This window comes from Croceicoccus sediminis (assembly GCF_007570835.1).
Classification (GTDB): domain Bacteria; phylum Pseudomonadota; class Alphaproteobacteria; order Sphingomonadales; family Sphingomonadaceae; genus Croceicoccus; species Croceicoccus sediminis.
This window is the reverse complement of record NZ_SUNC01000003.1, coordinates 230,685-287,757: the sequence shown is the minus strand read 5'-3', so window position 1 is coordinate 287,757 and position 57,073 is coordinate 230,685. Positions and strand designations below refer to the sequence as shown.

Below are 57,073 nucleotides of genomic sequence, written 5' to 3'. Positions count from 1 at the left end.
GTCGGCGGCTATGTCGGCATCGTGCCTGCCGCCGCGCAGGGGATGGGGATGCAACGCTTGCCGACCGTCGTCACCGAAGAGGTGGCGGAACGCGTCGCGGCGGGCAAGGCGGGCTGGAAACTGCTCGACGTGCGTGACGCCGACGAACGGGCGGCCTCCGCGATCGACGGATCGGTGCACATCTACGTCGGCGAACTGGCGGAAAAGTGGCGCGAACTGGACAAGGACACGCACTATACCGTCATGTGTGCCAGCGGGATGCGGGCCAGCGTTGCGGCGGGTCTGCTTGCCTCCAAGGGCTTTGAAAAGCTGGATATCTACTTGGGTTCGATGGGCGCGTGGAAAGCCGCGCAGAGCTGAATTTTCGGTTTGTCGGCAAAGCCGCGCGCTTCATCGCGAATCGCCGAAAATCCTCGCCTCACCGAGGTGTGGAAATCTATGAGAATCCTTTGCTCCGGTGATTCGTTCTGTGGCACAAAGGACATCAATTTCGGGGGCACGCTGGACGCAGCGATTTTGCGGAGACGTTCATGAGCATCAATATCGGTCCACCGGCAGTTGAAGAACTGCGGCCGCGCATCACCGTGATCGGTGTCGGCGGGGCAGGTGGCAACGCCATCGCCAACATGATCCAGGCACAGATCGAGGGGGTGGATTTCGTCGTCGCGAATACCGACGCACAGGCACTCAACAACTCGATCGCCGAAGATCGCATCCAGCTGGGGCCTGAAATCACGCAGGGGCTGGGCGCGGGTTCGCGGGCAGAGGTCGGCCGCGCCGCAGCGGAAGAGACGCTGCACGAGATCGACCGGATGCTCGACGGCGTGCACATGTGCTTCATCGCGGCCGGCATGGGCGGCGGAACCGGCACCGGGGCGGCCCCCGTCATCGCCAAGGCGGCGCGTGACAAGGGTGTGCTGACCGTCGGCGTCGTGACCAAGCCGTTCATGTTCGAAGGCAGCCGCCGCATGCGTTCGGCAGAAGCCGGGATCGAGGAGCTGCAGAAGCACGTCGACACCCTGATCGTCATTCCGAACCAGAACCTGTTCCTGGTCGCCAGCCCCGACACGACCTTCAAGGAAGCTTTCGGGCTTGCCGACGAAGTGCTGCAACAGGGCGTGCGTTCGATCACCGACCTCATGGTCATGCCGGGCCTCATCAACCTCGACTTTGCCGACGTGCGTTCGGTGATGGGCGAAATGGGCAAGGCGATGATGGGCACGGGCGAGGCAGAGGGCGATTCCCGCGCTCTTGAAGCCGCCGAAAAGGCGATTGCCAACCCGCTGCTCGACGGTGTTTCGATGGCCGGCGCCAAGGGCGTCATCGTCTCGATCATCGGCGGCGAGGACATGCGCCTCATGGAAGTCGACGAGGCCGCGAACCACATCCGCGAACTGGTCGACCCGGACGCGAACATCATCTGGGGTTCGGCCTTCAATCCCGACCTTGCCGGCAAGATCCGCGTCTCGGTCGTCGCCACCGGCATCGATCAGGCCGCCGAACAGGTCCAGCCGCAGGGCGGTGCGCAGCCGTTCTCGCTGGGTTCGGGCCGTGCGCCGATGCGCCCGGGTGCCGCACCTGCCGCTCCGGCACAGGAGGCTTCGCCCGCGCCCGATCACGCGGTTACCGATCCGACCGGCGGCATCGACGATCCGGCCGACGACAGCGAGCACAAGCTCGTCGGCGGCGGCTTTGCTTCGGCGAACGACGAACCGCTCGACCTTCCGCTGGAACTGAGCGACGAGGTTGCCGACAATTCGGACGAACTGGTCCTGGGTGACGAATTCGTGCAGCGCCCCGCTGCGGCGGAAGATCACTCTGTCGTCAACGGCGGCTGGCAGCAGCCCACCCCGACGCCGCGCCCGGCCGCACCAGCGCCCGCTGCACCGGCATCTTCAGGTGGCAGCACGCTTTTCGAACGCATGGCCAGCCTGTCGCGCCCGCGTGACGAACAGCCTACTCGTGAGGATGACGATGACGACGGCGCGGAGCTTAACATCCCGCGTTTCCTGGGACGGCATAACCGTTAACCGGAACACGAAGTCGAAGAACCGCCGTCGCGCATTTGTCGCGGCGGCGGTTCTGCTTGCAGGCGGCATGCAATTGCATGCACCGCCCGTCGCCGCGCAATCGGTTCGCACCGTGCCGGACAGCAACGAACGCGCCCTGGAACGTGCGCGCGAACAGCTTGGCCGCAATCCTTCGGACCTGCGCGCGCTGCGCGACGGGGTGCAGGCCGCAATGCGGCTGGGCCGGATCGATCTGGCCGCCACATATGCCCAGCGCGCCGCGCAGCTTGCGCCCGGCGATGCGCATATCACCGCCGCGCGCGGGGCGATCGAAATTCATCGCGGCCGCCCGCGCGAAGGGCTCGCCCTGTTCGAGCAGGCCGACATGGCGGGCCTTCCCGAAGACGTCTTCGTATCGGACCGCGCGCTCGGCTACGACCTCTTGGGCGACCAGCCTTCGGCGCAGTACTATTACGCTATCGCCAACCGCCTGAACCCCAGCGACGAAACCTTGCGCCGCTATGCGCTAAGCCTCTCGATCATCGGCGATTACGACACGGGCGAGGCGATGCTGAAGCCGCTGCTCAACGTCGGGGACCGTCCGGCATGGCGGATGCAGGCCTTCATGCTGGCCATCAACGGGCGCGGGGGCGAGGCGACCGAAGTGCTCAACCGCATCCTGCCCTCCGACGTCGCGGCGGAATTGACGCCATACCTGCTGCGCATGCCCAGTCTCAGCCGGGCGGAGCAGGCCGCGGCCGCAAACCTGGGCATATTCCCTTCGCTCGTCCAGGCGGACCTCTCCGCTTCCGAGGCGCAGCGCGCGCGCCGCCGCCGCCCCGGCGACTGAGCCATTGACGGCTCGGCGGTTCGGGCCTGTTCAGCCGCGCGGCATCCCGCTTCCACAGGCTGTCCCGTGCTTGTCCACAAGCTCTGCACAAATGTGTCGACTTATGCCCAGCATGCGTGGGCAGGGGTGATTGTGTCATCGGGGTGAAAGGATTCATCAAGGCAATCGAGGATGGACAACCCCAAACCCTGGACGGACACGCTTATGATGACAGACCGGCACACTGACACGGGCGACGACGATTGCGCCCCGGTCGACATGCTGGTCGCGCTGTTCGAGGCGCGGGGCTGGCCATACGAACTCATCGGTGAGGACGAGCTTTCGGGCGAAGTGCAGGGCGCCTGGGCCAAGTACCAGATGCGCGCGATCTGGCGGCGTGAGGACAACGTCCTGCAGCTGCTGTGCCTGCCTGAAGTGCGCGTCGGCGACGACAAGCGGACCGCGATGTTCGAACTGATGAGCCTGGTGAACGAGCAGCTGTGGCTGGGGCACTTCGATCTGTGGTCGTCGGGTTCGGTCCTGCTTTACCGCCACGGCATGATGCTGGGCGACGATGGCCTGCTCTCGATCCTGCAGGCGCAGATGGCCGTCGAACACGCGGTTGAGGAGTGCGACCGGTTCTATCCCGCGTTCCAGTTTGTCCTGTGGGGTGGCCGCGAGCCGAAGGACGCGTTAGACGCCGCGCTCATCGACGCTGCCGGAGAAGCTTAGGAATGACTTTACCGAACAAGATGCTGCTCATCGGATGCGGCAACATGGGAGGTGCAATGCTGGATGGCTGGCTGGCCGGAGGAGCGGACCCCGCCATCTTCACCGTGCTGGACCGTTCGATCCCGTCCGCCCCCGATGGCGTGCGCCTCGTCCGCACCCAGCCTGACGAGACGTTCGACGTCGTCATGCTCGGCATCAAGCCGCAGGGGCTGGCCGATTCGGCGCCTGCCATCGAACCGATGATCGGTCCCGAAACCGTTCTGCTCTCGCTGCTGGCGGGGGTTCAGCTCGACACTCTGTCCGATCGCTTCCCCCGTGCGGGCGGTGTGGTCCGCGTGATGCCCAACCTGTCGGCAAAGCTGGGCAAGTCGCCCGTCGCGCTGGCCGGAAAGGGACTCAGCGATGCGCAGAAAGACACGGTCGACACGCTGGCCGACATGCTCGGCCAGGGCGAATGGATCGGGGAGGACACTTACGACCTCACCACCGCGCTCGCCGGATCGGGCCCCGCGTTCGTCTATCGCTTCATCGACGCGCTGGGCAAGGCGGCGGCCTCGCTCGGCCTGCCCGAGGAACAGGCCAATCGGCTTGCCAAGGCGACCGTGGACGGCGCGACCGCGCTTGCCATGCGCAGCGAACATTCGCCCGGTGAACTGGCGCGGCGCGTCGCTTCGAAGGGCGGCGTGACGCAGGCAGGTCTCGACACACTGGATGCCGACGACCGGCTGCTGAAGCTGATGACCGATACCTTGCGCGATGCATCGGCCCGCAGTGCGGAAATGTCGCAGGAAGCGCGCGCAAAAGGGTGACTGCATCGGTCACCTCGCTTTGTAACAGTTTGTAACATCCGGCCTGTCGGTGATCCGGCAGGCCGGTTTTGCTTGAACTGATGCGATTCAATCGCGATATTGTCTGCAACGGCCCCGCCTGGTGGGGTCCGATAAGGAGTTGAGAAAGACAATGGCAAACTGGAACGACCCCCAGCCCACGAGCCGGAGTGGCCGTGCGGGCTTCGGCGCTGCTCCGGGCCTTAATCCGAGTGTGCCGAGCACGCGGGCCGGCTTCGACGCAGGCCTGCGCAAGTACATGCTCTCGATCTACAATTACATGGCATCGGGCGTGCTGCTTTCGGGCATCGTCGCGATCGCGATGGCCAACACCGCCATCGGCGTGTCAATCATCACCTCGCCGTTCATGTTCCTCGTGATGCTCGCCCCGCTGGCGATCGTCTTCGCGATGAGCTTTGGCGCGAATCGCTTCTCGCAGGGCACGCTTCAGGCGATGTTCTGGGGCTTTGCGTTCCTGATGGGCATGAGCCTGTCGACGATCTTCCTCGTCTATACGGGCGGTTCGATCGCGGCGACGTTCTTCGCCACCGCGGGTGCCTTCGCCGGCCTTTCGCTGTTCGGCTACACCACGAAGAAGGACCTGTCCGGTTGGGGCAGCTTCCTGATCATGGGCGTGATCGGCCTGATCATCGCGTCGGTGATCAACATCTTCTTGCAGAGCGCGGCCCTGATGTGGGCGGTCAGCTTCCTGGGCGTCCTGATCTTCGCGGGTCTGACGGCCTACGATACGCAGCGCCTCAAGGCTCAGTACTATCACCTTGCCGGAACCGAGTTCATGGGCAAGGCGGTGATCCTGGGTGCGCTTTCGCTCTACCTGGATTTCATCAACATGTTCCAGTTCCTGCTCATGTTCATGGGTCAGCGCGACTGACATCGCGGGGCAGGGGTTACGCCCCCGCCCATTCAGAAGAAACGAACGCCCGGCCGGTATCCCCGCGCCGGGCGTTTCGCGTATTCGGCTCGTCCGATGCGCGCCTTCGTCTCATCGTATTCCTTGTGGATGGACCCATGGGGCGGGATGCGCGGGCCACGGCGTAAGGGCATGAAGGGGACTGCTTGCCGCGCCGCCTTAATCCTGCCGAAAGCCGGGTTCATGCAGACTGCGTGCAATCGTTATGGAATTTCGGGAAAGAGGGTTCGGGTCGGTGACTTCCAAGGTCGTGAAAATCGTGCAGGCATGCGCCATTGTGGGCGTCGCTACTCTGGCCGGCTGTACGCCGCCGCCCCCGGCACCCCCGCCGCCCCCGCCGCCGGTGGTAGAGGCGTTTCCCGCCCGTCCGCTCGCACCCGGCTTTGCGCAGGAAAACCTGGCCGTCCCGGCCGCCAACGCGATGGGCATTCGCCAGACGGTGAACACCGGCCTGACGTCGGCGCAGACCACGTGGAACCTGCGTTCGGCCTACAACGTCGCCGCGTTGAACTGCCAGGGCCCCGAACATCTCGTCATGGCCGAACGCTATGGCGAATTCCTGAAGAACCACACGCGCGAACTGTCGGCCACGAACCGCACGCTCGACAGCGAGTTTCGCCAGAAATACGGGCCGGGCTACAAGGACGTGCGCGACAAGTACATGACGCAGGTCTACAACTATTTCGCGCTCCCGCCCGCGCTGGATCGCTTCTGCGATGCCGCGCTTTCGGTCAGCGGCCAGCTTGCCACGGTGGAAAAGGGCAACCTCGACGTCGCGGCCGCCACGCTGTTGCCGCAGCTTGAAAACGTGTTCCTGCAGTTCTTCGCAGAGTACGAGGCCTATCGCATCGCCGCCACCGCTTGGGATGCGCGCTACCTTGCCACTTACGGGGTTCCCTATCGCCGTCCGGGCGGCAATCCGCTCGCTCCGGGCGCGACCGACCCTTACGGTCCCGAACAGACGATCGAACTGCCGCCGCAGACTTCGGCGTCCACCGACACCGGTGCAACCGCTTCGGGAAGCTGAGGCCCGGACCCTACGGATCAAGCAGGAAGGGGGCGTAATTTCCCCCTTCCCAAACCTGCGCGCTCGCTGCTAACTGCGCGCCTCGCCCCACGGTGGGCGAACGGATGGAACGGGGCCGTAGCTCAGTTGGGAGAGCGCGTCGTTCGCAATGACGAGGTCAGGGGTTCGATTCCCCTCGGCTCCACCATCCTCGACCTTCCGATCATCCTGAAAGACCGTAGAACTCCGGCAGGCGTATGGCGAAAGTCATGGCCGGGCTGAAGGCGTTGACGAACAGGGTCGAACCGTCGGGCGAGAAACAGGCCCCCGACAGTTCGGTCTGAATGCGAAGCCGCCCGATGGGATAAGGCTCGCCTTGCGGCGTGATCCCGCGCAAGTGATTGTCCACCACGTCGCTGCCTTGGTCCTCGCACACGATCAGGTGCCCGTTCGGCGCGATCGTCAGGTTGTCGCCATAGTGGAACTGGTCCTTGTCGCCGCTTTCGAAAAACAGCTGCAGGCGGTCCGCCTGACCATTGCCCGACGGCACCAGCCGGAAGATCTGGCCCAGACCTGCCGCTCCGCCGGAGGTGCAGCAGAAATAGACTTCGCCGTCGCCCATGTGGATGCCTTCGCCGCGCGCGAAGATCGCGGCGCCATCGGCGGCTGCGCGAAAGCGCATGTCGTCGTCGGGGGCTTCGGGATCGGCGATGTCGATCCAGCGCACCCCGGCCCAGGCCCCCGGCGCGAAGGCGGTGCCGGACCAGTTGCGCGTATCGGCAGGCAGGCCGACGATGGCGGCGGCTTGTAACCGGCCTCCTTCGGCCAAGTGACCGTGCCTGTTCGGGATGAAGCGGTAAAGCGCGCTCTCGTCACGATCCTCGGTCATGTAGACGATGCCGCTGCGCGGATCGACGGCAGCAGCCTCGCGCCGAAAGCGTCCCATGGCCTTGAGCGGAACCGGATCGACAAGGCCCGCGGCATCGGCGGGGACTTCGAAGATCCAGCCATGGGCCTTGCCGGCGTCTTCACCCGGCAGGGTCACGTCCTCTTCGCAAGTGAGCCAGGTGCCCCACGGCGTCACGCCGCCCGAACAGTTGCGGATCGTCCCCGCCAGCGATCGGTATTGCCGTTTCACCGTCAGGCTGGCCGGATCGAGCACCACGGTCGTTGTGCCGCCGGGAAGCGTGCGGCCGCCCGGCGCGTGGTCGAAGCCGGTCGCAAGCGTGCCGCCCGGATCGTCCTCCACCTTCAACTCGTGATTGCGGACGAGAGTCAGCGACCCGTCGGCGAGTGCGAAACAGCCCATGCCGTCGGCCTTGTCGGGAACGGTCAGCCCGTCGTCCATCACGTCGCCCAGCCGCGAAATGACGCGATAGGACGCCCCTTGGGGCAGGTCGAGCAGACCCGCCGCATCCGGAACGAGCGGACCGAAGGGAGACGAAGCCGCAGCTGCCGTTGTCAGCGCACGGGTCGTGCATCCGCTGGCCAGAAGCGCGGCAAAGGCAGTACCGGTCGATTGCAGGAAACGGCGGCGCGACGCATCCGGGCACGCCATCATTTCAGGCCTAGCGCTGACACGATCTCGTCCCAGCGGACCAGCTTGAAGTTCTGCGCCCCGCTTTCGTTGATGCCGTCTTGCGCGACGAACAGGCCATCCGGAAAGACCGGCCCGAAATCGCCGGACTGCAAGGCGATGCCATCGGTTTCGTCGGTCGCGCCGAAGTCACCGGCACGGACGCGGAAACGCCCGACATAGCGCATGTCCGGCAGGCTGTAGACCGCATAGGCGCTGTCGCCCTGGCTCGATGCGACGAGCCAGCCGCCGTTATCGCCTTGGGGCAGGAGGGCCAGGCCCTCGACATCGGCGACGAGCTGTTCGCCATCGGTGGCAGCGACCATTTCGCCTTCAGTGGCGCCCCGGGCGAAGCGCCAGATGCCCGCCATCTCTTCACCCGCGTAGAGCGTGCCGTTGCGCGGATCGACGACGCAGCCTTCGCCCTGCGTTGCCATCTTGAACGTGCGCGAGGTGAACGCGCCCAGTGGTTCGAGATCGATCGCGGATTCCACGATCGTCCCGTCCTTCAGCACCGAATAGGCGAGCAGCGCGTCGTCTTCTGCGTACAGGCACAGGCCATAGGCCTCGCCCGCAGCGACCGGTACGGTTCCGATGGGGCTCAACTTGCCTTCACGAGAAAGCCGGTAAAGCCGGATTTGTGCTTTCAGCGGGTCGCCCCGGTCGCTTGCCGCGACGACGATACCCGCATCGCCTATATCGACGAGATCGACGTTGTTGAGCCGCCCGTCGGGCGCGAAGTCGAGCACCACGCCGTCCATCGAATAGACGTAGAGCCCCGCCTTCTTGTCGGTGCCCACGATCAGGCTGGCCGTGGGATCGGCCGGGTTCCTCCAGATCGCGGGATCGTCGGCGGCATCGTCGTTCTGCGTGCCGACCGGAGCGGTTTCGCCCCGCGCCACGACCTCTGCCGTGGGCAGGGGCGAGACGTAGGGCGCGGTGGCGCAGCCGGAAAGGACGGCTGCGCCAAGCGTTGTAATCGCGATCCGGCGCATCAGAACACCACCTTCGCGCCGAACTTCCCGGTCCAGTCGTATTCCTCGTACTGGTAGAGGTTCCGCTGTCCGCCGAGGTTGTTGTAGGCGAAGTACTTGGCGTTGTTGATGTTCACCCACTCGCCAAAGATCTGGACCATGTCGGTCAACTGGTACTTGGCGGTGAAGTCGAGCTGGAAGTGATCGTCGACGAAACGGTCCTCGTCCACGTCATCGCCCAGTTCGTCGAGGTACTTGTCGCGGAACGTGCCCGACAGGCGCAGCGAGATCGGCCCCTTTTCATAGCCTAGCACGGCGTTGAAAGTGTGCTTCGACGTCGACGGCAGGCTGATTTCGCGAAGGTCGGTGATGTCGCCGTCAATCGGCACCGTCCCGGTCGCATCGGTGTAGGTGTAGTTCGCCTGGACCAGCAAACCGTCCAGCGGGGCAGGCAACATGCTCAGCGCCTGAGAGAAGCCAAGCTCCACGCCCCAGACTTCGGCGCTGGGGCCGTTGACCGGGATCACCGCTTCGTCAAAGGCGATGCCGTTGAAGGTGCCGTCCTTGCGCTCGGTATCGACGATGTAGTTCTTGATGTCCTTGTAGAAGACCGCGGCGCTGATGCCGCCGGTGCGCGACATGTACCATTCGACCGACGCGTCGAGGTTCCACGCCTCGTATGGCTTCAGCGCGGGATTGCCGAACTCGCCCTCGATCTCGTCATCGTCGTTGACCTCGACGGCAAAGCGCGGGGCCAGCTTCGACAGCTTCGGACGGACGAGACTGCGATAACCGGCAAGCCGCACCAGCAGGTCGGGCCGTGCTTCGTACCGCAGGTTGAGGCTGGGCAGCCAGTGGCCGTAGCTCTTGTCGTATTCGACCGGCGCGAAGAGCACGGTGTCGTCTTCGGCGACGGTTTCGTCGGGAAGGTTGGACCCTTCTTCGAACAGGGTGACGGTGTTGCCGAAGATGTCGTTCTTCGTATGCTCGTACCGGATGCCGCCGATGGCGCGCAGCGGGCCGTTGTCCCACGTGGCCATGACGTATCCTGCCATCACGTCCTCGTCGACGCGGTAATCCTCCACCGCCGAATCGAACGCGGTGTCGATTTCCTGCAATTCGAACTGGTCGAAATTGTCGAAGAAGTAGCGCGTGGGCGCGGTAAAGTCCGCCACCGGCGAAATGCCGATGATGTCGTAGGTCTGGAAACCCTGGACATCGGCAAGCGTGTAGTCGCCGTCGCCGTCCCATTCGTAGAATTCGACCGACTTGTCGTAGGTCTTCTTGCGCCAGCGACCCTTGGCCCCTGCCTGAAGGGTCAGGCTGGCATCGCCCATGAACATTTCATAGCCTAGGTCGAACTGGCCGGCATATTCCTCGTCCTGGGAATCGGACAGCGCGGTCAGTTCGATGTCCTTCAACTCGTAAGCTGCGGGATCGTAGAAAGCGGAATCGTTGCCCGACGTCATGTAGAGCGGCACGCGCGGATCGGCGTAATCGACTGCGATCAGCAGCTCGTCCCCGGCAAGATCGGCGTCGCTTTCGAAGTCCCGTTCGAACTGCGTGGGATCGACCGATCCGTTCTCCTTCTCGGTCGCCTTGGCGTAGCTGGCCGAGTATTCGGCGAAAAACCCGCTATCGAGCTGCGTCTCGCCGCCCAGTACGAGAGAGTAGATGCGCTGGCGCTCGAAGCGGTCCTTCACGTCGCGTTCGACGGTGAATTCGGCGGTGTCGGAAGAATAAGTCGCCGTGCTGCCAACGAAAGTCGGCAGGTCATCATCTTCGAAATCGCCGAAATCGAAAGTCAGGCGGCGGCGGTATTCCTGGTCGTCGAACTGGCTCCACGTGCCCTTGACGTAAAGCTCGGTAGTGTCGCCCGCGCGGAAATCCAGGCCCAGCGTCGCGCTGATGCGTTCACGCTCCACGTCGTAGTCGCGATACTGGATTTCCTGCGCGTAGGGCGTGCCGCCATCGTCGGTCCAGTCGTCGGCCTCGATGTTGTCGGTCTCGAACTTGCGCTGGTAGTAGGAAACGCCGCCGGAAATGCCGACGTTTTCGCCAAGGCGGCTGGCGAAATCGATGCTGCCCTTGGGGGTCAGCTCGTTCGACTTTTCGTTGTAGCTGCCTTCGATTTTCGCGGTCAGCAGGCCCTTTTCGCGGTCGAACGCACTCGTCGTCTCGATCTCGATGCTGGCGCCGATGGTGTCGGCATCCATGTCGGGCGTCAGCGACTTCTTGACCGTGATGGATTCGATGATGTCGGAACTGATCACGTCCAGCGCGACCGAACGGACATCGCTTTCGGGCGCGGGCAGGCGAACGCCGTTCAGCGACGTGGCGTTAAGTTCGGGATCAAGTCCGCGAACCGAAACGAAGCGGCCTTCGCCCTGATCGTTCAGGACATTGACGCCCGGCAGGCGGCGCAGCGATTCAGCCACGTTCTGGTCGGGAAACTGGCCGATCGCGTCGCGCGTGATGACATCGCTTACGGTATCTGCGGCGCGCTTGCGCGAAAGGGCGCTGCCAAGGTTGGCCCGCTGCCCGATGACGAGGATCTGCCCGTCAAGGCCCGACAGCGAGAAATCGGCCGTCGCGGTACCGGTGGCCGGCACCGCGACCGTCATTTCCTGCGCCTGCGCACCGATATAGGTCGCCCGCAGGGTATAGGTGCCTTCCGGAACTTCCACGAAGCGGAACGCACCGTCGCTGCCGGTCGTGGCCGTCCGGCCCGTTCCCTCGATCTCGACCTGCACCGCGCGCAGACCGGCGGTGCCCGTCTGGTCGATGACCTTGCCTTCGATCGTTCCCGCGATGGCCGGTGCGGCCTGACCAAGCGCGATTGCCCCCATTGCGGCCCCGAGGAGCCATTTTGACGAACCCATGTTTTCAACCTCCAGTGTTATCTGGGAGGCCGATAGGTTCGCCGCTTTACGCGTTCGCGACGGTTTGGGGGCAGGGCAAAGACAATTGAACGGCAACTGTCACGCTGCTGACGCAAAGGCCTTGCGCGGTGGGTGCACTGCGTGCGTGACCTGACGCGTTGCCTGCGACTTTACTTTTTAACTCGCTATAAAACAGTCGAAAATTTTGCAGGGTGGAGCGCATCCAAGACAATAAGGCCAGCCTTGTCCGGACGCTTGCAACCCGGCCTTGGCGTGGTAGTCCTGTTGCATCCCCCAATTGCTCAGCTGGACATCACATGCGTCGTTTTACCGTTCCGGTCTCGCTCTCCCTGTCGCTGGCGCTTGCCGCCTGCGCCTATCAACCCGCGCCCATGGCGGTCGCGCCGCCAGCGGCAGAGGCGACGGCGGCCCCGCTTTCGCAGCTCGTTTCGCAAGTCGACATTCCTTATGAAAGCTTCACGCTCAACAACGGTCTGACCGTGCTGGTCCACACCGATCGCAAGTCGCCGATCGTGGGCGTGACGACCTATTACCGCGTCGGGTCGAAGCACGAACCGCGCGGCAGCACCGGTTTTGCCCACTTGTTCGAACACCTGATGTTCGGCGGGTCCGAAAACGTCGAGAATTTCGACATTCCACTGGAGGCGGCAGGATCGGCCCCGACCAACGGATCGACCTGGTATGACCGAACGAACTATGTCGAAACGGTTCCGACCGGCGCGCTCGATCTTGCACTGTTCATGGAAAGCGACCGCATGGGCCACCTGCTCGGCGCGGTGACGCAGGACAAGCTCGATAAACAGCGCGGCGTGGTGCAGAACGAAAAGCGCCAGGGCGACAACCAGCCCTATGGCCTGGCCGAATACAAGATCGCCGACGCGCTGTACCCCATCGGCCATCCCTATCGCCACGCCACGATCGGTTCGATGGCCGATCTCGACGCGGCCAGCCTGACCGACGTGCGTACGTGGTTCACCGACAATTACGCGCCCAACAACGTGGTGCTGGCGCTGACCGGCGATATTGACGTCGCCACGGCGCGTCCGATGGTCGAAAAGTGGTTCGGCGACATTCCGCGCGGCCCCGAAGTGGTGCAGCCCGAAGCGCCGATCGTGACGCTTGCCGCCCCGGTCCGTGAAGAGATGACCGACCAGGTGCCGGTGACCCGCATCTACAAGGTCTGGTCCGGTCCGGGCCTCAACCACGAGCAGGCCGCCGAACTCGACATGGGCATGTCGGTGCTGGGCGGGCTCAGCTCCTCGCGGCTCGACAACGTGCTGGTGCGTGACGAACAGCTGGCCGTCAGCGTTTCGGCCTACATGCTGCCGTTCGAAAACACGTCCTACCTTCAGGCGACGATGGACGTGAAGCCGGGCGTGGACGTGGCCGTGGCCGAAAAGCGGTTAGACGAAGTCATCGCCGGGCTGATGGCAGAAGGGCCGACCGAAGACGAACTGGCCCGTGCGGCGACGCAGCGGGTTTCTTCGCAGATCGGCCAGCTGGAAGCTGTAGGGGGCATGGATGGCAAGGGGGCGATCCTGGCCGAAGGGCTGCTCTATTCCGGCGATCCGGCGACGTACAAGGAAGACCTTGTCGAAATCGCCGCGCTCAATCCTGCAGAAGTACAGGCCGCGTTGGCGACCTGGCTGTCGCGCCCGGCCTATACGCTGGTGGTGAAGCCGGGCGAGCGGACCGAGGACGGCGCACAGATGGGCGGCTGGGGCGATGAAGGCACCGTGCCGCCGCCCGCGCCCGATGCCAAGGCACCCGTGCCCGCCATCGAACAGGGCCCGCCGCGCGCCTATCCGCCGGTGGCGCCGGTGGGCGAACTCGTCTTCCCGTCGGTGGAGACCGCGACCCTGTCGAACGGCATTCCCGTCACGCTGGCACGCCGGACCTCTATCCCCAAGGTCAGCATGGCGATCACTTTCAATGCGGGCGACGCCGCCGACGGCGCGGCCAATGCCGGAACGCAGTCGCTGATGATGAGCTTGCTGGACGAAGGGACCGAAACCCGGTCCACGCTCGACATCGCGACCGAGCAGGAGCGGCTGGGCGCATCGATCAATGCCGGCACGACGATGGATGTCAGTGCGGTCTACATGACGGCGCTGACGGCCAACCTTCTGCCTTCGCTGGACCTCATGGCCGACATCGTGCGCAACCCCGCCTTCGACGAAGCCGAAGTCGCCCGTGTGAAGGGGCAGCGCCTTGCCGCCATCGCCCAGCAGCAGGCAACGCCGGGCAGCATCGCATCGCGCGCCATCGGGCCGCTGATCTACGGTAATGACCATCCCTATGGCTCGGTCGGTTCGGCAGGGCTTGCCTCTGCGATCGAACCGCTGACCCCGGCTGCGCTGGAAACCCTGCACGATACCTGGCTGCGTCCCGACAATGCGGCGATCACGGTCGTCGGTGACGTCACGATGGCGCAGTTGAAGCCCGCGCTGGAGGCCGCTTTCGGCAATTGGGCTGCGCCGACAGGGGCGGTTCCGGCAAAGGCGCTCGACGCGCCGGTGCCCGAAGCGGAGAGCCGGATCGTCGTCATCGATCGACCCAATTCGCCGCAGTCCTATCTCCTGCTTGCCCGCGTTCTGCCGCTTGACGGAACGCAGCAGGACATGGAGGCACTGAACATCGCGAACGAAGTTGTCGGCAGCGGCTTCCTGTCACGCCTCAACAGCGACCTTCGCGAGGACAAGGGCTGGACCTACGGGGTCAGCAGTTCCGTTTCGGCGGGCAATGCCGGGCCGCGCACGTTCTTTGTCTTCACGCCGGTCCAGACCGACCGGACCGCCGATTCCATCGAACTGATCCTGCGCCGGGTCGGGGAATTTTCCGACGGTTCGCGCGGGGTGGACGACGTAGAACTGCAGCGCGTGACCGATGGCAACATCCGCGGGCTGCCCAACAGCTTCGAGACAAACGGACAGGTGCTTTCGGCGCTGCTTGCCAACCAGCGGCTTGGCCGCCCGGCCGATTACCAGAAGCAGCTTCCCACGATCTACCGAGGCATCGATGCCGCCGCGATCGACGGGGCCGCGGCCGAATATCTATCGCCCGACGACCTGACGATCATCGTCGTCGGCGATCGTTCGAAGATCGACGATCAGCTCAAGACGCTCGACATGCCGATCGAATACCGAGAGGCCAGCGAGTTCTGAGACCCAGCGGATCGATAGCGAAAGGGCCGGGTTTCCAAGCGCGAAAGCCGGCCCTTTTTCGTGTCAGGCGTTTTCGACGTTGCGGTGGCCGCTGAAATTTTCCGCCGCAAGGCTGGCGATCAGCGCCGAGGGCAGGTCCACGGTCTGCGCAGCGGGGCGCCAGCCGTTGGCGGTGGACACGCGGACGCGGTCATGGTGCAGCGCGTTGCCGTGCGGGATCGCGGGATATTCGACCGCGCGTTGCAATCCGGCGCAGAGCGTTGCGATCCGTGCACTGTCCCGCATCCCCGGCATCAGGACGATGAAACGCCCATCGTCCCATCCCGCCAGCGTCGATCCCAGTGGGGCCGGCACCGCCTGCAGGCGGCGCATGATTTCGGTGTGCAGCCGTTCGGCCCCGCGCATGCCGTGATAGACGATATAGGCGTCCAGTTCCTCTATCTGCACCATCGCGGCCGCCATCGACACGCCGTTGGTGCGACATTCGCGCAGGACCATTTCGGCCCAGGCCCGCGACGGCATGCCGGTCTTGCTATCGACCAGGGTGCCGTCGATCACCGATTCCCGCAGTTCACGGTTGCTGTCGATCAACTGGCGTTCGCGCGCCTGCCTGCGCTCCTGCTCGCGCTTCAGGCGCAGCAGGGTGCGCACCCGCGCCTGCAGTTCGATGGGCTCTATCGGCTTGGTCACGAAGTCGTTGGCCCCTGCCATGAACGCTTGGCCCAGCGCATCCATATCGCGGCGGCCGGATAGCATCAGGATCGGCACGAAGGCGCCGCGCCGCGTGGTGCGGATCGCGGCGGTCGCCTCGATCCCGTCGACCTGCGGCATCATGATGTCCATGATGACGAGGTCGTAGGCCAGCCGGACTTCATCGGCATTGGTGCCGACCAGCGATAGCGCGACATAGGCTTCTTCCGCGCTTGCCACGCTGCGGATGCGGAAATTGCCGCCGCCCGACAGCATCCGGGCCGTGATCTCGGCCGAATCGGGATCGTCGTCGACGATCAGGATGCGTGGGCCTTCACTGTTTCTGGCACTGTTCCTGGCACTGTTGCCGGCTTCTCTGGTGGAAACGATCGAAAGCTGGTTCATGGCTGGTCCTCCCTGATCCATGCGCGCCATTCGGGCCCTTCGTGCAAAAGCCGGTAACCGGGCAGGCCGCGTTCGTAGAGATCGGGGAATGTCCGCCCCATGGCGTCCGCCCCGCGTATGGATCGCGTGTCACGCACGACCTGTATCCGCGCCCGCGCGTCCTGGCGCATTCCGGCAAGGCGGAAACGGATCGAACTGGCCGCCGAAATGCCGTGCGCGCTGCCGCGGTGGGCGATCGTCGCAGGGGCGGCCGCGGCATCGAACAGGATGTCGTCATGCCCCTGAAGCGCGACGCCCAGTGCGGCCAGTTCCCCGTCGACCGCAACGGTGGGCCTGCCCATCAGGACGGCGCGCAGGTTTTCGCTTTCCACGTCCTGCGCCTTGAGCAAGGTGACCGCGCCGCCGATCCAGCCGAAAGCGAGCATCGCGATGACCAGCATTTCGGACCGTGACCGATTGCGCGGCCAGCGGGTCGCCGCCGCCATGGCCAGCGGTATCGTCAGCGCGGCCAGTTGCACCGGCACCGGCATCGTCTGCGTCATCCCGCACAGTCCCGCACCGGCCACGGCAAAGCCGCCAATGGCCAGAGACGCGCGGCGCAAGCTCCCTTGCTTGCGCGTACGGACCAAGATCGCGGGCAGGATCGGCGCGCTCGCGACCATTCCCGCCAAGGCCAGTCCCAGAACGGACGCCGGCAGCGGCGGCGTGATCGGAATTTCGGCGAAATGGCCCAGGAACGCGAAAGCGTCGTCGTTGAAGATCCAGTTCACGTAAGCGAACCCGGCCAGCACGAAGGCGGCCGGAAACAGCATCGTCATCATCACCCCGGTGACCGACCGGCGCATCTGCGCCTCTGGCACGCACATCGCGATGAAGGGCACTGCCGCGACCACGAAGACGAGGCCCACCGGCTGCGACATCAGGATCAACGGCAACGAGAGCGAGACGAGGATGACATCCGTGATCCGGTGATCGCGGCGCAAGTTGAACAGGCCGACGGCCAGCATCGAGAGCCCGGCATGAAATCCTGCCCAGCCGGGACTTTCGGCAAGGCTGCGCAGCAGGACGGGGTTGGCGGCAAGCAGAACCGCGGCCGTGATCGACGTCCCCCAGGACAAGTGCGCGGACTGGAACGCGCGCAGCCAACCGGCGACCATCAGCGCGAAAAGCAGCGCGGTCACGAGCGGTAGGATGTGCATCCCGAACGAGGGTATGGCCAGTTCCGCAACGATTGTCGCGAAATAGGGCAGTGGCGGCGAGGCGGCGATGATCGAAGGCGCGGCGACCGCCCCGTCGGACGCGAGCAGCGCCTGTCCCCACAATTCGAGCGAGGCCTGCGACGCGTAGCCTGCGTCCTGCAGCCACAGCAGCAGACAGAGCAGGGCCGAGGTCAGCGCCAGCACGGTAAGCAGGAAAGGCGGATGCGAACGCGTCGTCACACCGTCCGGCCTGGGAAAGGCGAGGCGGGTGCGGACCTGCTCAATCGGCCAGACATGGGCGTTCATGCGCCGCCCTCCCCGCTATCGGCACGGGCGCGTTCGATGGCAGTCATACGGGACAGGCCGTGCGTGGTCTTTTCCCAGTAGAACGGGCGGGTGATCAGCTGGAACAGCCCTTTCCACGCCGCGATCGACATCAGCACCCAATATCCGATTACGGTCGGCGCCCATGCCGTCAGTTCCAGCCAGTTGCGCCGGAATGGGGCCAGCATCATCAGGAAGATCAGCATCCCGTTGCCCGCCAGCAGGTTGAACAGCGACAGGTAAAGCAGGACCGGCGGGAAAAAGATGTCGAACCCTGCGGCCTGCGTCACGGCCCAGACCACGAAGACCGCCCAGAACACCGGATTGATCAGGCCCGACGTCATCGTCCCGCCGATGAACATGACAAAGCCCAGCACGCCCAGCGGGCCGACCTGCTGCACGAAATCGCCGGGCCGGCGCAAGTGGACCAGCAGGGTCTGCATATAACCCTTGATCCAGCGCGAACGTTGGCGAATCCAGTTGCCGACGCTGACGTTCGCTTCCTCGAACGTGGTCGATTCCACCAGCTTCGTGCGATAGCCCTTTTGCGTCATGCGGATGCCAAGGTCCGCATCCTCGGTCACGTTGAACGGGTCCCATGCGTGAAGTTCGCGCAGCACGTCGGTGCGGAAATGGTTCGACGTTCCGCCCAGCGGGATCGGCACGCCCATGCGTTCCAGACCCGGCAGCATCAGATCGAACCACAGCGAATAATCGAGTGTGAACAGCCGCGTCAGCCAGTTTTCGTCGCGGTTGTAGTAGTTCAGCCGGCACTGCACGCAGGCAACCGTTTTCGGCGCGCGGGCAAAGGCGGCAACGACGCGCTTCAACTGGTCCGGTTCGGGCTTGTCCTCGGCATCGTAGATCACGCAGAATTCGCCGCGGGCAAGGCGGAAGGCGTAGTTGCAGGCCTTGGGCTTCGTCTGCGGGTGCGAGGGAGGAACGAGGATGATTTCGAAGATTTCCTCCAGCTTCAGGGCGCGTGCGGCATCAATCGTGGGGGTGTCGCCTTCTTCCAGCACGATCTTGATGTCGAGCTTGGCCGCCGGATAATCGAGCCTGCGCAGCGCGCCGGCCAGGATCGGCAGGACGTCGGGTTCGCGGAACATCGGGACAAGGATGGTATAGACCGGCAGGTCTTCGTCCGCGAGCAGGCCGATGGCCGCGTCGATTTCGCGCTGCTGTGCCGCAAGGTCGACGCCTCCGGCCCAGATGGCGAGCCCCTTGAAGGCAAAATTACCGAGGTAGAACACGCTCATCAACGCGTTCAGCACGATCAGCGTGGCGATGGGGGCGAGCACTGCGCCGATCGCGCAGGCGCTGGCCAAGGCCCACAGGATCAGCAGCTGCACTGGCGTGAACACGGTCCGCGCGCTCATCACCGGATCGCGATCATCAAGGTCGTAGATGGCGCGGCGGGTCCAGCTTTGCGAAAAGGCCTGCTGCACCGCCTGCCGCAGGGCCCGGCGCGAGGTGATGACGACATCGACTTCGCTGCCCCAGCGGCGGCGGATGAACAGCATCGCCTGCGGGCCGGGACGCGCCGTGGCGATGGTCAGCCGCTTACCCTTTGCCGTTTCGCGCACCCGCCACGGCACGGCCAGTTCGCGCATGTAGGTTTCGGCGTCGCTCTCGCTCAACAAGGTCAGGTCGGGCGGTTCGTCGATAAGGTCGACATGGTCCAGCCCAAACCTGTCGGCGAGCGAGCGATAGAGCGTGCGGCTGTCGACCGAGCTGCGCGAAAGCAGCACGTCGGGTAGCGGCATCTGCCACCTTCGCGAGAGGGCCCATGCCTCGTCCAGTTCGGGTAGCGTGATGATCCCCTGATCGACGAGATGGTCGCCGGTCCAGGCATCGGTGTTCGAGATGTCACCCATCGTTCTGGCCGCCCCGGTCCCGCGAAAGATAGGTCTGGCGCAGCAGCCATGCGAACAGGGCGGAGACGAGCAGCCAGGCACCGAGAACCAGCCATATCCGGTGCTGGCGCATCCAGTCGGCAAGGTCGAAGTCGCCTTCGTTCTCGATGTCGACCAGCTTCTCTCGCCCCGAATGCATGGCGAAAAGGCGGCCCGATCCGTCGAACAGGGCGATGTCGCCGTAGCCCAGCCGGGCGGCGGCGGACATTCCGGCAAGCTGCGCGAAATCGCGCCCGGGCCTGATCCAGAGAACAGGGCGTCCGCCCTTAGGCACGAGCTGTACCACCGATGCCCGCGCCAGGGTGGCGGCATCGACCATCGGCGTGCCGTCGACGCCCCGGATGCGCGTCTTGGCCGAGGGACGGAGGGGCGGTTCGATGCCGGGTGGCGGATTGTCGCCCAGCCAGATCACCGGCCCGTCGGGCAGGGCGCCGCCGAACTGCACCGACAGCGGGGTCGAGGCCGAGAGCATCCCGCCAAGCAGACCCGCGACCGCCGCGATCGTCGCATTGCCGGGACGTGCGGGCAGCACCAGTGTCACGCCGCCCGCGAAAGCGGCGGGCAGGTCGTGGAAATCGGCTGGCTCTCCTGCCTTGTCCAGAACCGCGTGGCTCGATGCCAGAAGGCGCGCTTCCTGCCGGACGGGAGGGCTGTCGCAATCGCCGCCGCGTTCCTGGCGCAGGACGCTGACGTCGATCCGGTTGTCGGTTGTGGCCAGCCCGTCGGGGATCGAGACGGACAGCCGGTTACGCTCTCCGGGCATTGCAGGCCGGCTAGCGAGCAGGAGACCGTTCAGCGCGATCGTGACGATGGCGGGCGTATCGCCGCCATCGTCGGCGACCGCGAGATCGGCAACGAGCCCGGAGAGCGTCCGACCGTGAGGGACACGGGCAGCAGGGAGGGGGATGGTCCAGCCCCCACGGTCGGAAATCAGGCGAGGGGCAAGGTCGGCATCGAGGCTGGACAAGCCGATCGCCGCACGGCTGACTTGCCTTTCGCCGAGCGCGGCGGCGGCAACCGGCAAGGCGCCGCCGGGAAGATCGGGCGCAGCGGCGAAGATGCGCGCGGCGGCCTGCGGATCGCGGCCGACGATGAAAGCTGGCCGCGACCCTTGCGCTATTTTCAGCGGGCCTTGGCTGCTGGCATCGAACGTGACGTGGGTTTCCTGCCAGTCCCCGTCGGTTCGCGGCGGGCCGAACCGGACGGGCCGGGCCGCGGCCAGCAATAGCGCGCCTGCGACCTGGGCCTCGCTTGGCCGAGCGGGAAGTTCGACCGCAAGCGGGCCCGGCGCATGGCCGATGGCGCGGCCCGCGTCGCGCATGGCATCGTCGGCATAGACCACCTCGGCCCCGGCTCCGCCGCCGAAGCGTATCCAGTCCCCGCCGATCTGCGAGGCGGCACATCGCGCTCCCTTGAGCGCACCCGAATAGTCGAGCGCGACCGACAGGTAGCGGCTGTCGAGAAGGTTCGCGGGCACAGGCATGCGCCAAATGCCGCTTTCGGTGTCGGCAAAGCGGCGCGTGGCGATGGCGCGGCTCCCGATGCGCAGGGTTATCTGCCGGTTTGCGGGGTACGCGCTTTGCGTTTCGAAGGGCAGGTTCAGGACCACGCTTTGGACGTCGGCCGGATCGCCGATCGGAAAATGCAGGACCTTTCTTCCGGCCAGTCCCGAAAACTCCACCCCGTCGCCTTGGCCGATTTCTTCCAGCGGGATGGCGCGCGTGACCGGCTGCGCCAGAACCGGCGCAGGTCCGGCCAGTGCCAGAGCCGTAATCATGATTGCCAAGCCGCGCCCTGCGCCCATTTCCGGTATGCCCCCTGCCTTCTCGGGGATCATTCTAGGACCGGGTTGGCGCAGGCGGTTAGTCGAGACCGATCCGCGGGCTTTCTAATTCATCCGAAACCGACCGACCGTCGCATATTCCCGAGACAAGGCCGGGTGGCAGGCGTTCGGAGGATCAGATTTTTGCGGAAACAGCCTCTATCGCAAAGCCGTAGCCCGCAATGCCCGCACCGCAGATCACCGTGTCGGCAATGGCGGAGATATAGCTGTGATGGCGAAATTCTTCCCGCGCATGGACGTTGGAGATGTGAATTTCGGCAACCGGTCCGTCGAACGCAGACAGCGCATCGCGTAGCGCGATGGAGGTATGGGTATAGGCAGCCGGGTTGATGACGATGGCGGCCGAATTGTCACGCGCTTCGTGGATCCAGTCGATCAACTGGTGTTCGGCGTTCGATTGCAGGAAACGGATTTCGTGGCCCAGCGCCTCCGCCCGCGAGGTGCACAGCGCCTCTACATGCTCCAAGGTATCGTGACCGTAGATGTGCGGTTCCCGCTTGCCGAGCAGGTTGAGGTTCGGTCCGTTCAGAATCGTGATCAAGGCCATGCGTGCGCCCATTTTCCCCTGCGCGCACGAATGGGCGTGCGCCGTTATGCTGGAAACGGGATTAGGGCCAGCGGCCTGTCATGGCAATGGTATGCGAGGGAGCAGGCTTGGCCTGAATACGATCTGGGCCTGCGATCAGGCTCGGCTATCAGGCGATGGCGCCCAGAACCTGGCGGACTGCCGCTTCAAGCTCTCCACAGGGACAAGGCTTGGTGCATACGATCGCCTCGGGATAGTCGATCCGCAGTTCCTGAGGATCGGCGTGGCCCGAATGGAACACGATCGGCACGCCCATGTCGCGAAGCTTGTTCGCGACCGGATAGACGTCGCCGTCGGTCAGCTGAACGTCGAGAATGGCGACGTTGGGCCTGTCTCCGTCAAGCGCGGCTAGCGCCTTGGCATTGCTGGGATAGGGGCCATCGACCGTGAAACCGCTGTATGACAGCTGGTCCGCCATGTCGAAGGCGATGATCATCTCATCCTCGACAAGGAGGACGACAGGGCTTTCACCCGCCGCCTTGAAGTCCGCTTTTTCGTAACCCCAGTCTGCCATGCCCGTTTACATCCCTGCGCACTGCGGTCCGATCCTACAGTCGCTTGGTTAATATCTGGTGCGATCGGAATTGACCGCCATTCAGACATCAAACCGTAAAGATCGTCGGCGGTTCCCCAGGCTGTGTCTTTTGTTGCACTTAGTTCTCATTTCCCGATGCGAGCGCGGTCAGTTTTCCGGTCGTCAGGATCTGCGGCAGGACCTCGCCTTCCGCGCCCGGCGCGTACCAGACATAGAGCGGGACGCCTGCTGCCCCCTGGCTTTCGAGATAGCGGGTGATCGTGGCATCGCGCCGGGTCCAGTCGCCCCGGATCACGATCACGCCCGCCTTTTCAAAGGCTTGCCTGGTATCCGTGCGATTGATGGCGGTTGCCTCGTTCACTTTGCACGTCACGCACCAGTCGGCGGTGAAATAGGCAAAGACCGGCTTTCCGCTCGCCCGCGCATCGGCGAGGGCGGCATCGGTGAATTCGGTCGCGCCCAGTTCGTCTTCAACCGGCGGGGCGCTCGTCGTCATCGCCCCAGCGATGGCTGTCGCGATCAGCGCAAGGGCAAAGGCGGCCAGCACCGCGCCTCTGGCATAGAGCCCCAGTTTCTGCCTGCGCCCCGTTTCGAACAGCAGCGCGAGGACGAGCGCGGTCGCCACCAGGCCGAGCGAAAGCAGCGCGATGCCCCCGATACGCCACGTCAGCCAGACCAGCGCCAGCGCGGTCAGGCCCATCGGTACGGCCATGATGCGGCGAAACCGGTTCATCCATCCGCCCGGTTTGGGCAGAAGCCGCCGGATCGCCGGCACGAAACCGATCAACAGGAACGGGAAGGCCAGGCCAAGGCCTAGCGCGGCGAAGAGCGCCATCGCATCGGGCACGGGCAGAAGCAGCGCCGCACCCATCGCGGCGGCCATGAACGGGCCGGTGCAGGGCGTCGCCACGAAGGCCGCAAGGAGTCCGGTCAGGAATGCGCCGCTGCCGTGGCTGGACCGGCCGATGGGCAGCATCATTTCGAACAATCCGGCAAGGTTTGCGGTGATTGCGCTGGCCAGGATCAGCAGCAGGACGATGGTTGCCGGTTCCTGAAGCTGGAAGGCCCAGCCCACTTCCTGACCCGCCGCGCGCAAGGCCAGCAGGACCGCGCCCAGCAGCAGGACGGCGACCATGATGCCCGCGGTATAGGCCAGCGCGTCCTTGTGCGCGCCCTGTTCGTTCGCCTTGGCCAGCGAGATCGCCTTGAGGCTGAGGATCGGGAACACGCAAGGCATGACGTTGAGGATGACGCCGCCTGCAAAGGCCAGCAGCAGGAGCCAGGCCAGACCCGGCAAGGCCCCGCCCGTTGCAGGCAGGCCCGCGATCGCCTCTCCGGCGGCGGGCACGTCGCCTGCTTCCAGTGTAACGGCAAGGCCGGTGCCGTCGCCAAGCCGCAGGACCGCTTCGTAAGGCTGGCCCGATGATGCACCGTCGTCTGCGCCGGTTTCCACGATCAGCCAGTTTCCGTTGCGCGAAAAGCTTTGCGGCGCGACATACTTCGCAAAGCCGTCGGCGGCGGGGAACAGGTGCGGCGAAGTCACGTCCGCGCCCGGCGCCACGGGCACCGCGATGCGCAGCGTTTCGCCGACGACTTCGTAGGGGCCCTTTTCGGCGAGCGGCGCGGGCAAGTGCGCGCGCCATTCATCGAATTGCGCGTCATGCGGGGGGGCGGCGTCGGCAGCGGCGATCATGACTTGCGCGGTGAACGTGCCCCTTTCGGGCACGCAGATCTCATCGGTACAGGCGAGCCAGCTTGCCTCCAGCCCGATCTCCACGCTCTGCCCCGGCACCGCGTCGGCAGGTACAGTCAGCGGAACCAGGATCGCGTAGGGTCCTTCGTATACGTGGTTCATCAGATTGCCGATGACCAGCGGTTCGGGAACAGGGTATTCCGGTTCGCCCACCGCGTATCCGTCCGGCAGGGTCCAGGTCGTGTCCATGCCGAAACCGGCATCGCCGGGGTTCAGCCAGTATCCGTGCCACGTCGGCTTGGGTTCCTGCACGATCGCCAACGTAACCGTATCGCCCGGTGCGACCGGCCCTTCGACCGCAAGGCGCGTGTCGATATTGTTGGCCAACACGGGAAGCGCGGCAAAAGCGGCGAGGATCGCCAGCAGCAGGGCGGCGATCCGTCCGGGTTGCCGAATGGCGTAAGTCGTGGCGCGGTGCATCGTATCCGGTTCGCTATGGGCGGGCGGGGCTTGCATGGCACGCGCCGCACCGCCATCTGGTGCGTGATGCGTTTAAGGGCGGCAGGCGATGCTGTCCAGAAAAGCGCGGGGACTTGGGTTCATACCTGGCAAGCGGAGATTATCGGGTGAGCGGCGAAATCGGTACAGAACGGCGCGACGTGGTAATCCTGGGCGGCGGCCTTGTGGGGATGACCCTTGCCATCGCGCTGGCCGAACTGGGCATTACCAGCCACGTCCTCGACGCCGCCGACCCCGAGGCGCAGATGGCTGCCGGGTTCGACGGGCGCGCTTCTGCCATATCGACGGCCAGTTGGAACCTGTTCACGAACATCGGCATCGCAGACCGGCTGGAGAAATTCGGCTGTCCGATCGACGCGATCGCGGTGTCGGACCAGCTGAAGCCGGGCGAATTGCACTTCCGCCCCCAACCGGGCGAGGGATCGCTGGGCCGGATGTTCGCCAATCGCCAGCTGCGCATCGCGCTTTTCGACGCGGCGAAGGAACGGCCCGAAATCGCGTTTCACCCGAAAAGCCGCATCGTCGCGCGCGAACGCGATGCATTCGGCGTTGCGGCCATCCGCGAGGACGGCGCGCGTTTCGAAGGCAGCCTGCTGGTCGCCGCCGAAGGGCGACGCTCTCCCACGCGGGAAGAGGCGGGGCTGACCGTTGCCAAGTGGGACTATCGTCACCGCGCGCTGATCTGCGGGCTGACCCATGAAAAGCCGCACGGCAACGTCGCGTGGGAAATCTTCTATCCGGCGGGGCCATTCGCCCTGCTGCCGATGCTTGACGACGATCAGGGCCGCCACCGCACCGCGCTGGTCTGGACCGTGGCGGAAAAGGACGCCGATGCCTGGCTGAAACTGGGCGAGCGAGCTTTCGTCGCAGAAGCGCAGAAGCGCATGGGCGGCGTGCTGGGCGAAATCGCCCTAGACGGCGCGCGCACGTCGTTCCCGCTGGGTTTTCACCATGCACCGACAATCGTGGCGGACCGGCTGGCTCTGGTCGGCGATGCGGCGCACGGTATTCATCCCATCGCGGGGCAGGGCCTGAACCTTGGCCTGCGCGATGCGGCAGCGCTTGCCGAAGTGCTGGGTGACGGCATGCGGCTGGGGCTGGAGCCGGGCGATGCCCAGCTGCTCAAGCGTTACCAGGACTGGCGCGCGCTCGACGATTTCAGTGTGGCACTGGCGACCGACGGGCTGACGTGGATTTTCGGCGTGCCCGGAAAGACCGCCAGCATGGTGCGCCGCGCCGGGATGAGCGCGATCGAGAAGTTCGCCCCACTCAAGACATTTTTCATGGACGAGGCACGCGGCGTATCGGGCGCGCTGCCCGCACTGCTTCAGGACTGATTACCGGCAGCGCGGCAGCCGCGTCTTACTGGGCCGCAGCCGCCGCGCCCGTCTGTTCGGGCGCGGGTGTCGGCGTGGGCGAAGGTGCGGCAGGGCTGCCTTGGCGTACCGGCTGTCCCTCGCCATCGATCAGGCGGCGCGGTTCGAGCAGTGCTGCCGTCTCGATCAGGTCCAGCGCGTCATGCATCGCGACATAGCGGCGCGCTTCTGCCAGCCACGGTTCCACGCGGTCGCGATTGGGCAGGCGTTCGACCAATGCGGCGGCGGCTTCGACGCGCCCATCGTCGAGCAGGGTGCGCGCACGGTCGAGCCGGAGCTCCGGCTGAGGGGAAGGCGCGCTCGACTTGCGTAGCACGAACAGGCGCGATGCCTCTGCCTTGACGCGTTCCCAGCCGGTCGCGTTGTCAGGCTCGTTCACAGCCTCGTTCGCGATCACTTCCAGGTCCTGGCGCAAGGCGTCCAGCGTGACCGGGTTGCGCGATCCGTTGATGATCGTGCGAACGGCGTTGGGCTGGGCATTGCCGAAACGAAGCTGGAGCTGGTTTTCGAGATAGCCCAGCGGCGCGCCGCGTTCGATCAGGCGGCGGGCGGCAAAGGCGACCAGCAACCCTTCGGCGCGGGCGGCGTGGCCCGATGCGGCCTCTGCCTGCAGGTCGAGCCGGTTCAGGCGGCGTTCGAGATCTTCGAGGCGCATGCCCATCGTGGTCTCGTTCGCGGTCGTCGGGATGCTGGTGGGGACGGCGGCGGCCAGTTCGGCATCGCCGGGCAGCGCCGCGGCGGTCTGCACCGTTTCCTCGGGCGTTTCGTCGGCGGAGATGCCGTAGCTCCACGCAAGATAGAAGGCGAGGGCACATCCGACGGCGAACGCGATCAGGACGGCCGTGGCCATCGAGCGCATCCGGTTGGTGCCGCTGGAACGATCCGAATTCGAGGTCGCGTTGGGGGTTGTCGCTTCCATTATATCTCTGGTTGGTTCTGGTCGGTCAGGCTTGGCACATTTGCATGGCCAAGGCCAGCAGTGCACCATCGTCGGTGGACGGCGCGGTGGATAGACACAGCCACCCTGAACCCGCGCTGTCCGCGATGCGCGGGGCAAGGCAGGCGAGCGCGATGTCGCCGCGCGCAAGGTCCAGCCGGTCGACCTCGCCCGCGAAATGGGCGGCCGCCTCTGCGGAATGGAGGAGGACGAGGCAGGGGCCGCGCAGTTTTTCGGCAAGGCCTGCGCCGATCGAACAGTTCGCCACGCGATAGGCGGTGCGGGTGTCCGCGCTCATTCCTTCGGGCAGGTCCAGCGGCACGTGGGCCTCTCCGCTCACGCGCAGCAGGCGGCAGTGTCCCGCCGCTTCGGTCATCGGGATTACCGATTGGAGGCCGCCACTGCCGATCCCGGCAACGCTGAAGCCCGCCTTTCGCGCGGCGGCCGCGCTGGCTTCGCCCACGCACCATGCGGGAAGGTCGGTGAGGCCCGCCATGCATTCGCCGCCGTGGCGCAGGACATTGGCACTGCCGATCAGGATCGCGTCATAGTCTGCTGCATCGGGACAGTCCCACGCCACCGGCTCCACCGCGAAAAGCGGGTGGCTTTCGACCGCGATGCCCATTTTCTCGCCAAGCGCCACGGTCCGGGCATCGCCCGGCGCGGGGCGGATCGTGATGACGGTCTTCAAGCCGGGGGACCTGCGAAGTGAACGGCCACGACCTCGGGCGCGTCGGCCAGCAGGCGGGCGGCAAGAACGTTCGCCCCGTCGGACGCGGCGTCGAACGTGCTCTCGCCCTCGACCTTGGCAAGGCCGTCGGGGCTGTAGAGCCGCACGGTCATGGTCAGTTCGCTTTCCCCCCGGGTCCAGACCGCGATGGGGCTGTGGCAATTGCCGCCCAGTGCCAGCAGCAGCGCGCGTTCGGCCATGACTTGGGCGCGGGTAGGCGCGTGATCGATGGCGGACAGGGCCTGCTTTACGAAGTCGTCATCGGCGCGGCATTCGATCCCGATCGCACCCTGCGCCGGGGCGGGCAGCCATTCGGGTGCTTCCAGCGGGCGGCCGACCCCGGTTTCACCCAGCCGTTCGAGGCCCGCTGCGGCAAGCAGCGTCACGTCCGCCTCTCCGGCCTGCAGCTTGGCAAGGCGGGTGGCGACATTGCCGCGAAAGCCGACGACGGTAAGGTCGGGCCGCAGGCTCAGCATCTGGGCCGCACGGCGCGGGGCGCTGGTACCGACGCGCGCGCCCGGCGGGATCGAAGCGACCGAGCTTGCGCCGACCAAAACATCGCGCACGTCGGCGCGCGGCAGCAGGGCGGCAATCGCGATCTGTTCGGGGCGGATGGTCTCCACGTCTTTCATCGAGTGGACCGAAAAGTCGATTTTCCCCTCGACCAGCCAGCCGTCGAGTTCCTTGGTCCACAGTGCCTTGCCGCCGATTTCGGCAAGGGGGCGGTCCTGTACCTTGTCGCCGCTGGCCAGCACGGGGACGATCTCGACCGCGTCCTCGCTCCACCCATGCGCTTTACACAGGCGGTCGCGCGCTTCGTGCGCTTGCGCCATGGCAAGCGGCGAACGGCGCGTGCCGAGGCGCAAGGGGCGGTCCGTGGCGGGCAGGGGGTTTTCGATTACGTCAGGCATCGCGGGTTGTGCTAGCGCCGCAAAGCGTTCAGGGAAACCCGCCATGAGTGCCACGAATCCGAAGGTTTCACAGTTTTCGCGCCCGCTGGTTCTCGGCATCGAGTCGAGCTGCGATGAAAGCGCCGCTGCTGTCGTCGCGGCGGACGGGACCATCGTGGCACAGGCCATCGCCTCGCAGGACGAAGCACACCGCCCTTTCGGCGGCGTCGTGCCCGAAATCGCGGCCCGCGCGCATGTCGAAGTGCTGGGCCCGATGGTGGAGCAGGTCCTGGCCGAAGCAGGGATGGAGCTTGGCGATCTGGACGCCATCGCGGCGACGGCGGGGCCGGGGCTGATCGGCGGCGTCATGGTCGGCCTTGTCACGGGCAAGGCGCTGGCCATGGCGGGTGACAGGCCGCTGATCGCAATCAACCACCTTGAAGGTCACGCGCTCAGCCCGCGCCTGGCCGACCGCGCGCTTGCTTTCCCCTACCTGCTCCTTTTGGCGAGCGGCGGGCATTGCCAGATCCTGGAAGTGCGCGGCGTTGGCGAATACCGGCGGCTGGCCACCACGATCGACGACGCGCTGGGCGAAGCTTTCGACAAGACCGCCAAGATTCTCGGTCTCGGCTATCCGGGCGGCCCTGCGGTTGAGCGGCTGGCGGCCAAGGGCGACGCCAGGGCCGTGCCGCTGCCGCGTCCGCTGAAGGGCTCTGCCGAACCGCATTTTTCGTTCGCGGGACTGAAAAGCGCGGTCCTGCGCGCACATGACAGCGGAAAATACGAAGCGGCAGACATCGCTGCCAGTTTCCAGCAGGCCGCGCTCGACTGCGTGATCGACCGTACGACGCATGCGCTGGCAAGCGCGGGCGAGGTCGGCGCGCTGGTCGTGGCGGGCGGGGTCGCGGCGAACAAGTCGCTTCGCGCGGCTCTGGAAACACTGGCTGAGGAAAACGGCCTCGGCTTCGTTGCACCGCCGATGAAGCTTTGTACCGATAATGCCGCGATGATCGCATGGGCAGGACAGGAACGGCTGGCGGCAGGACTTGTCGCAGAGGGCGGCGATCCCCTCGACGTCGCGGCGCGGCCGCGCTGGCCGCTGGACCCGGACGCCGAACCCGCACGCGGAGCAGGAGTGAAAGCATGAGCAAGGTTTCCACCGTTGGCGTGATCGGCGCGGGTGCATGGGGTACGGCCCTTGCACAGATGCTGGCCAGCGACGGGCGCGATGTCCTGATCTGGGCGTTCGAGGACGATGTCGTCAGCGGCATCAATCAGGATCACCGTAACGCGGCCTATCTGCCCAGCGCGCACTTGTCCGAAAAGGTGCGCGCCAGCAGCGATCTGGCCGATTTCGCCGATCTCGACGTGCTGCTTGCCGTCACCCCCGCCCAGCATCTGGGCCGCGTGATGTCGGGCCTGCCGCAGTTTTCGGGTGACCTCGTGCTTTGCTGCAAGGGGATCGAAAAGGGCACCAACCGCCTGATGGCCGAAGTGGCACGCGATGCCTGTCCCAAGGCAAAGCTTGCCGTGCTGTCCGGCCCCACGTTCGCGCACGAAGTGGCCTCCGGCCTGCCGACCGCGGTGACGCTCGCCTGCGAAGGCGGGGAAGAGCAATGGACGCGCCTTTCCGACGCGATCGCCCGCACGGAATTTCGCCCCTATTACTCCGACGACATCGTGGGGGCAGAGATCGGCGGATCGGTGAAGAACGTGCTCGCCATCGCCTGCGGCGTGGTGGATGGCATGGAACTGGGCCAGAACGCGCGTGCATCGCTGATCGCGCGCGGTTTTGCCGAGATGCTGCGGTTCGGCCTTGCCCGCGGCGCGCAGGCGGAAACCCTGTCGGGCCTTTGCGGGCTTGGTGACCTCGTGCTCACCTGTTCCTCGACGTCCAGCCGCAACTTCTCGCTCGGCACCGCGCTGGGGCAGGGTGAGGACCCGGTCGGCCTGATGGCCAATCGCCGTACCGTCGCCGAAGGCGCACATACCGCGCCCGTGCTTCAGGGCATCGCCAGGGATATGGGTATCGAAATGCCGATCACCGGCGCGGTCTGCGCGCTGCTGGAAGGCAAGGTCACCGCTTCGCAGATGGTCGATGCGCTGCTGGCCCGTCCGCTCAAGCAGGAAGTGCCCGAAGAAATCTCGGAGCAGCCCCGTTGACAAACCCCGCGCCGCCCCCGGCGGGCGGCCAGCCCGGCCCCGGTCAGGCGGGACCGCCGGGCCAGGACCTTGCGGCCCTTGCCAAGGGAGGGCGGACCAATTTCCTCGGCTTCCTGCTGCGCCTTGCCGCGCGCCTGCCGTTCCTGTTCATCGCGGGCCGCCTTTACGGCGCGGACCAGCTGGGGCGTTTCGCCTCTGCCCTGATCGTCATCGAGATCGCTGGCCAGATCGCGACGCTCGGCCTGAAACGCGGCCTTGCCAAGGAACTGCACAACGAAGCGCGGGACGAAACCCACGTCATCACCGACGGCCTGCTGCTATCGCTTTTGACCAGTTCTCTGTTCGCCGCGATCCTCTTCGTTTTCCCCGCGCCCATGTTCCCCAACGGCATGAACAGCGGGTGGGACCTCTACCTGCCGATCGCGATCATCATGCTGGCGGTGACCGAAGTGATGCTGGCCGCGCTCGCCTATCGCTACAACATTGCGGCCACCGTGCGCAGCCGCTCCATCGTTGAGCCGTGGTCGCTCTCGATCATGGCGGGCGTGTTCTATTTCATTCCCGCCACGCAGGAAGGCGGGCTGGCGCTGTCCTACCTGTTTTCCGTCATCGCGGCGGCGCTGACCGCATTGGTCCCGCTCTTGCGCAGCTATGGCTGGCCGCACGGGTGGAAACCGCATGTCATCCATCTTGCCGCCATCGCCCGCGACAACTTTCCGCTGGCGCTGGCCGACGCGATCGAATGGGGCACCCGCCGCCTCGACATCGCGATTCTGGGCATTTTCGTCAGCCCGGCAACGGTCGGCATCTACTATGTCGCGGTCCAGGTGGCGAGCTTGCCGCAAAAGCTGAAGACCAGTTTTGAGCCCATCCTCGGCCCCGTCATCGTGCGCAAGTTGAAGGAGAAGGACTATTCCGCGATTGCGCGCCAGGTCTGCCAGGCCGGTTTCTGGATCATCGCCGCGCAGACCGGTATCGGGCTTGCGCTTGGCATTCCGGGCGAAGGCGTGCTGGGCCTTGTCGGACCGCAGTTCATCTATGGCAACGGGGCGCTGGCCTTCCTGCTGATCGCCGAAGTCGTCGCCTCCACCGCCGTCGTGTCCGAAGCCGCGCTGATCTATCTTGCGCGGCTGAAGAACCTCGCGATTTCGTTCGCGACGATCATCCTTCAGGGCCTGCTGACGGTGGGGATCATTTTCGCGATCAAGGAACTGGGGTTCAGCGAACTGTTCCAGGCCGCCGGTGCGGCCATCGCGCTTACGCTGGCGCTCGGCTTTGCCAGCTTTACCAAGTCTCGCGTGCTGGCCGCTATCCTGAAAGAGCGGATCAACAACTTCCGCTGGCCGCTGGTCTGGGCTGTCGCGCCCGCCGTCGTCGTCGGTTTCGCGTTCACGTTCCTGCCCGAATGGATGGAGCTGGCGCTGGGCATTCCCGCCATCCTTGCCACTTACGGATACGTGATCTGGAAGCGTGGCTTCAAGGAGGAGGATCGCGTCCTGTTCCGGCAGGCGGGCAACAAGAAGGCTGTGCCCCTTCCGCAAGAGGACTAGCTTCGCTATCGACCGGCCCATGAACGCAATTATCTCGCTTCCTTCCTGGCTCAAGGTGCTGATCGGTGCAGTCTGCGTCGTCGTCATCGCGCTGATCGGGTCCGAGATGACGAGCGAGAACACGATCCAGCGCGTGCAGGCAGAGGCTGACGCCGCCATCGCGGCCGAGGGCGGGACCGGCATCGTCGCCGATTTTCATACCGATCAGGGCTGGCCCACGCGGCATCCGGAATTGAGCGGTGGGGAGAATCTGGACGATGACACCCGTGGCCGCGTCGCCCGTGCCGTTGCCGCGGTGCGCGGTGTCGGCGGCGTGCACTGGGCCAAGGGCGATCGCCCGCGGACCGAGGTAGAGGACGTGGCCGAAAAAGGCCCCTATCACTGCCAGCGCGATGTCGAGGCATTGCTGTCCGTGCGCGTCATCCGCTTTGCGCAGAGCAGCGCGCGGATCGAGGAAAGCAGCGGGCGTCTGCTCGACGAAGTGGCAGAGGCGCTGAAGCCGTGTGGCGGATCGATCATCGCGATCGCCGGGCATTCCGATTCGGTGGGCGATGCGCAAGTGAACCTGCGTTTGAGCCGCGAGCGGGCCGATGCCGTTCGCGACGCGTTGGTTGAACGCGGTTTGCCGCGCGCCTCGCTTCGCACCGAAGGATACGGCTCGGCCCGTCCGGTCGAAGGGCTGGACCCGACGGACCCGGCCAACCGCCGGATCGAGTTTTCGGTCATTTCCATTGCGCCGCAGGTGCCGACGCCGGTCGACACGCCGGACGCGGGGTAAGGGAGGACACGATGCCGCTCTGGATCGAATTGCTCGTCGCGTTGCTGATCGTCTATGGCGCGGTCCTGTCGCTGGCGATGCTGTGGCTTTCGCGCAGGGTGAGGCTCGCAAACCTCGTGAAGATGCGCGCCGCTCGCCGGGCGGAACGAGAAAAAGGGGAAAGCTGAAATGGTGGAACTGATCCAGGCGAACTGGGTGGCCTTCGTGATCGTCGCGGCGCTGGCCGTGATCATCGCGCTGTGGCTGCTGGCCCGCCCCAAGAAGGAGCGCGTGCGCAGCCACCGCCCCGATGTTCTTGATGAAGGGGTGGGACCGGCACGCCGCAACCAGGCGCTGATCGATTCCGCGCCGGCCGCATCGCCGGTCACGCACGAACACGAACCGCCCGCAACGCCCGATGGGCTGGCCGGTGTCGGCACCGCCGTCGCGGCCGCCGCGCTGGAGCATGACGAGGAAATGCACGCGGGCGAGGCCGAAGACCACATGCCAGACAACGCACGCGATGCGCAGGCCGTGGCCGCTGCGGTGAAAATCGATGCCGCCGACCATCCCGGCGAAGGCCTGGACGACCTGTCGCGCATCAAGGGCGTGGGCCCGAAGCTTGTGGCCCTGCTGGGCGACATGGGCATTTCGCGCTTTGACCAGATCGCGGCGTGGAGCGATGCCGACGTGCAGCAGATCGACGAACGGCTGGGCCGCTTCAAGGGCCGCATCGAACGCGACGACTGGCGCAGCCAGGCCAGGTTCCTGGCCGAGGACGATACCGCCGGTTACGAGGAAAAGTTCGGCAAGCTCTAGGCGCCGTCAGGCGGTTTCGTCGGGATCGACCGGCGCGCCCTTGATGGTCGCGTCGGCCTCCGGCTTGCACCCGGTGATGACCTGCGACGCGATGGAACTGGCGGGAGAGATCACTTTCCCGCCGCCCGCGACCGTGGCGTAGAACGGGCCGCCGGTCACCGCGATCCACATCGGATCGTCGCTGCGCAGGCTGCCGTGCCAGGCCGCGCCGTCGTTTTCGACCTTGAGCCGCAGGATGCCGCGATAGCCGACAAACGCGAAAAGCGCCTTGGCCCCGTCGTCCGACGCGACGTTGCGGGTCACGTCGACCATGCCGTCGTTACAGGCCATTTCGATAAGCGGCTTTGTTTCCGGTTCGCCATAGACCGCGCCCGCCTTCGTTGCGCGCCAAGTGGCGTCGGGCGGGTCGATCTTGCCGGGCATCGCCTCGGTAATGGCGCGCTGTTCGGCCAGTTCCGCTTCGTCATGGTGCGGCAGGGCGAACTTCGTCACCGGTTCGCCGCGCGTGCCCTGCGGTTCGGACTGCGATGAACAGGCACTGGCGGCAAGGACGATGGCCGCCATCGCGGCGGTTCGGGAAAGCGACCGGATCATGGGGCCAATCGCTAACACCGGCCCGCACGCGGGGGTAGCCCTAGCGCGCGTTTATGAACGCCCTTACGTCGCGCGAAAGCTTCGCCCTGTCTTCATCGCGCAGATACATCATGTGGCCCGCGTCGTAATATTCCCAGACCATGCGGTCCTGCGGGAAACCGGGCCGGTTCATCGAGTATTCGGCCGCGAAGAAGGGGGTGGCGAAATCGTACCAGCCCTGGCCGACGAAAACGCGCAACTGCGAATTTTCGCGCATGACCTTCGCCAGCTTGGGCGCAACGTTGAGGTAGGGCGCAACACTGCCTTCACCGTCCGGGCGCCAGTCCCATTCGGTCACACCGCCCAAGGGTACGTAGTCGCGCTCCGTCTTGAACCCCAGCGATCGGCGCAGCCAGTCATTCGCGGCGGTCACATAGGCGCCGTCGATGCCGTAGCCTGACGGATCGTTGTCGGGCGTTTCGCCCGCATTGTCGAAATCTGTGCCGGTATAGCGGGAATCAAAGCGGCCCACGGTCAGCCCGCGATCGCGCAGCAGTTCCTTGTAGAAACGGCCCGTCGTGACGCGCAGGTTCGCGCGGTCGAGAAAGTCTTCCGACAATCCGGTCAGCCGCGACAGTTCCGCCCGGATGCGGGCGTGTTCGTCCGCCGGCAGGTCCTGCCCTTTAAGCAGCGCGGTCATATAGGGGCCAAGCGCCCACTGGCGCGCCTCCTCCGCGATCTGTGCGGGCGACCCGCCGCTCCGCTTGCCGTGATAGGCGGCGGTCACTGCCATCGACGGGATGTACATCGGGTAGACCAGCTCGTTCCCATCCTCGCCGCCGCCCCAGACGGTGGGGAAGTCGAGAATGGTCGAGATCAGGATTACCCCGTTCAGGGCCACGTCGTTCCACCCGGTTTCCAGTTCGGATGCGACAAGGGCCGAACGCGTCGTGCCATAGCTTTCACCGCCCAAGAACTTGGGGCTGTTCCAGCGGTCGTTGTCGGTCAGCCACTTGCGGATGACTTCGGCCACGGACTTCGCGTCCTGGCTCATGCCCCAGTATTCCTTGCCCTCGGTATCGCCGATGGTGTGCGAGAAACCGGTGCCGACCGGGTCGATGAAGACGAGGTCGGTCACGTCCAGCAGCGAATCCGGGTTGTCGACGATGGGGTAGGGGGGCGCGCCATCGTCGGTTGCATCGGACGGCGTAACGACGCGTTTGGGGCCAAAGGCACCCATCTGCAGCCAGAGCGAGGCCGAACCCGGTCCGCCGTTGAACAGGAACGTCACCGGGCGATTCCGGTCGCCACCCTTGGCGACATAGCTGGTCGTGACGATCGCCGCCTTGGGATTGCCGTCATCGTCCTTCAGCACGGTTTCGGCAACGCGCGCGGTGTAGTCGACCTTCTTGCCGCCGAAAGTGCCGCTCAACTGCTTTTCCGACGACAGCGGGGTGTAGTCGGTGACAGGTGCGGCCTTGTCCTCGTCCGCCTTTTCGGCGGCGTAAGTGACGGCTGGAGCGGCAAGAAGGCCGAGAGCCAGGGCCAGTGCGGGGGCGGTGCAAACCGGTTTCAGGTGAAATCGCATCGGCGCGATATGCCAAGCCGTTGAGGGCTCGGCAACAGACTTAACGCTTCCACTTCTTCTGCACTTTGCCATAGCGCGTTTTGCGCGTGCCCGGCTTGCCTTCGTTGGATCGGCCCACGATGGGCGCCTTCTTCTCTCCGTCCGGCAGTCCGAGCTCTTCGTTTTCAAGCCGGCGGATCTCGTCGCGAAGACGTCCCGCCTCCTCGAACTCGAGGTCGGCGGCAGCAGCGCGCATCCGGGCTTCCAGATCCTCGATATAGGCGCGCAAATTGTGCCCGACGAGATTGTTGACCTCGTCATCGCCGGTATCGACGGTGACGCCGTCCTTGCTGGCGGTGTCGGCGACGATGTCGTGGATGTTGCGCTTGATCGTCTGCGGCGTGATGCCGTGTTCGAGGTTGTATTCCTCCTGCTTGGCGCGGCGGCGGTCGGTTTCGGCGATCGCCCGCTCCATGCTGCCGGTCATGCGATCGGCATAGAGGATGACGCGCCCGTCGACGTTGCGCGCGGCGCGGCCGATGGTCTGGATTAGCGAGGTCTCGCTGCGCAAGAAGCCTTCCTTGTCGGCATCGAGAATGCACACCAGCCCGCATTCTGGAATGTCGAGCCCTTCGCGCAGCAGGTTGATGCCGACCAGCACGTCATAGACGCCCAGCCGCAAGTCGCGGATCAGCTCGATACGTTCCAGCGTCTCCACATCGGAATGCATGTAGCGCACGCGAACGCCCGCTTCGTGCATGAATTCGGTCAGGTCTTCGGCCATGCGCTTGGTCAGCGTGGTGACCAACGTGCGATAGCCCTTGGCCGCGGTGGCCTTGCACTCGTTGATGCAGTCCTGGACCTGGTCCTCGACCGGCTTGATCTCGACCGGCGGGTCGATCAGGCCAGTGGGGCGGATGACCTGTTCGGCAAAAACGCCGCCGGTCTCCTCCATCTCCCACCCGCCGGGTGTTGCCGAAACGGCGATGGTCTGCGGGCGCATTGCATCCCATTCGTTGAAGCGCAGCGGGCGGTTGTCGATGCAAGACGGCAGGCGGAACCCGTATTCGGCCAGTGTCAGTTTGCGCCGGTGGTCCCCGCGCGCCATCGCGCCGATCTGCGGCACCGTCTGGTGGCTTTCGTCCACAAACAACAGGGCATTGTCGGGCAGGTATTCGAAAAGCGTCGGCGGCGGCTCACCCGGAAGGCGGCCGGTCAGAAATCGGGAATAGTTCTCGATACCCGCGCACGATCCGGTGGCGGCGATCATTTCAAGGTCGAAATTCGTGCGCTGTTCCAGCCGCTGGTGTTCCAGCAGCTTGCCCTCTGCCTCCAGCTCTTTCAGCCGTTCGGTCAGTTCGAACCGGATCGCCTCGCTTGCCTGTTTCATCGTCGGGCCGGGGGTCACGTAGTGCGAGTTCGCGTAGATGCGCACCTTGTCGAGGCTTGCGCCCTTCTTGCCGGTGAGGGGATCGAACTCGCTGATCTCCTCGATCTCGTCACCAAAGAAAGAGATGCGCCAGGCCATGTCCTCGTAGTGCGAAGGGAAGATTTCGAGGTTGTCGCCGCGCACGCGGAAGTTGCCGCGCGCAAAGGCGGCGTCGTTGCGCTTGTACTGCAGCGCGACGAGCTTTCGGATGATCTCGCGCTGGTCGGCGGTTTCGTCCTTCTTGATGTCGAAGATCATGGCCGAATACGTCTCGACCGAACCGATGCCGTAGAGGCACGAGACCGAGGCGACGATGATCACGTCGTCGCGTTCCAGCAAGGCGCGGGTGGCCGAGTGGCGCATCCGGTCGATCGCCTCGTTTACCGAGCTTTCCTTCTCGATATAGGTGTCGGACCGGGGCACATAGGCTTCGGGCTGATAATAATCGTAGTACGATACGAAATATTCGACCGCGTTATTCGGAAAGAAGCTCTTGAATTCGCCATAGAGCTGCGCGGCGAGGATCTTGTTCGGCGCAAGGATCAGCGCGGGCCGCTGCATCTGCTCGATCACCTTGGCCATCGTGAACGTCTTGCCCGAACCCGTGACGCCCAGCAGGACTTGCGTCTTCTCGTCCTCTTGCGCGGCCTGGACCAGTTCGGCGATCGCGGTCGGCTGGTCGCCTGCGGGCTGATACTCGGAAACAAGCTCGAACCGCTTGCCCGGCATGGATTTTTCGGGCCGCTGCGGTTTGTGGGGAACGAAGTTTTCTGAAGTATCGGGCTCTTCAAGGCCGCGACGGATCACGAGTTCTGCCATGTTCGGGAATATGGGAACGAGCGGGGGTGGATGCAATTCGCTTGTTTGCAAGCATGGCCGCCGTTCCGCCGCGACGCCGTGCACTTGCCCACAATCTGCGGTTTTCTGCCGCACGCTCTTTGACAAAAGGTCCCGTTAAAGTGACAATTGCCGAGCGTTTTGGTTGACGCGCCCCGTCATGCTTGACGGGGATCGGGGGGTTAGCGCATCGGTCGTTTTTCGCTGGTGGTCGGCGTGCGCCAATGGGGGATTCAGCGGCATGGAAAACGGACAGCATTACACCGATTACTATAAGGTGCTGAAGGTAAACCCCGATTGCGATGCAAGAATACTTGAACTTGCGTATCACTACTTTGCCAAGATGTATCATCCGGACAACGCGGCCACCGCCGATCCGGACCGCTTTGCCGAAACGATCGAGGCGTATCGCATCCTGCGCGATCCGGAAAAGCGCGCGGCCTACGACCGGACCTACAATCGCGGATCGGGTGCATCCTTCGAATTTCCGCAGAGCGACGAACTGGCCCTCGACGAAAAGTCGGCGCTTTCCGATGCGGAGACGCACGCCAAGATCCTGTCCTTCCTTTACAAGCGCCGCCGCGAACATGCCTCCGACGCGGGCGTGATCGGCTGGCTGCTGCAGGAAATGCTGGGCTGTTCGGAAGACCATTTCGAATTTCACGTCTGGTATCTCAAGAACAAGGGCTTCATCGAGGTGACCGAACAGGGCACGATCGCCGTGACCATCGCGGGGGTCGATCACGTCATCGCATCGTCGCGCACGCGGCAGGCCGATACCCTGATGCTTCAGCAAGGGCCGATCGTCGCGCCCGATGCTGGCGCGTCCTGATTCCCGGCGCGTCCTGATCGCATTACTGCGCGGTTTCACCGGAAGGGCTGTTGCAATCGCGGGGGCGTGGTCTAGCCTGTTCGCCTGAACAGACGACCATGTTTCTTCCGGAGAACGACGACTATGCGCATCCGCCCTTTATCGAGGCTTGCCATCCTTTGCCTTGCCCCCCTGGCACTGGCCGCATGCGGTTCGGATGAAAGCGCCGAGCAGGCGGACGAGGCGAGCGTCGCTTCGGGCGAGGATACGCTGACCGCGCCGGGAGGCATGAGCGAAGACGCGATCGCTGCCGAGATGAAAAAGGCGATCCGGCCGAAACCGGGCCAGTACACGTCGACGGCAGAGCTGATCGAACTGGACGTGCCCGGCGTTCCCGCGGCGCAGGCAAAGCAGATGAAGGACATGATGGGCTCCTCGCTTGCCCGCACGACCAGCCGCTGCCTGACCCCGGACGAGGCCGAGAAGGGTTTCGAGGAACTGGCCAAGGCGCAGCAGGAAGGCTGCACGGTCGACAGCTTCAAGGTCGACGGCAGCAAGTTCGTCGGCAAGATGACTTGCGAAAACCCCGATGCCAGCGGCACCATGACGATGAGTGGGACGGGCACGGAAACCAGCTCCGACATGGAGATGGCGATGGACATGACTTCGCCGAACCTTCCGGGCGGGCGCATGGCGATGAAGATGCACGTGACCAGCAAGCGCACGGGCGATTGCGAGGGCTGATCCGGGAAAGGCGGAAACTCCTGCCGGTCCGACGCGTTGGGAGAGGGAAGGGCGGCTTCTTCGCAATTGCGGTTCAATCATTTTGCACCTGCGAAAGCTTTTGCTAAGACAAGCGGGATGACCATGGCGACCACGCAGGACAGCAAGGTTTCGAAACGCGGCAGCAGTGCCGCGGTCGAAACCCGCCTGCCGCACGCAGACGATCAGAAAAAGCCTGTCGCCTCGCGCGATTTGCCCACCCCGCGAAAGCCGGGCCGTGGCTTCAGTCTCATCATTTCCGAATTTCGCCGCCGCCATTCGCTGGCTTCGCGTCCGCAGCCCGAAGGGGTATCGACGCCGCCCTCGCGGCTGCTGATTTCCGAATTCGCCTCGCTGGCGTTCCCGCATCTCTATTCCGCGATCCACGGAAAGCCGCGCATCGCGGCGGTGGAGCGGCCCCGTTCGGTCATGCTCCTGCCCGGTTTCGGTTCGCACCCCTGGCGCATGGCAGCCATGCGGTCCGCGCTGGACAAGGCGGGGCATTCGGTTACCGATTGGGGCCTTGGCTGGAACCTGGGGGCGACGGAAGACAGGTTCGACCGTCTGCTCTCCCGGATTGAGCGCGTGTCCCGCGCCGAGGGGCGCAAGATCACGCTGATCGGGTGGAGCCTTGGCGGCGTCTTCGCGCGTGAGGCGGCAAAGCGGCTTCCCGATCACGTCGAAATGGTCGTGACGATGGGCTCGCCCTTTTCCGGCGACATGCACGGCAACAACGCGTGGCGCATCTATCACTGGCTGGTCGGCCATCCGGTCGACGAACCGCCGGTGGGCGAGGATATCGCGGCCAAACCCGCCGTGCCGACGGTGGCGTTGTGGAGCGCGCAGGACGGTATCGTCCATCGCCACTGCGCCTGCGGACGGCCCGGCGAACGCGACCTTTCGTTATCGGTGCGCTGCACGCACATGGGCTTTGCGTGGCATCCCGCCGCGATAGAAGCCGTGGCCCGCGTGCTGGCCGATCCACCTTGCGATCTCGACAATCCCCAAACTCAACAGACGGAACAGGCATGAGCGGACAGCGCCCCGACACTTTCGACGAGATGATCGACGCCGAAGGGGGGGTACGCGCTGCCTACGAAGGATACCGACAGTGGTTTGACGAACAGGACCCGCAGGGACTGAAGCGCAAGCACCAGGAGGCGGAGGCCTTTTTCCGCAAGACCGGCATTACCTTCAACGTCTATGGCCAAGACGATGCCGAAGAACGGCTGATCCCGTTCGACCCGGTGCCCCGCATCGTCACCGCGCAGGAATGGCGCCGCCTGTCGCGCGGGATCGAACAGCGCGTCAGGGCGCTGAACGCGTTCCTTCACGACCTTTACCACCGGCAGGAAATCATCAAGGCGGGCCGCGTGCCCGAATGGCTTCTGCGCGGAAACGAGGCATATCTTCCGCACATGAGCGGGTTCACCCCGCCCGGCGGCGTCTATACCCACATCACCGGCATCGACCTTGTCCGCACGGGGCCGAACGACTTCCACGTACTGGAAGACAATGCCCGCACGCCCAGCGGCGTTTCCTACATGCTGGAAAACCGCGAGACGATGATGGCGATGTTCCCCGAACTTTTCACGCGGGTGAAAGTCGCACCGGTATCGAACTATCCGCGCCGCCTTGCCCGCAGCCTCGCCGCCTGCGCTCCGCCGGCTTGCGAAGGGCGCCCCGTCGTCGCGGTGCTGACGCCGGGTATCTACAATTCGGCCTATTACGAACATTCGTTCCTGGCCGATCAGATGGGCGCCGAACTGGTGGAGGCATCGGACCTTCGCGTGATCGGCGGCCGCGTCCAGATGCGCACGACGCGCGGGTTCAAGCCGGTCGACGTCCTCTATCGCCGCGTCGACGACGATTACCTCGATCCGCTGACCTTCCGCGCCGATTCCATGCTGGGCGTGCCCGGCATCATGGACGTCTATCGCGCGGGCGGCATCACGATCGCCAATGCGCCGGGCACCGGCATCGCCGACGACAAGGCGCTCTATTCCTTCATGCCGGAAATCGTCGAATTCTACACGGGCGAGAAACCGTTGCTTCCCAACGTGGAGACCTATCGCTGCATGGAAGAGGACGCGCTGAAGTACGTCCTCGACAACATTGCAGACCTGGTCGTGAAGGAAGTGCACGGATCGGGCGGCTATGGCATGTTGATCGGGCCGACGTCATCCAAGCGCGAAATCGCCAGGTTCACCGAGAAGCTGAAGGCCAATCCGCACAATTACATCGCGCAGCCCACGCTCTCGCTTTCAACCGTACCGATCCTCACCAAGAAAGGTCTCGCCCCGCGCCATGTCGACTTGCGTCCCTTCGTGTTGATGAGCCCCAACGGCATCGAGATCACCCCCGGCGGCCTGACCCGCGTGGCGCTGAAAAGCGGCAGCCTGGTGGTCAATTCAAGCCAGGGTGGCGGGACCAAGGACAGCTGGGTGCTGGAGGAGTAATGACGATGCTCGGACGCTCAGCCAACGCCGTATTCTGGATGTTCCGCTATCTCGAGCGGGCGGAGAACCTTGCCCGCCTGCTCGATACCGGTTTCCGCATGGCGCTAACCCGCGATCATCTCACTGCCGAGGAAGAATGGCGCTCGGTCATCGAGACTGCGGGAATGCGCGACAGCTACCAGGAACAGCACGGGACTTATGCCGGTATCCAGGTCTGGAACCACATCCTGCGCGATCGCAACAATTTCAATTCGATCCGCTCGCTGATCGGGGCGGTCCGCACGAACGCGCGTTCGGCCCGCAACGTGATCACCAGCGAGGTCTGGGAGGCGGTGAACGGCAGCTACCTGCAGCTCAACGACCTCCTCGCCCGGCCCGTGAACCAGTCCGGCCTTGCCGACGCCATCAACACCGTGAAGCGCGAATCCACGCTCGTTCGCGGGGCGATCTACGGGTCGATGCTGCGTAACGACATCTACAACTTCGCTCGTATCGGCAGCTTCATCGAACGCGCCGACAATACGGCCCGCATCCTCGACGTGAAGTATTACGTCCTGCTCCCATCGCTGTCCTACGTCGGGTCCAGCCTCGACAACGTGCAGTGGGAAACGATCCTGCGGTCGCTGGGCGCCGAAAGGGCCTATCGCTGGCTGAATGCAGGACAGTTGGACGCGCGCGGCATTGCCGATTTCCTGATCCTCGACGGGCGTTTCCCGCGTTCGCTGGCGTTCTGTTATTCGAAGATCCGTTCGAACCTGCAAAGCCTTGCCTTGCAATATGGCGAAGAGGTCCACGCGCACGAAGTCATGCGCAATGCCGATCTCAAGCTGCAGGACAAGAACATCGACCTCGTCATCGACAAGGGGCTGCACGAGTTTCTGAGCGACTTCATCGCCTGTAACAACGACATCGCCCGCGCCGTCGAAACCGACTACCGCTTTACCGACTGACCGGAGCTGCCCATGCGCATCGCAATAACCCATCGCACCCGGTACGATTTTGAAGAGCCGGTCGTTCACGCCCTGCAACGCCTGCGGCTTACGCCCAAGAGCACGAGCGGCCAGTCCGTCATGGAATGGTCGATGGAGATGGACGGGGCGGAACGCGAGCTGGAATACGAGGACCACAACTGCAACACGACGACGCTGGTGGCTGTCGAACCCGGCGTCCGCCACGTCACGATCGAATGCAAGGGACTGGTCGATACCGACGACAATGCCGGCATCATCGGCCGCCATGCCGGTCACTTGCCGATCTGGCACTTCGCCGGACAGTCGAAGATGACGAAGCCGGGCAGCGTGATGAAGGCGATCACCTCCGGCCTTGCCGACAGCGACGACCGGCTGGGCATGTTGCATGAGCTGTCCGCAAGGGTCCTCGACAAGGTGCGTTACGAAGCCGGCCGCACGACGAGCGAGACGACGGCGGAAGAAGCGGCCGCTGCCGGCCACGGCGTTTGCCAGGATCATGCGCACATCTTCATCGGCTGTGCCCGCCATCTCGGCATTCCGGCGCGCTACGTGTCGGGATATTTGATGATGGAAGACCGCGTCATGCAAGAGGCGGGGCACGCATGGGCAGAGGCGTTCATCAAGGACCTGGGCTGGGTCGGCTTCGACATTTCCAACGGGATCAGTCCCGATGCCTGCTATGTCCGCGTCGCCACGGGCAAGGACTATTCCGAAGCCGCGCCGATCACCGGCATCAGTTTCGGCGGAACCGGCGACAGGTTGAGCGTGGAACTCGAAGTTTCGCAGCAGAAGGTGGAACAATAGGCCTCACTTGCGCTAAGCGAGGCGAATTGGCGGTGATGCGACCCAATGCACGCCGCCCGGACAGGGTATGAAGGGACGAAATTCTTGACCTATTGCGTCGGCATGATGCTGGACAAGGGGCTGGTGCTGATGAGCGACACCCGCACCAATTCGGGCGTCGACAACATCTCCGTCTTCCGCAAGATGCACAGCTGGTCCGTTCCGGGCGATCGGGTGATCGCGGTGATGACGGCGGGCAACCTGGCCACCACGCAGGCGGTCATCAGCCTGCTGGAGGAACGCACCAAGGCGCCGGAGGACCGTGAGCCTTCGATCCTGCGCGCTCCCACCATGTTCCGCGTTGCATCGATGATCGGCGAACTGCTGTCGGAAACGATCCGCAAGCGGCAGGAATCGAACGATCACATGTCGGGCGGGCCCAAGTTCACCGCTTCGATCATCGTCGCCGGCCAGATCGCCGGGATGGAACCGCGCCTGTTCCTGATCTACCCCGAAGGCAATTTCATCGAAGCGTCGATGGACACCCCCTTCTTCCAGATCGGCGAGACGAAATACGGCCGCCCGATAATTATCCGCGCCTACAATCGCGAGATGGATTTCGAGGACGCGGTCAAGCTGCTCATGGTGTCGATGGATTCGACGCTGGCGGCGAACCTGTCGGTGGGCATGCCGCTCGACCTCATGGTGATCGAGCGGGACAATTTCGAACCGCTTCATGAGCGGCGCATCCATGCCAGCGATCCGTTCTTCCAGTCGATCTCGACCGGGTGGAGCGAGGCGCTGCGCACCGCGTTCCATTCACTGCCGTCCTATTCGCTGGACCAGACCGACACCCAGGATTGAGGTAAACGGTAAAGGCTGTTGCGCCTTGTATCCAAAATGGCGGCATTCTTGTCAGGATTGCCGCCGTTTCAAAGGGTTAACAACAGTGTTAGAACCGTTTCGGAATCGTCCTTAATGGCGCTTACGCAGTTTTCCGGGGCATCGTCCCGGTCATGGAAAAGCGCAGCATCATCCACATCGTCGACATCGATCCGCGCAACCGCGCGCAGTTCGCACGCACCGTGTTCGATATGGGACACCACGCCGAAGTGTACGACGATGCCTTCGAACTGACTTCACACATGCCGCGGCAAGGGATCATCCTTGCCCACGACGATCAGGATGCGGGCGGCATTTCCGGATTGATAAACGCCATGGCCGATCGGGGCGCCTGGCTGCCGGTCATCGCGATGGCAAACCGCCCCTGCATCGATCACGTGGTCGCTGCCATGCGGTCGGGCGCTTTCGACTATCTGCCCAAGCCGCTCGATCCAGCGGCGCTGGAACTGGCCATCGCCCGTGTCTCGAAAGAGGCTGCGACCCAGGCCGAATATCGCAAGCGTTCGCTGGACGCGCGGACCCGCATATCGATGCTGTCCAACCGCGAACGCGAAGTGCTGGACCGCTTGGCGCAGGGCTGTTCGAACAAGGCGATTGCCCGCGAACTCGATATCAGCCCGCGCACCGTGGAAATCCACCGCGGCAACATGATGGACAAATTGGGCGCCCGCCACGCGGCAGAGGCCGTGCGACTTCGCCTCGAAGCGTCGATGGGCGACTGGCTTCACTGATACTGCAGAAGGTCCGGTTGGGACCTGGTGGGGGCCCGTCGCAGCTAGTGCCCATGCTGCGGCGGGCAAATCCCTGTCTTGCGCGGTTCAGCCCAGAAGCCCGGCAGTTTCCGCCGCCAGCCACAGGCCGACGATCACGAACAACAACGCTGCCGCCATGCGGATCTTCGCCAGCGGCAAGCGGTTTGCCAGCCGGTCGCCCAGCCACAGGACCGGCGCATTGGCCAGCATCATGCCGATCGTCGTGCCGATGGTGACCATGACCGCGTCCGAAAACCGCGCGCCCAACGCGATGGTCGCCACCTGGGTCTTGTCCCCGATCTCCACCAGGAAGAACGCGATCAGCGTCGTCATGAAGGCTCCGCCGCGCGACTTCGGCTTGTCGTCCTCCTCGAACTTGTCGGGGATCAGCGTCCACAGCCCCATGACGACGAAGCCCGCCGCGACGAGATAGCGGAACAATTCGCCATCGAACCATGCCGCGGCCTGCGCTCCGATCAGCGCGGCAAGGAAATGGTTCGCCAGCGTCGCGAACAGGATGCCGAAGGCGATCGGCACCGGCTGCCGGTATTTGGCGGCCAGAAGCATGGCCAGCAGCATCGTCTTGTCGCCGATCTCGGCAAGCGCGACGACGGCGGTGGAGGTAAAGAGGGCTTCCATGGGATACTCCGGGCCGGGCTTCGCAGCAGACATGAGCAACACCGCACCCCCGCCCGGCCGGACAGGAGGTTCGGTGTCACGCAGTCTCGCCGGAATCAATCCCCACGCGCCGGAGCCTCTCGGCCCAGTATGTCGACGGCGGGCCCGCGCGATAGGGCGCGGGTGGCTACTCCCCGGATGACGGCGGCGGAGTAGCGGTGACAGGCGCGCTATTCAAGGACGATTAACCCTGTCCGGCAGATCAAGGGCCGTGGCATCCAGAGATGGATGAAAACGGGGCGCGGGAAGGCAACGATGAAGTTGTTCATGATATCCGGCTCGATTGTGGCCGGTCTTCTGGCCGGTTGCGGTACGGCCGACACTACGGCTTCGTCACCGGCCGGAACGCCGGTCGCGGTGCCGGAAGACCCGATCCCCGTTACCAATGTCACGCAGGTTCAGGGCGACTGGCAGGTCCTGTCCTTCGACGGGTACGAGCCGCCCCTCTACGTCCATCCGCAACCTTACGCCTTTGCCAGTTTTGCCTTCAATGGTGGGGTCGGCCTCAGGCTAGAGTGCAACTCGTCGGGTGCGGCGGGCAAAGTCGCGGACGGCCGCTTCAATCATCCGAAAGGTGCGGGGCCCCAGCCCCAGACTGTGATGAGCTGCGGTTCCGAGAAAAACGAGCGCGAAGCGACCTACTTCGCGTTCTTCCGCAAGAGCCCGACGATGGAGATCAGGCCCGATGGAAGGCTCCTGATGCGGGCGGCGGACAGTGAACTGTTGCTGGCCAGGGTCGAGGAAGTCCGCCTCCAGACTTTGCCGACGATGAACGAGATGGCGGGGCCATGGCGGGCCGAAGGCCTTATGAAGGCGCAGGACGGAGGAACTCGCGGCATTGGCCTGTCCGAACTGGCCCAAAGGGTCGTCATCGGCGAGACGAGCCTTGCCTTGTCCGGTTGTGACGAGGCTTCGGTCGAGACGCGCTACACCGAAGACGGGCGGCTGGAGCGGACCGGCGGTGCCGATGCTGCGGAAATCCGCAACGCGTGCGGCGAACTGATGGGCGGACATTCGATGCCCGGCCTTTCGAGCACCGAACTGGCGGATATCCTCGCTGGCAGCCCGACCATCTACCGTTCGGGGAAGGACCGGATCACGATGACGTCGGCTAATCTGGTGCTGGACCTTACCCGCGAACCGTGCGTGATGCTCAACCAGTCCGACGACCATTCGCGCATCTGGGAAGAGCCTTGCTGACCTAGCGGCAGAAGCTGCCTTCGCCCAGTTCGAGGTGGAAGTGATCCTCGTGCGCGGCGTTGTATTCGGGGCCAAGCACGGTGCCGAAACGCTTGCAGGCGCTGGCCTGCACGACGCGCAGGAAGCGGCGTTCCATCTCCGTCCCGCCGTCCCAGTCTTCTTTCACCGTGATCCGGCGGCCGTCGGCCAGTACGAAACCCGATACGTCCAGCGCGTTGGCGTTGGAGTGGGCCGAGCGGCGCGACGAACCGGCAACGTTGCGGCAATTGTACGATCCGAACGTCTCTATCCGCACGATCCCGCTGCCCAGCATCTGGCGCGCCGCGCGGTCGACGCCATAGCGCGCCCATGACGCCACCGTTTGCGACAGCGGACAGGCGATGCGTTTGGCGTTGGTAACCTCGATCCGGCTGGCGTCACCGGCAAGGTGATAGAGCGTGACGGCATTGGTGCTGGAACAGCCGCCACCGGTCAGCAGGTCGTTCAGCGGCACGAAATCGGCACCCTGTTCGGCCAGCTCGCGCCGACAAATCCGCGCTTCTTTCGAAGTGACAGGCCGGGCGACGGGCGCGCTGGTCGTCGTGCGGGGCGGGGCAGGGCGCTCCGCCGCGCAGGCGGCGAGCATCAGCGAAAGCACCGGAACGGCCACGACGGTGCTGCGGCGCGGCAGGCCGGGGAACGGGCGGCGTCGGATTCGGTTCGACATATGGGTACTTTAAGGGGCCATCGGGCCGTAGCCAAATGGCCTGCGGCACATATCCCATCACGAATTTGCCCATAGTTTTTCGAAAGTTGCGCGATTTGGGCCAAAGACTGATTGACACTGCGCGCACCATCTTTAGAGCGGCCGACGGGCCACGCGGTCCCAACGCCGCGCGAGCTCTCTGCAAGGAGAGTCTTAAATGACTGATACAAAGCCGACGCTGCCGGAGCGTCCCTATTTCTCTTCCGGTCCCTGCGCCAAGCCCCCGGTTTGGACTCCCGAAAAAATCGACACTGCATCGCTTGGGCGCTCGCACCGCTCGAAGCTTGGCAAGGCACGTCTGCAGTACTGCATCGACCTGATGCGAGAACTGCTGGAACTGCCCGAAACCCACCGCATCGGCATCGTGCCCGGTTCGGACACGGGTGCTTTCGAAATGGCGATGTGGACGATGCTGGGCGCACGCCCGGTGACGACGCTGGCGTGGGAAAGCTTCGGCTCTGGCTGGGTGACGGACGCGGTGAAGCAGCTGAAGCTGGACCCGACCGTCATGGAAGCGCCCTATGGCGAAATTCCCGACCTTGCGAAGGTCGACTGGACGAACGACGTCCTCTTCACCTGGAACGGCACCACGTCGGGCGCACGCGTCCCGAACGCCGACTGGATCGCAGAGGACCGTGAGGGCCTGTCCTTCGCCGACGCAACCAGCGCGGTTTTCGCGCAGAAGATCGACTGGACCCGGATCGACGTCGCCACTTTCTCCTGGCAGAAAGTGCTGGGCGGTGAAGGCGCGCACGGCGTGCTGATCCTCGGTCCGCGTGCTGTCGAACGGCTCGAAACCTATTCGCCCGCATGGCCGCTGCCGAAGGTGTTCCGCCTTGCCAAGGGCGGCAAGCTGATCGAGGGCATCTTCAAGGGTGAGACGATCAACACCCCTTCGATGTTGGCGGTCGAGGACGCGATCCTCGCGCTGGAATGGGGCAAGGACCTGGGCGGCGCAGCTGCCCTGCGTGCCCGTGCCGATGCCAATGCCGCCGCGCTGAACCAGATCGTGACGGAGCGTTCGTGGCTCGGCCATCTCGTCGCCGACGAAGCGATCCGGTCGAACACCTCGGTCTGTCTGACCGTCGAAGGCGCGGATACCGACTTCATCAAGAAGTTCGCCAAGCTGCTCGAGGACGAAGGCGCTGCCTATGACATCGCGGGTTATCGCGATGCCCCGGCGGGCCTGCGCATCTGGTGCGGCGCGACCGTGAATACGGCGGATATCGAGGCGCTTGGCCCCTGGCTCGACTGGGCCTGGACCAAACTCTCGGCCTGATCCCTTTTTGACCGGCGGGCCGTCGTGTCCGCCGGATCATTTCATGAAATCCCAAGATTGAAGGAGGCTACCATGAGCAAGCCCCGCGTTCTTATTTCCGACAAGATGGACCCCAACGCCGCCCGTATCTTCGAAGAAAACGGCTGCGACGTCGATGTCATCACCGGGGAAACCCCCGAACAGCTGATCGCACGCATCGGCGATTATGACGGTCTTGCCATCCGTTCGGCGACGAAAGTCACGAAGGAAGTGCTGGACGCCGCGACCAACCTGAAGGTCATCGGCCGCGCCGGCATCGGCGTCGACAACGTCGACATTCCCTATGCCTCGTCCAAGGGCGTGGTGGTGATGAACACGCCGTTCGGCAACTCGATCACGACCGCCGAACACGCGATCGCGATGATCATGGCGCTGGCCCGCCAGATCCCCGCAGCCAACACCCGCACGCAGGCCGGCGAATGGCCCAAGAACGACTTCATGGGCGTCGAAGTGACCGGCAAGACGCTGGGCCTGATCGGCGCGGGCAACATCGGTTCGATCGTCGCCAGCCGCGCACAGGGCCTGAAGATGAAGGTCATCGCCTTCGACCCGTTCCTGTCGGCCGAACGCGCCGTCGAAATGGGCGTGGAGAAGGTGGAGCTGGACGGCCTGCTGTCGCGCGCCGATTTCATCACGCTTCACACGCCGCTGACGGCAGAGACCAAGAACATCCTCTCGGCCGAAAACCTCGCCAAGACGAAGAAGGGCGTGCGGATCGTCAACTGCGCCCGCGGCGGCCTGATCGACGAGGCGGCACTGCGCGAGGGGCTGGAAAGCGGCCACATCGCAGGGGCCGCGCTTGATGTGTTTGAGAAGGAACCGGCCAAGGACAACGTCCTGTTCGGTGCGCCGAACTTCATCTGTACCCCGCACCTTGGTGCCTCGACGACCGAGGCACAGGTCAACGTCGCCCTGCAGGTCGCGGAACAGCTGTCCGACTATCTCGTCAACGGCGGCGTCACCAACGCGCTCAACATGCCCTCGCTCTCGGCAGAGGAAGCGCCCAAGCTCAAGCCCTATATGGCGCTCGCCGAAAAGCTGGGCAGCCTCGTCGGCCAGCTCGCGCACGGCAACCTGTCGCGCATCGGCGTCGAAGTCGAAGGCCATGCGGCCACGCTGAACATCAAGCCGATCACCGGCGCGGTGCTGGCGGGCCTGATGCGCCGGTATTCCGACACGGTGAACATGGTCAACGCGCCCTTCATTGCCAAGGAACGCGGCATGGAAGTGCGCGAGATCCGCAACGAGCGTGAAGGCGCGTACAGCACCCTGATCCGCATCAAGGTCGATACCGACATGGGCGAGCGTACCGTTGCCGGCACGCTGTTCGGCAAGAGCCAGCCGCGTCTCGTCGATATCTTCGGCATCGGGATCGAGGCCGACCTCGACGGTCACATGCTCTACATCTCGAACGAGGACGCGCCCGGCTTCATCGGCCGTATCGGCTCGATCCTGGGCGAGGCGGGCATCAACATCGGCACGTTCCACCTTGGCCGCCGCGCCACGGGCGGCGAAGCGGTGCTGCTGCTGTCGGTCGACCAGGAAATCCCGGAAAGCGTGCTCAAGACCATTTGCGATGCGCAGGGCGTCCGTACGGTGAAGGCGCTTTCTTTCTAAAAGTTTCGTTCACCCGAAACGAAAAGGCCGGTGCCGTCGGGTGCCGGCCTTTTTTCGTGGGGCCACCCTGTCCTTTGTCGCAGTGACCGTGGGGGGGCTGCACTGACATCCTCGCCAAAACATTTGGGAGAATGTGCGATGGCAAGGATCCGGTTGCTAGAGACGTCGGAGATGGAGCCCGAAATGGCGGGCATGGTTAATCAGATGGCCGAACTGGTCGGCGATACGACGGCCCTGCGCGCGATTGCGCACCGGCCCGATATCGTGAAGTCGTTCGGCTCCTTCTACTGGCCGCTCCAGATGGACGGATTGCTGAGCCGCAAGCTGGTGGAGCAGGTGCGTCTGGCCGTTGCGCAAGTGAACCAGTGCGCCAACTGCCTCGGCTCGCGCTATCAGGATTCGATCGACGAGGGCCTGTCCGAAGAGATGATCGCGGCGCTGCCCAATGCGGAAACATCGCCCATGTTCGACGAGCGTGAGCGGGCCGCCATCGCCTTTGGCCAGCAGATGGCCGCTGATCATTTCGGCGTGGACGATGCGATGTTCGAACGCCTGCACCGCAGCTTCACCGAGAAGGAAATCGTCGAACTGTGCTTCGACGTGGCGCAGTTCGTCGGCATCGGCAGGATGTTCGCCGTGATCGATGCAACGAACACGGCCTGCCAGATCCCGAACCTCGCCACGCGCGAAGCGGCCGAATAGGATGGCGAACCGGATTGGCCGCCCCAAGGCCGCGCTTTACGCCCGAATTGCAGACGGCGCCGATGCCGACGCGGTGTTTGCCGATGCGCAGGTGGCCGCGAAAGAGCTTGCCGCCGATCTTGCGCAAGGCGTCGATGCGCGGCTCGCACGTCGGATCGCCGACATGCCCGAGCTGGAACATCACCGCATCATGTCCCCGCCCACATCGCCGCCGCCGTTCGACCTCGCATGGCAAGTCGTCGCGACGGAAGGCGAGCTATCGGCAGGCATGACCGACGCCGTCGCCGGCATGGCAAAGGCGCTGTCGGGCCGGATTAACGACGTGGAGGTTTTTGCAGGACGCGAAGTGGCGATCACGGCCGGTGACGGTCCGGTCTACATCGTCATGCCGCTGCGCCGCCTTGCCGCGCTCGACCGCGCCGGGTTCATGACCATGTGGTTCGACGGCCATGCCCAGCTGGGCGAGGAAGTGGAAGGCGTCCGCTATCGCCAGAACCACGTTGACGTCGATGCCACAACACGGCTCGGGACACGTGTCGGCAGTAGTGCCGAACCGCTGGACGGACTGGCCGAATCCTATTTCGACACGCTCGACGATGCGGTTGCGATCATGAGCCAGACCTCGGTGACGGTCGATGCCATCGTGGATGAACGGCGTTTCATCGATCACGCGCGATCGCGTTTCGCGCTCTACGAAACGCAGTGGCGCAGACCGGCCTGACCGAAAGATCGCCTGAGGCCGCATAGGTATTCGACAAGTGCGGCCGTCGTGGCTAAAGCGCCTCGCCATGCAGGACATGACCCACGACCTACTGCCAGAAGGATTGAGCGACCGGTTGCCCCCGCTCGCCGCCGAAGCCATGCGCGTCACCCGTGCGATGACCGATGTGCTGGCCGGACACGGCTACGACCCGGTTCAGCCGCCGATGGTGGAATTCGAACGCTCGCTCGCCAGCCGCATGGCCGGAACGAAGCGCAACCGCATGGTCCGATTTGTCGATCCCGCTTCGCTGCGCACGCTGGCGCTGCGTTCGGACATGACGGTGCAGGTCGGCCGTATCGCCGCCACCAGCCTGAAGGACGCGGCCCGTCCGCTGCGCCTGTCCTATGCCGGGCAGGTCCTGTTCCTGAAAGGGGACGGGCTGGAGCCGGAACGCGAACGGCTGCAGGTGGGCGCGGAGATCATCGGCAACGATACCGTCGCCGCGGCCGCCGAATCGGTCGCCGTCGCGATCGAGGCGCTGAAGGCCGCCGGGGCGCACGATGTCTCGGTCGATTTCACCTTGCCCGACCTGGTCGATACGCTGGCCGGTAGCAGCCTGCCCTTGCCCGAAAGCGCCGTTTCCGCCGTGCGCCGCGAACTCGATGCCAAGGATGCAGGCTCGCTCGTCGCCGCAGGGGGCAAGGCTTACCTGCCGCTGCTTTACGCGACCGGGCCTTTCGACAGCGCCATCGAAAAGCTGGCTGCGATCGGCGCGGGTGATGCCGTTGCCTCGCGGATCGAGGGGTTGAAGCAGATCGCCGCCCGCATCGACGGGGCCGCGCGCCTGACGCTCGACCCGACGGAGCGGCACGGGTTCGAATATCAGTCGTGGTTCGGTTTCACGATTTATGCGGCTGGTGTGCGCGGCGCGCTGGGCCGTGGCGGTACCTATCGCATCACCAGCGAGGGCGGGCACGACGAGGTCGCGACCGGCTTTTCGCTCTACCCCGATCCGCTGATCGCGCGCGGTGCGGGCAGCGTGAAAGTCGAGCGGCTGTTCCTGCCACTGGGCCACGACCGCGATGCGGCCAAACGCCTGCGCACGATCGGCTGGCACACCGTGGCCGCGCTCGACGAAGCGGACGATGCCGCGGCGCTAGGCTGCACCCACGTGCTGGACGGCAAGGAACCGCGCGAGGTTTGAGCCTTGCGCGCTGACCGCACAAAAAAGGGGCCGCGAGAACGGCCCCTTTTTCTTTGTCTGTAATCCCTGTCCGCGATCAGGCGTCGTTGCCGTGCGTCATCGGATCGGGGCCGAGCATGCCCTGCGGGTGGTCGAGCGCGTCGATCCGCGCCATGTGATCGCGGTTCAGCACCACGTTCATGGCATCGAGGTTGTCGCTCATCCGCTCGGGCTTGTCGGTCTTCGGGATCGGCGCGATGCCGTGCTGCAGGTGCCAGCGCAGGATGAGCGATGCGACCGGCACGTCCAGTTCGGCGGCGATCTCGTTCAACACCGGATGGCGGAACAACTGCCCGGAACCGAGCGGGCTCCACGCTTGGGTGACGATGCCCTTGTCGCGATTGTAGGCTCGGACTTCGCGCTGTTGCCACATCGGGTGGACCTGGATCTGGTTCACCGCCGGGGTAACGCCGGTTTCCGCGATCAGGCGGTCGATATGTTCGGGCATGAAGTTCGACACGCCGATCGATTTCACGCGGCCGTCTTCGCGCAGTTCGATCAGCGCCTTCCACGTGTCGACGTAAAGGTCCTTGCCCGGTGCGGGCCAGTGGATCAGCAGGAGATCGACCTCGTCGCGGCCCATGCGGGCCAGCGCTTCGCGGAAGGCGGTCTTCGCCTCGGCATGGCCCTGGCGTTCGTTGGCGATCTTGGTCGTCAGGAAGATGTCGTGCCGCGAACCGACGCCTTTGCCGACCCCTTCCTCGTTATCGTACATCGCCGCGGTATCGATAAGGCGGTAGCCGCGCCTGATCGCTTCGGAGATCGTTTCTTCGGCCTGGTCGTTGGGGATACCATAAGTACCGAGGCCGAATTGCGGCATCTCGCGACCGTCGTTGAGGATGGCAGTGGGAAAAGCTGTCTGTACTGGCTGAGGCATCAAGACTCCAATGGATCGTGAATAGGTGGCGCAGGGGCAGGGGGCCGCCTGAAACGCCGGGTTCGTCTCTCTAGGTGGTTAGCAAGCGCCGGATTTCAACCGCGTGGCGGCTCTGGGGCGCCGGGGCAGGCCCGATCGCGGCGATCAGCGCGCGGTTCCGACCGTGACGGCCAGCCACTCGTCAACCGGCACGGTCGCGGGCGAATCGCTGCGGCCCAGCATGGCGTTGATGAGGTTGTGCCCCTCCATTCCGCGGCCCGGAAAGGCCATGACTTGCGCATCGGTGCCCTCGCGTCTCAGGTCCTCGCCCAGCATCTCGGCCTGACGTTTTGCATCGGGGCGTTCGACGTGCAGAAGAAGGAAGCGGCGGGCGTTCTGGCCGTCGGCATGCCGGGCGGGCGAAAGCTGGTCCTGCCGCGCGGTGCGGCTGCCGAAGGCGATCTGGTAGGCAAAGCCCAGCAGCGGCCCGGCATCGCGAATCTGGACCGGCACGTCGTACGCCGCCCCGTCCAGCAGGACGACACCGGCAATGTCGTCCGGGCGCATGTCGAAACGGTCCAGCCATTGCGGGTCGGTGGCAACCAATGCCGCAAGGTGTGCACCCGCGCTATGCCCCATGAGGACGATGCGCTGCTTGTCGATGCCCAGATCTTTCGAAGAGTCGCGAAGCCGGGCGATGGCGGCGGCCACGTCGCGGGCCTGGTCCTCGATATCGACTTCAGGAAGCAGGCGGTAATTGATGCTGGCGAGAGCATAGCCATTGCCGGTGTAGTGCCGGATCTTGGCCGCGCCGGTCGAATCGGACTTGTCGCCGCCTGCCCAGGCACCGCCATGGACGAACACGATCAGCGGGCGGGGGCCGGAGAAATCCTTGGATGCCGGATAGAAATCCATCGCCTGCAAGGGGTGTGAGCCATAGTCGATCGCCTCACCCGGAATCGTCGTCGCGGTGGCCGCGGCGGCGGGTTTGGCGGGCATCGTCGAGACGAGCGGGGCGGCGACCAGCGCGCCGAGGGCGAGAGTAAGGGCAGCGATACGCATGGCACCTTCGATAGAATGGCAAAGCTTTACCGCTCCCGAACGAAACGATCATGCGCTTGTCGCTTGACTTCACGCGCCGCCAGCCTCTAACGCGCGCGGCGCATCCGGGGGCGATCCATTGCCTCCGAACGTCCATCCCTCGTGCCGAGTCCTGTCGAAGGGCGCGAAGCGGATCCACCGGGCAGGGGGAAGGACTCTATCCATGGCAAACGTCACCGTGATCGGCGCCCAGTGGGGCGACGAGGGTAAAGGCAAGATCGTCGACTGGCTGGCCAGCCGCGCCGATGCCGTCGTCCGCTTTCAGGGCGGCCACAACGCGGGCCACACCCTCGTCGTGGGCGAGAAGGTCTACAAGCTATCGCTGCTGCCTTCGGGCATCGTCACCGGCACGCTGTCCCTCATCGGGAACGGCGTCGTGCTAGACCCCTGGGCGCTGAAGTCCGAGATCGAGAAGCTGGAAGGCCAGGGCGTCGTCATCAATGACGAGAATTTCGCCATTGCCGACAATTGCCCGCTGATCCTGCCGCTGCACCGCGACCTCGACGGCCTGCGCGAACAAGCCGCGGGCAAGGGCAAGATCGGCACCACGGGTCGCGGCATCGGTCCTGCCTATGAGGACAAGGTCGGCCGCCGCGCGATCCGCGTGTGCGATCTCGATCACCTCGACGATCTCGCGCCGCAGATCGACCGTCTCTGCGCCCATCATGATGCGCTGCGTGCAGGCTTCGGGCAGGAGCCGATCGATCGCGATCAGCTGATCGCCGACCTCAAGGAAATCGCACCCTTCGTGTTGCAATACGCGCAGCCGGTTTGGAAGCGCCTGAAGAAGGTCCGCAAGGCGGGCGCGCGCATCCTGTTCGAAGGTGCGCAGGGCGTCCTGCTCGACGTCGATCACGGCACTTATCCCTTCGTCACCAGCTCGAACACGGTTTCGGGCACGGCGGCCAGTGGCTCGGGCCTCGGCCCCAATTCGACCGGCTTCGTGCTGGGCATCGTGAAGGCCTACACCACCCGCGTCGGCTCGGGCCCGTTCCCGACCGAGCTTGACGATGCCGACGGTCAGCGCCTTGGCGAGCGTGGCCATGAATTCGGCACCGTGACCGGGCGCCAGCGCCGCTGCGGCTGGTTCGACGCTGTGCTGGTGCGCCAGACTTGCGCGATTTCGGGTGTGACCGGCATCGCGTTGACGAAGCTCGACGTGCTCGACGGGTTCGAGACG

The 57,073-nt window shown here is 64.8% G+C and carries 50 protein-coding genes and 1 tRNA gene (2 of these 51 only partly in view); 31 read left to right on the top strand and 20 right to left on the bottom strand.

Annotated features, from left to right (window positions below):
- The 8 genes from FAX90_RS11995 to FAX90_RS11960 form a co-directional block, all read left to right on the top strand.
- Positions 1-360 carry the final stretch of an MBL fold metallo-hydrolase gene (locus FAX90_RS11995; protein WP_144097644.1) on the top strand. The gene continues 990 nt to the left of window position 1, outside the view, so 360 of the gene's 1,350 nt are visible here — the last part of the coding sequence; its start codon lies off the left edge, out of view; the stop codon is at positions 358-360.
- Positions 361-530: 170 nt separating this feature from the next.
- A complete protein-coding gene (ftsZ, locus tag FAX90_RS11990) occupies positions 531-2,030 on the top strand; it encodes a cell division protein FtsZ (protein WP_144097643.1) in 1,500 nt (499 codons plus the stop codon).
- 67 nt (positions 2,031-2,097) lie between these two features.
- A complete protein-coding gene (locus tag FAX90_RS11985; RefSeq protein ID WP_144097642.1) occupies positions 2,098-2,859 on the top strand; it encodes a tetratricopeptide repeat protein in 762 nt (253 codons plus the stop codon).
- A 207-nt stretch (positions 2,860-3,066) separates the two neighbouring features.
- Entirely contained in the window at positions 3,067-3,570 is a 504-nt protein-coding gene (locus FAX90_RS11980; protein WP_144097859.1) for a type III secretion system chaperone family protein, read from the top strand.
- A gap of 2 nt (positions 3,571-3,572) precedes the next feature.
- Complete coding sequence (locus FAX90_RS11975; RefSeq protein ID WP_144097641.1) at positions 3,573-4,379, top strand: pyrroline-5-carboxylate reductase family protein; 807 nt, start codon at positions 3,573-3,575, stop codon at positions 4,377-4,379.
- A 151-nt stretch (positions 4,380-4,530) separates the two neighbouring features.
- On the top strand, positions 4,531-5,289 hold the full coding sequence (locus FAX90_RS11970) for a Bax inhibitor-1/YccA family protein (RefSeq protein ID WP_144097640.1): 759 nt from the start codon (positions 4,531-4,533) through the stop codon (positions 5,287-5,289).
- Between the two features lie 274 nt (positions 5,290-5,563).
- Positions 5,564-6,355 carry a hypothetical protein gene (locus tag FAX90_RS11965; RefSeq protein WP_144097639.1) on the top strand — a complete coding sequence of 264 codons (792 nt, stop codon included), beginning with the start codon at positions 5,564-5,566 and terminating at the stop codon, positions 6,353-6,355.
- Positions 6,356-6,466: 111 nt separating this feature from the next.
- Positions 6,467-6,542 (top strand) — tRNA-Ala (locus tag FAX90_RS11960).
- 15 nt (positions 6,543-6,557) lie between these two features.
- On the opposite strand, the gene FAX90_RS11955 is transcribed toward FAX90_RS11960, so the two are convergent.
- Genes FAX90_RS11955 through FAX90_RS11945 form a run of 3 tightly spaced genes read right to left on the bottom strand, consistent with a single transcriptional unit; the run spans position 6,558 to position 11,766 of the window.
- A complete protein-coding gene (locus FAX90_RS11955) occupies positions 6,558-7,892 on the bottom strand; it encodes an alkaline phosphatase PhoX (protein WP_144097638.1) in 1,335 nt (444 codons plus the stop codon).
- Positions 7,892-8,905, bottom strand: coding sequence for a phytase (locus FAX90_RS11950; RefSeq protein ID WP_144097637.1), 1,014 nt, complete (start codon positions 8,903-8,905; stop codon positions 7,892-7,894). The genes FAX90_RS11955 and FAX90_RS11950 overlap by 1 nt, the downstream gene beginning before the upstream one ends.
- The gene (locus FAX90_RS11945) at positions 8,905-11,766 is read right to left on the bottom strand and encodes a TonB-dependent receptor (RefSeq protein WP_144097636.1); all 2,862 of its coding nucleotides are present in this window, start codon (positions 11,764-11,766) and stop codon (positions 8,905-8,907) included. Before FAX90_RS11945 ends, FAX90_RS11950 begins: the two co-directional genes overlap by 1 nt.
- 317 nt (positions 11,767-12,083) lie before the next feature.
- On the opposite strand from FAX90_RS11945, the gene FAX90_RS11940 reads away from it, so the two are divergent.
- The gene (locus FAX90_RS11940; protein ID WP_144097635.1) at positions 12,084-14,951 is read left to right on the top strand and encodes a M16 family metallopeptidase; all 2,868 of its coding nucleotides are present in this window, start codon (positions 12,084-12,086) and stop codon (positions 14,949-14,951) included.
- A gap of 63 nt (positions 14,952-15,014) precedes the next feature.
- Here FAX90_RS11940 and FAX90_RS11935 read toward each other — a convergent pair whose 3' ends face one another.
- From FAX90_RS11935 to FAX90_RS11905, 7 genes are all read right to left on the bottom strand, one after another.
- Positions 15,015-16,046 (bottom strand): response regulator, encoded by a 1,032-nt coding sequence (locus FAX90_RS11935; protein ID WP_170234970.1) that lies wholly within the window; start codon positions 16,044-16,046, stop codon positions 15,015-15,017.
- On the bottom strand, positions 16,043-17,551 hold the full coding sequence (locus FAX90_RS11930) for a hypothetical protein (RefSeq protein ID WP_144097633.1): 1,509 nt from the start codon (positions 17,549-17,551) through the stop codon (positions 16,043-16,045). The genes FAX90_RS11935 and FAX90_RS11930 overlap by 4 nt, the downstream gene beginning before the upstream one ends.
- Positions 17,548-19,446 (bottom strand): glycosyltransferase family 2 protein, encoded by a 1,899-nt coding sequence (locus FAX90_RS11925; protein ID WP_144097632.1) that lies wholly within the window; start codon positions 19,444-19,446, stop codon positions 17,548-17,550. The genes FAX90_RS11930 and FAX90_RS11925 overlap by 4 nt, the downstream gene beginning before the upstream one ends.
- Positions 19,439-21,262 carry a cellulose biosynthesis cyclic di-GMP-binding regulatory protein BcsB gene (locus FAX90_RS11920; RefSeq protein WP_144097631.1) on the bottom strand — a complete coding sequence of 608 codons (1,824 nt, stop codon included), beginning with the start codon at positions 21,260-21,262 and terminating at the stop codon, positions 19,439-19,441. The genes FAX90_RS11925 and FAX90_RS11920 overlap by 8 nt, the downstream gene beginning before the upstream one ends.
- 181 nt (positions 21,263-21,443) lie before the next feature.
- Positions 21,444-21,875: a type II 3-dehydroquinate dehydratase gene (gene aroQ / locus FAX90_RS11915; RefSeq protein WP_144097630.1), complete on the bottom strand. Its 432-nt coding sequence runs from the start codon at positions 21,873-21,875 to the stop codon at positions 21,444-21,446.
- Positions 21,876-22,023: 148 nt separating this feature from the next.
- On the bottom strand, positions 22,024-22,428 hold the full coding sequence (locus tag FAX90_RS11910; protein ID WP_144097629.1) for a response regulator: 405 nt from the start codon (positions 22,426-22,428) through the stop codon (positions 22,024-22,026).
- A gap of 139 nt (positions 22,429-22,567) precedes the next feature.
- Positions 22,568-24,658, bottom strand: a complete 2,091-nt coding sequence (locus FAX90_RS11905; RefSeq protein WP_240704886.1) for a protein-disulfide reductase DsbD family protein — start codon at positions 24,656-24,658, stop codon at positions 22,568-22,570.
- A 110-nt stretch (positions 24,659-24,768) separates the two neighbouring features.
- On the opposite strand from FAX90_RS11905, the gene FAX90_RS11900 reads away from it, so the two are divergent.
- A complete protein-coding gene (locus FAX90_RS11900; protein WP_276612328.1) occupies positions 24,769-25,998 on the top strand; it encodes a UbiH/UbiF/VisC/COQ6 family ubiquinone biosynthesis hydroxylase in 1,230 nt (409 codons plus the stop codon).
- 25 nt (positions 25,999-26,023) lie between these two features.
- Here FAX90_RS11900 and FAX90_RS11895 read toward each other — a convergent pair whose 3' ends face one another.
- From FAX90_RS11895 to hemC, 3 genes are read right to left on the bottom strand one after another with little or no spacing between them, the layout of a single operon-like run.
- On the bottom strand, positions 26,024-26,956 hold the full coding sequence (locus tag FAX90_RS11895; protein WP_144097628.1) for a hypothetical protein: 933 nt from the start codon (positions 26,954-26,956) through the stop codon (positions 26,024-26,026).
- 25 nt (positions 26,957-26,981) lie between these two features.
- On the bottom strand, positions 26,982-27,665 hold the full coding sequence (locus FAX90_RS11890) for a uroporphyrinogen-III synthase (RefSeq protein WP_144097627.1): 684 nt from the start codon (positions 27,663-27,665) through the stop codon (positions 26,982-26,984).
- Entirely contained in the window at positions 27,662-28,615 is a 954-nt protein-coding gene (gene hemC / locus FAX90_RS11885; protein ID WP_144097626.1) for a hydroxymethylbilane synthase, read from the bottom strand. The genes FAX90_RS11890 and hemC overlap by 4 nt, the downstream gene beginning before the upstream one ends.
- A gap of 43 nt (positions 28,616-28,658) precedes the next feature.
- Here hemC and tsaD point away from each other — a divergent pair, with 43 nt between their 5' ends.
- The 6 genes from tsaD to FAX90_RS11860 are packed head-to-tail and all read left to right on the top strand — an operon-like array spanning position 28,659 to position 33,883.
- Positions 28,659-29,741 carry a tRNA (adenosine(37)-N6)-threonylcarbamoyltransferase complex transferase subunit TsaD gene (tsaD, locus tag FAX90_RS11880; RefSeq protein ID WP_144097625.1) on the top strand — a complete coding sequence of 361 codons (1,083 nt, stop codon included), beginning with the start codon at positions 28,659-28,661 and terminating at the stop codon, positions 29,739-29,741.
- Positions 29,738-30,757 carry an NAD(P)H-dependent glycerol-3-phosphate dehydrogenase gene (locus FAX90_RS11875; protein WP_144097624.1) on the top strand — a complete coding sequence of 340 codons (1,020 nt, stop codon included), beginning with the start codon at positions 29,738-29,740 and terminating at the stop codon, positions 30,755-30,757. The genes tsaD and FAX90_RS11875 overlap by 4 nt, the downstream gene beginning before the upstream one ends.
- Positions 30,754-32,307, top strand: a complete 1,554-nt coding sequence (locus FAX90_RS11870) for a lipopolysaccharide biosynthesis protein (RefSeq protein ID WP_144097623.1) — start codon at positions 30,754-30,756, stop codon at positions 32,305-32,307. Before FAX90_RS11875 ends, FAX90_RS11870 begins: the two co-directional genes overlap by 4 nt.
- Positions 32,308-32,326: 19 nt before the next feature.
- Complete coding sequence (locus FAX90_RS11865) at positions 32,327-33,085, top strand: OmpA family protein (RefSeq protein WP_240704885.1); 759 nt, start codon at positions 32,327-32,329, stop codon at positions 33,083-33,085.
- An 11-nt stretch (positions 33,086-33,096) separates the two neighbouring features.
- A complete protein-coding gene (locus tag FAX90_RS16620; RefSeq protein WP_170234969.1) occupies positions 33,097-33,252 on the top strand; it encodes a hypothetical protein in 156 nt (51 codons plus the stop codon).
- 1 nt (position 33,253) lies between these two features.
- Positions 33,254-33,883, top strand: coding sequence for a hypothetical protein (locus FAX90_RS11860; protein ID WP_144097622.1), 630 nt, complete (start codon positions 33,254-33,256; stop codon positions 33,881-33,883).
- A gap of 6 nt (positions 33,884-33,889) precedes the next feature.
- Here the strand turns inward: FAX90_RS11860 and FAX90_RS11855 are convergent, their stop codons facing one another.
- The 3 genes from FAX90_RS11855 to uvrB all read right to left on the bottom strand — a co-directional run bounded on the left by FAX90_RS11855 (position 33,890) and on the right by uvrB (position 38,271).
- Positions 33,890-34,447: a hypothetical protein gene (locus FAX90_RS11855; protein WP_144097621.1), complete on the bottom strand. Its 558-nt coding sequence runs from the start codon at positions 34,445-34,447 to the stop codon at positions 33,890-33,892.
- A 70-nt stretch (positions 34,448-34,517) separates the two neighbouring features.
- Positions 34,518-36,044, bottom strand: coding sequence for a S10 family peptidase (locus FAX90_RS11850; RefSeq protein ID WP_144097620.1), 1,527 nt, complete (start codon positions 36,042-36,044; stop codon positions 34,518-34,520).
- 40 nt (positions 36,045-36,084) lie between these two features.
- Positions 36,085-38,271: an excinuclease ABC subunit UvrB gene (gene uvrB, locus FAX90_RS11845; RefSeq protein WP_144097619.1), complete on the bottom strand. Its 2,187-nt coding sequence runs from the start codon at positions 38,269-38,271 to the stop codon at positions 36,085-36,087.
- A 259-nt stretch (positions 38,272-38,530) separates the two neighbouring features.
- Between uvrB and FAX90_RS11840 the strand changes: the two genes are divergently transcribed.
- The 8 genes from FAX90_RS11840 to FAX90_RS11805 all read left to right on the top strand — a co-directional run bounded on the left by FAX90_RS11840 (position 38,531) and on the right by FAX90_RS11805 (position 45,709).
- Positions 38,531-39,121: a DnaJ domain-containing protein gene (locus FAX90_RS11840; RefSeq protein WP_170234968.1), complete on the top strand. Its 591-nt coding sequence runs from the start codon at positions 38,531-38,533 to the stop codon at positions 39,119-39,121.
- 123 nt (positions 39,122-39,244) lie between these two features.
- Positions 39,245-39,844: a DUF3617 domain-containing protein gene (locus FAX90_RS11835; protein WP_144097617.1), complete on the top strand. Its 600-nt coding sequence runs from the start codon at positions 39,245-39,247 to the stop codon at positions 39,842-39,844.
- Positions 39,845-39,961: 117 nt separating this feature from the next.
- Positions 39,962-40,894: an alpha/beta hydrolase family protein gene (locus FAX90_RS11830; RefSeq protein WP_240704884.1), complete on the top strand. Its 933-nt coding sequence runs from the start codon at positions 39,962-39,964 to the stop codon at positions 40,892-40,894.
- Complete coding sequence (locus FAX90_RS11825; RefSeq protein WP_144097616.1) at positions 40,891-42,321, top strand: circularly permuted type 2 ATP-grasp protein; 1,431 nt, start codon at positions 40,891-40,893, stop codon at positions 42,319-42,321. The genes FAX90_RS11830 and FAX90_RS11825 overlap by 4 nt, the downstream gene beginning before the upstream one ends.
- A gap of 5 nt (positions 42,322-42,326) precedes the next feature.
- The gene (locus tag FAX90_RS11820; protein ID WP_144097615.1) at positions 42,327-43,271 is read left to right on the top strand and encodes an alpha-E domain-containing protein; all 945 of its coding nucleotides are present in this window, start codon (positions 42,327-42,329) and stop codon (positions 43,269-43,271) included.
- 12 nt (positions 43,272-43,283) lie between these two features.
- Entirely contained in the window at positions 43,284-44,096 is an 813-nt protein-coding gene (locus tag FAX90_RS11815) for a transglutaminase family protein (RefSeq protein ID WP_205700683.1), read from the top strand.
- An 84-nt stretch (positions 44,097-44,180) separates the two neighbouring features.
- Positions 44,181-44,939: a proteasome-type protease gene (locus FAX90_RS11810; RefSeq protein ID WP_144097614.1), complete on the top strand. Its 759-nt coding sequence runs from the start codon at positions 44,181-44,183 to the stop codon at positions 44,937-44,939.
- A 152-nt stretch (positions 44,940-45,091) separates the two neighbouring features.
- Positions 45,092-45,709 carry a response regulator transcription factor gene (locus FAX90_RS11805; protein ID WP_144097613.1) on the top strand — a complete coding sequence of 206 codons (618 nt, stop codon included), beginning with the start codon at positions 45,092-45,094 and terminating at the stop codon, positions 45,707-45,709.
- 87 nt (positions 45,710-45,796) lie between these two features.
- On the opposite strand, the gene FAX90_RS11800 is transcribed toward FAX90_RS11805, so the two are convergent.
- The gene (locus tag FAX90_RS11800) at positions 45,797-46,369 is read right to left on the bottom strand and encodes a TMEM165/GDT1 family protein (protein ID WP_144097612.1); all 573 of its coding nucleotides are present in this window, start codon (positions 46,367-46,369) and stop codon (positions 45,797-45,799) included.
- Positions 46,370-46,663: 294 nt separating this feature from the next.
- Here FAX90_RS11800 and FAX90_RS11795 point away from each other — a divergent pair, with 294 nt between their 5' ends.
- Positions 46,664-47,608: an META domain-containing protein gene (locus FAX90_RS11795; RefSeq protein ID WP_170234967.1), complete on the top strand. Its 945-nt coding sequence runs from the start codon at positions 46,664-46,666 to the stop codon at positions 47,606-47,608.
- Position 47,609: 1 nt separating this feature from the next.
- Here the strand turns inward: FAX90_RS11795 and FAX90_RS11790 are convergent, their stop codons facing one another.
- Complete coding sequence (locus tag FAX90_RS11790) at positions 47,610-48,314, bottom strand: extensin-like domain-containing protein (protein ID WP_240704883.1); 705 nt, start codon at positions 48,312-48,314, stop codon at positions 47,610-47,612.
- 196 nt (positions 48,315-48,510) lie between these two features.
- Between FAX90_RS11790 and FAX90_RS11785 the strand changes: the two genes are divergently transcribed.
- The 5 genes from FAX90_RS11785 (at position 48,511) to FAX90_RS11765 (ending at position 53,897) form a co-directional block, all read left to right on the top strand.
- Positions 48,511-49,632 (top strand): phosphoserine transaminase, encoded by a 1,122-nt coding sequence (locus tag FAX90_RS11785; protein WP_144097610.1) that lies wholly within the window; start codon positions 48,511-48,513, stop codon positions 49,630-49,632.
- Positions 49,633-49,704: 72 nt separating this feature from the next.
- Positions 49,705-51,288, top strand: a complete 1,584-nt coding sequence (serA, locus tag FAX90_RS11780) for a phosphoglycerate dehydrogenase (protein ID WP_144097609.1) — start codon at positions 49,705-49,707, stop codon at positions 51,286-51,288.
- A gap of 138 nt (positions 51,289-51,426) precedes the next feature.
- Positions 51,427-51,990: a carboxymuconolactone decarboxylase family protein gene (locus FAX90_RS11775; RefSeq protein WP_240704882.1), complete on the top strand. Its 564-nt coding sequence runs from the start codon at positions 51,427-51,429 to the stop codon at positions 51,988-51,990.
- A 1-nt stretch (position 51,991) separates the two neighbouring features.
- Positions 51,992-52,711, top strand: a complete 720-nt coding sequence (locus FAX90_RS16835) for an EthD domain-containing protein (RefSeq protein ID WP_240704881.1) — start codon at positions 51,992-51,994, stop codon at positions 52,709-52,711.
- Positions 52,712-52,778: 67 nt separating this feature from the next.
- Positions 52,779-53,897 (top strand): ATP phosphoribosyltransferase regulatory subunit, encoded by a 1,119-nt coding sequence (locus tag FAX90_RS11765; RefSeq protein WP_144097608.1) that lies wholly within the window; start codon positions 52,779-52,781, stop codon positions 53,895-53,897.
- A gap of 76 nt (positions 53,898-53,973) precedes the next feature.
- On the opposite strand, the gene FAX90_RS11760 is transcribed toward FAX90_RS11765, so the two are convergent.
- A complete protein-coding gene (locus FAX90_RS11760) occupies positions 53,974-54,813 on the bottom strand; it encodes an aldo/keto reductase (protein WP_144097607.1) in 840 nt (279 codons plus the stop codon).
- 144 nt (positions 54,814-54,957) lie between these two features.
- A complete protein-coding gene (locus FAX90_RS11755) occupies positions 54,958-55,854 on the bottom strand; it encodes an alpha/beta hydrolase (RefSeq protein ID WP_144097606.1) in 897 nt (298 codons plus the stop codon).
- A 202-nt stretch (positions 55,855-56,056) separates the two neighbouring features.
- On the opposite strand from FAX90_RS11755, the gene FAX90_RS11750 reads away from it, so the two are divergent.
- Positions 56,057-57,073 carry the 5' portion of an adenylosuccinate synthase gene (locus FAX90_RS11750; protein ID WP_144097605.1) on the top strand. The gene runs 273 nt beyond the window's last position, so the window shows 1,017 of its 1,290 coding nt (coding positions 1-1,017); it begins with the start codon at positions 56,057-56,059; its stop codon lies off the right edge, out of view.

Excerpts from the sequence above, each read along its gene's own strand:
- ftsZ (WP_144097643.1), top strand. The coding sequence starts at position 531 with ATGAGCATCAATATCGGTCCACCGGCAGTTGAAGAACTGCGGCCGCGC.
- FAX90_RS11985 (WP_144097642.1), top strand. The coding sequence starts at position 2,098 with ATGCAATTGCATGCACCGCCCGTCGCCGCGCAATCGGTTCGCACCGTG.
- FAX90_RS11980 (WP_144097859.1), top strand. The coding sequence starts at position 3,067 with ATGACAGACCGGCACACTGACACGGGCGACGACGATTGCGCCCCGGTC.
- FAX90_RS11975 (WP_144097641.1), top strand. The coding sequence starts at position 3,573 with ATGACTTTACCGAACAAGATGCTGCTCATCGGATGCGGCAACATGGGA.
- FAX90_RS11970 (WP_144097640.1), top strand. The coding sequence starts at position 4,531 with ATGGCAAACTGGAACGACCCCCAGCCCACGAGCCGGAGTGGCCGTGCG.
- FAX90_RS11955 (WP_144097638.1), bottom strand. The coding sequence starts at position 7,892 with ATGGCGTGCCCGGATGCGTCGCGCCGCCGTTTCCTGCAATCGACCGGT.
- FAX90_RS11950 (WP_144097637.1), bottom strand. The coding sequence starts at position 8,905 with ATGCGCCGGATCGCGATTACAACGCTTGGCGCAGCCGTCCTTTCCGGC.
- FAX90_RS11945 (WP_144097636.1), bottom strand. The coding sequence starts at position 11,766 with ATGGGTTCGTCAAAATGGCTCCTCGGGGCCGCAATGGGGGCAATCGCG.
- FAX90_RS11940 (WP_144097635.1), top strand. The coding sequence starts at position 12,084 with ATGCGTCGTTTTACCGTTCCGGTCTCGCTCTCCCTGTCGCTGGCGCTT.
- FAX90_RS11935 (WP_170234970.1), bottom strand. The coding sequence starts at position 16,046 with ATGAACCAGCTTTCGATCGTTTCCACCAGAGAAGCCGGCAACAGTGCC.
- FAX90_RS11930 (WP_144097633.1), bottom strand. The coding sequence starts at position 17,551 with ATGAACGCCCATGTCTGGCCGATTGAGCAGGTCCGCACCCGCCTCGCC.
- FAX90_RS11925 (WP_144097632.1), bottom strand. The coding sequence starts at position 19,446 with ATGGGTGACATCTCGAACACCGATGCCTGGACCGGCGACCATCTCGTC.
- FAX90_RS11920 (WP_144097631.1), bottom strand. The coding sequence starts at position 21,262 with ATGATTACGGCTCTGGCACTGGCCGGACCTGCGCCGGTTCTGGCGCAG.
- aroQ (WP_144097630.1), bottom strand. The coding sequence starts at position 21,875 with ATGGCCTTGATCACGATTCTGAACGGACCGAACCTCAACCTGCTCGGC.
- FAX90_RS11910 (WP_144097629.1), bottom strand. The coding sequence starts at position 22,428 with ATGGCAGACTGGGGTTACGAAAAAGCGGACTTCAAGGCGGCGGGTGAA.
- FAX90_RS11905 (WP_240704886.1), bottom strand. The coding sequence starts at position 24,658 with ATGCAAGCCCCGCCCGCCCATAGCGAACCGGATACGATGCACCGCGCC.
- FAX90_RS11895 (WP_144097628.1), bottom strand. The coding sequence starts at position 26,956 with ATGGAAGCGACAACCCCCAACGCGACCTCGAATTCGGATCGTTCCAGC.
- hemC (WP_144097626.1), bottom strand. The coding sequence starts at position 28,615 with ATGCCTGACGTAATCGAAAACCCCCTGCCCGCCACGGACCGCCCCTTG.
- tsaD (WP_144097625.1), top strand. The coding sequence starts at position 28,659 with ATGAGTGCCACGAATCCGAAGGTTTCACAGTTTTCGCGCCCGCTGGTT.
- FAX90_RS11875 (WP_144097624.1), top strand. The coding sequence starts at position 29,738 with ATGAGCAAGGTTTCCACCGTTGGCGTGATCGGCGCGGGTGCATGGGGT.
- FAX90_RS11865 (WP_240704885.1), top strand. The coding sequence starts at position 32,327 with ATGAACGCAATTATCTCGCTTCCTTCCTGGCTCAAGGTGCTGATCGGT.
- FAX90_RS16620 (WP_170234969.1), top strand. The coding sequence starts at position 33,097 with ATGCCGCTCTGGATCGAATTGCTCGTCGCGTTGCTGATCGTCTATGGC.
- FAX90_RS11860 (WP_144097622.1), top strand. The coding sequence starts at position 33,254 with ATGGTGGAACTGATCCAGGCGAACTGGGTGGCCTTCGTGATCGTCGCG.
- FAX90_RS11855 (WP_144097621.1), bottom strand. The coding sequence starts at position 34,447 with ATGGCGGCCATCGTCCTTGCCGCCAGTGCCTGTTCATCGCAGTCCGAA.
- FAX90_RS11850 (WP_144097620.1), bottom strand. The coding sequence starts at position 36,044 with ATGCGATTTCACCTGAAACCGGTTTGCACCGCCCCCGCACTGGCCCTG.
- uvrB (WP_144097619.1), bottom strand. The coding sequence starts at position 38,271 with ATGGCAGAACTCGTGATCCGTCGCGGCCTTGAAGAGCCCGATACTTCA.
- FAX90_RS11840 (WP_170234968.1), top strand. The coding sequence starts at position 38,531 with ATGGAAAACGGACAGCATTACACCGATTACTATAAGGTGCTGAAGGTA.
- FAX90_RS11835 (WP_144097617.1), top strand. The coding sequence starts at position 39,245 with ATGCGCATCCGCCCTTTATCGAGGCTTGCCATCCTTTGCCTTGCCCCC.
- FAX90_RS11830 (WP_240704884.1), top strand. The coding sequence starts at position 39,962 with ATGACCATGGCGACCACGCAGGACAGCAAGGTTTCGAAACGCGGCAGC.
- FAX90_RS11825 (WP_144097616.1), top strand. The coding sequence starts at position 40,891 with ATGAGCGGACAGCGCCCCGACACTTTCGACGAGATGATCGACGCCGAA.
- FAX90_RS11820 (WP_144097615.1), top strand. The coding sequence starts at position 42,327 with ATGCTCGGACGCTCAGCCAACGCCGTATTCTGGATGTTCCGCTATCTC.
- FAX90_RS11815 (WP_205700683.1), top strand. The coding sequence starts at position 43,284 with ATGCGCATCGCAATAACCCATCGCACCCGGTACGATTTTGAAGAGCCG.
- FAX90_RS11805 (WP_144097613.1), top strand. The coding sequence starts at position 45,092 with ATGGAAAAGCGCAGCATCATCCACATCGTCGACATCGATCCGCGCAAC.
- FAX90_RS11800 (WP_144097612.1), bottom strand. The coding sequence starts at position 46,369 with ATGGAAGCCCTCTTTACCTCCACCGCCGTCGTCGCGCTTGCCGAGATC.
- FAX90_RS11795 (WP_170234967.1), top strand. The coding sequence starts at position 46,664 with ATGAAGTTGTTCATGATATCCGGCTCGATTGTGGCCGGTCTTCTGGCC.
- FAX90_RS11790 (WP_240704883.1), bottom strand. The coding sequence starts at position 48,314 with ATGTCGAACCGAATCCGACGCCGCCCGTTCCCCGGCCTGCCGCGCCGC.
- FAX90_RS11785 (WP_144097610.1), top strand. The coding sequence starts at position 48,511 with ATGACTGATACAAAGCCGACGCTGCCGGAGCGTCCCTATTTCTCTTCC.
- serA (WP_144097609.1), top strand. The coding sequence starts at position 49,705 with ATGAGCAAGCCCCGCGTTCTTATTTCCGACAAGATGGACCCCAACGCC.
- FAX90_RS11775 (WP_240704882.1), top strand. The coding sequence starts at position 51,427 with ATGGCAAGGATCCGGTTGCTAGAGACGTCGGAGATGGAGCCCGAAATG.
- FAX90_RS16835 (WP_240704881.1), top strand. The coding sequence starts at position 51,992 with ATGGCGAACCGGATTGGCCGCCCCAAGGCCGCGCTTTACGCCCGAATT.
- FAX90_RS11765 (WP_144097608.1), top strand. The coding sequence starts at position 52,779 with ATGCAGGACATGACCCACGACCTACTGCCAGAAGGATTGAGCGACCGG.
- FAX90_RS11760 (WP_144097607.1), bottom strand. The coding sequence starts at position 54,813 with ATGCCTCAGCCAGTACAGACAGCTTTTCCCACTGCCATCCTCAACGAC.
- FAX90_RS11755 (WP_144097606.1), bottom strand. The coding sequence starts at position 55,854 with ATGCGTATCGCTGCCCTTACTCTCGCCCTCGGCGCGCTGGTCGCCGCC.